We start from the raw sequence: 57,671 nt of genomic DNA, 5'->3' as shown, positions 1-57,671 counted from the left end.
AGTAAGTTTTACTAAACCATCCTTATAAAGCCCTCCTAGAGCTTTTTTAAACATTCCTTTACTCATTTCTAAGCTGTTTTTTATATGCTCAGGAGACGATTTATCAGTTAAGTATAAAACTCCATCGTATTTTTCTAACTCCTCTAGTATTCTAGTCTTAGCATCATCTATTTCCTTATTTATTTTTTTTCTAATAGTAACATCTATTTTTTTATCTTCTCTAATTTTTTTCACACAACCCTTTGTAACTTCTCCAACCTTTAAGTTTTTATATACCTCATTAGCGTATAAAAGTCCAAAGTACTTTCCGTTTATTATAACTTTTATTCCCATATCTGTAAATTCATATATCATCATATCTACTTCTTGACCTTCTACAAGATCTACATCTTCGTCTTCTATGAATTTATTTATCTTTTGACTTGCTATTATCCTATTGCTCACATCATCTTTATATATACTCACAATATACTTTCTATTTTTCTTCATCTTTTCTTTTTGTTGATTATACGGAACTAATAACTCTTTCTCAAGTCCCCAATCTAGAAACGCTCCATATTGGTTAACGTCCTTAACTTCTAAAAAAGCTATATCTCCTACCTTAGCCTTTGGAATCAATGTAGTAGCTACATATCTATCTTCAGAATCCTTGTATACGAATACGTTTATACTATCTCCAACATCGACATTATCCGGAACATATTTTTTAGGAAGTAGAATTTCTCCAACCTCAGAATCTAAGAATAATCCAAAATCTCTTTCTTTTACTATTTCTAATTCATTAAAATCTCCTAATTTAAACATTCATTTTCTCCTTTGTAATATTATTTCTTAAATTTGGCCAAGGCTTCTGCTAATGCAGAGTTTAAACCTTGCTCATTTTCTTTTTTCTGTTTTTTTAAATATTTATTCACATCTTTTTTGTTTACCTTCTTACCTTGTGATTTTTTTCTCTCATTGAATTTAGATAATTTTTCCCTATGTCCACACTTGCATACAAATACCTTACCTTCACCTTGACCTTTAAGCTCTAATTTTTTAAAGCAGTTAGGACACCTTGCGTTAGTTTTCTTAGATATATTTTGTCTATATCCGCATTCTCTATCCTGACATATTAATTTTTTTCCATGTTTTGAGTTGACCTCTAGCATATATTTTCCACATTCAGGGCACTTATTTCTAGTTATATTTTCGTGTTTAAATTTTTGGTCGCTATTTTTTATATCTTTTACTATAATATCTGTATAATTTCTCATTTCATTAGTGAAATCATCTTTTCTTAATATCCCTTTGCTTATAAGGGCTAATTTTTGTTCCCATTTAGCAGTTAATAATGGCGATTTCAAATCATCAGGAACAAGATCTAAAAGTTGCTCCCCCTTTGGTGTTATATATATATACCTACCTTTTTTTTCGATTAAAAAATTACTATATAATTTTTCTATAATATCTGCTCTTGTAGCTACAGTCCCTAGGCCGCCTGTCTCTTGTATAGTTTTTATCAATTCCTTATTTTCATCAGACATATACCTTTTTGGGTTTTCCATAGCAATAAGTAGACTTCCCTCATCAAATCTAGAAGGAGGATTTGTCTGACCTTTAGTTTGATATATATTAGATACATCAAACTCATCACCTGCATTTAAATCTTTTAAAAAGTCATTAACTATATTATCATCGGATTCTATCTCTTCATATACCTGTTTCCATCCTAATGATAATACTTTCTTAGTTTTAGTTGTAAATACTTCCTGTCCTATTTCAATTTTTATAGTTATACTTTCATATTCAAAAGGCTTATTAAGCACTGCTAAAAATCGTTTTACAACCAAATCGTATATTTTAAACTCCTTATCACTGAGTGAAGAAAAACCACTAGACTCTTCTGTTGGTATAATAGCATGATGATCAGAAACCTTAGAGTCATCTACAAATGTTTTATTAGCTTTAATTTCTTTTTTCAAAATACCAAAAGCTATTTTGGAATATTCTCCAACTCTACAGGCCATAACTCTATCTTTTAAAGTATCTACTATGTCTTCTGATATATACCTTGAATCTGTTCTTGGATATGTTAGCAATTTATTGTGTTCATATAATTTTTGCATTATAGATAATGTTTCTTTAGCTGAATAAGAATAAATCTTATTAGCATCCGCCTGAAGATCAGTTAAATTATAAAGGCTTGGAGCAAATGATTTTTTTCTTTTCTTTATTACATCTATAACCCTAGCTTTTTTGTTATTTAATACATTTATTACATTATCACATTTTGCTTTATTGAAAGTATTAGTGTTTTTTGTTTTACTATCCTGCCATACAAATTCAACATCGTTTATAAAAGCTTTTATTCCATAAAAATCCTTAGGTTTGAAGGTTTTTATGTCATTTTCTCTCTTTGCTATCATAAAAAGTGTAGGGGTTTGAACTCTTCCGCAAGAAAGAGATGAATTATATTTACATGTTAATGCTCTAGTTGCATTAATTCCTACAAGCCAATCTGATTCAGCACGTGCAGTTGCACTTTTATATAAATTTTCATAATCTTTTCCTGGTTTTAAATTATTAAAACCATCTTTTATAGCTTTATCTGTAACAGATGATATCCATAATCTTTTTATGCTCTTTTTAACGTGTGCTTTTTCTATTATCCATCTTGCTACAAGCTCCCCTTCACGTCCTGCATCAGTGGCAATTACTATTTCCCCAACATCATTTCTGTTCATTAGCCTTTTTACATTGCTGAACTGTTTATGAGTTTTATTTATAGTAACTAACTTTAATTTATTAGGAAGCATAGGTAAATCTTCTATTTTCCAAGACTTATATTTTTCATTATAATTTTCAGGAGCTGCTAATGTAACTAAATGCCCAAAAGCCCATGTTACAATATATTTTTCACCTTCTATGTATCCATTTTTTTCTGATTTGCAATTTAAAACTTTAGCTATATCTTTTCCCACTGAGGGTTTTTCAGCTAAAACTAATATTTTTTTCATAATGCTATTCCTTTCCCAATTTATATCATATATTATATAAAAAATTCGTCTAGTCTCTCCGCACTTACTCATGTCTCCAACGATCCCTAATGGTATTCGTTGCTCAAAAATAATTTCAAATGTAACTCTTCAATCAATGTTATTCACAGGTTCAAAATTCTATAATTTCCTACTCATTATAAAAAAGACTATGAAACATAGTCTTTTTTATAAATTATTTCAATACTTATCCATATAAAAATAGGCAGTATTCCCTGAAATAAAAACGAATAGTAAGGCCATATATTAAACAGCCAATAAAAATTATCTTGTACATTTTTATGTAAAATGTTAGTCATATTAATTATAATCAGACACGATAAAGTATTTATAAAACTATAATCTTCAAAATTAAAAATCTTACCAATACCTTTTGTAATGCATAACAGATATATACTTGCTTTTAGAAATACTCCTAATGTATATATAATTGCAGATAAACTCTCAAATCGTTGAATAAAATTTCCTATATTAATTCTAGCAAACGCATCATAAGAAGAAAAATATGCAGAACTTATAACATCAGGACCCGAAACAAAAAGCCCAGCAACAGAATTTATCCATATAAGAAATGAAGCTACCGCTAAACTTATAATGTATATTTTCCAAGGTGATGCATTTTTTTCAAAGCCAGAGCAGTACATAGTGAATACTATTATTTGTGCAAATGGAAATGAAATAACTCCAAACATAGACTTTATAATAGGATTTATACCGTTATAAAGCACTGGAAATAGATTATCTACATTCATATTAGGAATCATTAAAAATATACCTAAGAATATGCTCAGTATAAAAATAACCAAAAAAAACTTAGCCCAATTTGCTAGTATTTCATTTTCATATCTGGTTACCCAATTACATAATAGCATAAGTATTATTATCATTACTATCTTAGGTGTTTCAGGAAGCGCAACTATATTAACAAAAAAAGCATAATCTAATACAATATATAATTCTGTATGAATACAGTAGATTATATATATAAATATCATTAATTTCCCAAAAAATTTTCCGTAACACATTATAAAAATATCATACAAATCTTTCCCAGGAAATAAATCACATAGCCTTGCACATATCATAGCTAATGGTAAAGTAATCAAAAAACCTAGAATTATACTAATCCATAGATCATTTTTAGCACCTGCACCAGTTATTATATTTGTAGATGTAGCTATTAAAAACAATATAATTATAAATGTACTTTGTTTTTCAGATAAAATATCCTTATTCAAAATTTTCTTCCTCCAGTTTATTAGAATACTTAAATTCACATTAACCTATTTGTTATTAATTTTGCCCTTAATTACAAGTTGGTATTCATCTGTGAATCTCATTTTCTATATAAACTGCCTGTTACCTATTTTATATCATACTTTTTTATTTTTCTATAAAGCGTAGCTATTCCTATATTTAAAGCATCTGCTGTTTTTTTCATTCCATCTGTAGTATTCCCATATTTTTTTATAGCTTTTAAAATCTCTTTTTTTTCTAATTCTTCAAAAGAACTTATTTTATCATTAATATGGTCAATATCATCCATGGCCTTAAGCTTTAAAGACATCAAATCAGCTATATTAGATATAAAAAGCATTAGTTCACTCTTTTTTAAAAGCATCATATCTCTTTGCTTTTCATCAAAAGCTACAAGCCCTACTACACCTATTACTGTATCATTAATTTGAATAGGACAACATATATCTGCAATTTCTTTACAATAATGTCTTTGATTACACTGTGCACATTTTTCACTATCATATTTTTCATTCATAGTATAAGTCTCTCCCGTTTCTAAAACGTGAGAGTATATGGAATTTCTATCTATACTAGTTCCAATTTTTTGTTTGAATTCTCCAGTTCCAGCTATTCTAACCAAATTAGAGTCAACTAAAGTAACCTCAACATTTAGTAACTTCGATATATTTTCACAAGTTTTTTGTATATCTTCATTTACTTTTGTTAACCTCACATCCATAACCTCTTTCTATTTTTTTATTTCAAATGTTAAATTAACTTATTAAATATATTTTTTAAAATTATATCATACTATTTATGAAAAAGTCTTTACTTTTATATATATAATAGCAAATTAGTTATTTAATTAATGTTATCTACAGATTTAAAGTCATATAATACTTTAGTAAATAAGAAAACACCTAACAATTTATGTTAGCTGTTTTTTATTTATTCAAAGGCAATATTAACTTTAATAGATATATCATCTACTAAAACTTCGCTAGATATTATTTTATCAGTATTCGTTTTAACTTCAAAGTCCCTTCCATGAGTCAATGTAGGTGTAGATATATTAGTATTTATTCCTTCTTTTTCAAGTTTTATACTGGCTTTTGCCGTAAGCATATTAGATAATTCAGATATAGCACTTTGAGCCATATTGTCAAATTCCAAAACTGGCATTCCCATCATCATTTTAGAAGCTACCTTTTTTGCATCATCTTCACTCATATTATAAATTACGTTTCCCTTTATATCTCCTACGACGCCTAAATTTAACATTACACCGTCTACCTTAATACTACTTTCTTTTATAAAAACATCTTTTTTTTCTATATTACTAAATCCTAACTGAGGCATTATGTCTAAAACCGAATTTAAAAAATGATTTATAATTTTTGAACTCATCTATTGTCACCTCTTTAAAAAAATGTATTTACATATATTTATATCCTTTTTTAATTATACCATACTTCATTAATGAAACGACTATTTTTTGACAAAATTATCTTAATTTAAACTCTATTTTAAATTCATAGATAAACAAATACTTTAATATAATTATCTTAGATTAATATTTTGGAGGCGTTTATATGAAAAATTCAAGATTGCTAAGATCTGTACTCCCCGGAATAATAGTTCTATCTTTTATACTAAGTATAGCTATATTTCCTCACGAGTCTATAGAGTCTGCACGAGTAGGAATGAATATATGTACTAATATATTAATTCCATCACTTCTCCCTTTTTTAATAGGGGCTAATCTATTGATAAATTTAAAAATTATAGATATTATGGGCGTATTTTTAGAAAAACCGTCTAGAATACTATTTAATGTACCAGGCAAAAGTTCATTGATATTTGTTATATCTATACTTTCTGGATACCCCATAGGCTCAAAGCTTACATCAAATCTTAGACAAAACAATGAAATATCTAAAATAGAAGCTCAAAGATTAGCCTCATTTTGTTCTACATCAGGGCCCTTATTCATGGTGGGATCCGTTGGAATAGGTATGTTTAATAATTCTAAAATAGGCTACTTCATACTCTTATGTCACTATATCGGAGCATTGAGCGTCGGTATGCTATTTAGATTTTACAACACTTCATCAGATATTAATCATTGTAATAACAACATGAGTATACTGACTAGATTAAAAAAAATAATATTTTATGAAAAGGAAGAAAAGGGATTTTATTCTATATTCGGAGATTCAGTTAGAAATGGAATAAATACAATACTAGTAGTATGTGGATTTGTTATAGTATTTTCTGTATTATTCAAAATACTTACTTTGTTGAAATTCATAAATTTTATAAGTTCTATATTATTTGTATTACTTCGTCCATTTGATATATCAATTGAAATTATTCAAGCATTTATAAGTGGACTATTCGAGATAACAATAGGATGCAACAATGTATCATTAGTTAGTGGACCTTCTTTAATATTTAAAATATCTCTTTGTACATTTATAATATCTTTTAGTGGAATATCAATACTTGCTCAATGTTGTAACTTTTTATCTCACTCAGATATAAATATACCGATTTATATCTTTAGTAAATTTTTACATGGTATTAATTCATTTCTATTTTGTTATATCCTTTACCCTATATTCAAAAACAGTTTAGATATACAAACTTTTAATAATTCTATTTATTATGATATATATGTTGATAAAATATTTAATAATATGCCTTTTAATAATAATTTATTTTTCGCATTTATTTTAATAGTATATATACTTTCATATGCTAATGATAGATATTCAAAATCAAGTAAAAAATCTTTATTTTAAAAATGATGGTTATTAAAACATTAATCCAAGTAACGATATTTTAATAACCATCATTTTCATTCTTTCTTAATCGCTATATAATTTTCTACTCTTCTCTATTTTAATTCTTCTCTATTAGCGGCTATAACCTCCGCTATCTTTCCTAAATCTGCTTGAACTTTTCCAAGTATGTTATCCGCATACTCTTTTGCACCTCTTCTTATTTCTTTAGAAGTATTTTGAGCTTGCTGGATTATTTGCTCAGCTTGTTTTTGGGCTTCTTTTGTAACTTCACTCTCTTCAACCTGTTCTTGAACATAAGATTTAGTATTTTCAACTATTGCATCTGCCTCTTGTTGAGCTTCTGCTAGTATTCTTTGTCTTTCTGTATTTATCCATTCTGCTTGTTTTATTTCATCAGGCAATTGAAGTCTTATTTCTTTTATTATTTCTAAAAAGTGTTTTTTATCTACAAAAACCTTATTTCCAAATGGAATTCCAGAACTTTCTTCTACTAAATCTTCTATTTCTTCTATTAATTTTAATAGTTCCAATATTAATCCCCCCCATGTAATTTTTTATATACCTCTTCAGATACATTATTTGGAACTAATTCCGATATATCTCCTTTAAACTTTGCTACTTCTTTTATTAGAGAAGAGCTTATAAAAGAGTATTTTGTACTAGTTGTAAGTATTACAGTTTCTATATTTTGATTTAACTGCCTATTCATCTGAGCCATTTGAAGCTCATATTCAAAATCTGAAACAGCTCTTAATCCTCTTATTATAGCATTAACCTTTTTATCATTACAATAATCAATTAAAAGACCTGTAAAGCAATCTACCTCTACATTGTCTAGATCTTTAACAACCTCTTTTAAAAGTTCAACTCTTTCCTCAAATGTGAATAGAGAATTTTTACTAGAGTTGTATAAAACAGATACTATCAATTTATCAAATAGTTTAGATGCTCTTTTTATTATATCTAAATGTCCATTAGTTATTGGATCGAAGCTTCCTGGATATACTGCTATTTTTTTCATTTTAATCCTCCCAAGCAAAAAACGAAATCATTGTGTTCCCGTATTTTTTTTCTCTATATTTTTCAAGTTTTTCTATATTGTCTTTTACTTCATCCTTTATATCATGCTCTACTATTATTATTCCATCTTCCTCTAATATTTCTCTTTTACTTATTTCTACCAATGTTTTTTCTATAAAGTTTTTTAAATATGGTGGATCCATAAATATTATATCAAATTTATCTCTTCTAACACCTAATTTATTTACAGCACTTATACTATCTGACAAAATCAATTCACTTCTATCATTAACTCTAGCCTTTTGTATATTCTCTTTTATTATATCCATACTAGATTTGCTTGCATCCACAAATGTAGCTCTTTCAGCTCCTCTTGATAGAGCCTCTATACCAAGTGATCCTGTTCCAGAGAATAGGTCTAAAACAAAACTTTCCATAACTCTATCACTTATAATATTAAATAAAGATTCTTTCACTCTATCGGTAGTAGGTCTTACATCCATATTTTTTGGAGATTTAAGCTTTAATCCTCTAGCACTCCCAGAAATAACTCTCATATAAATCCTCCTTTTTAATTTAATGTTATATCGTTTAATTTTTCCTCAAATCTATTTATTATTTCTTTCTTGAGTTCTTTGTTTTTATTAAGGTTTAATTTTTCATCTTCTTCTATTATAATTTGTGCTTCTCTTTGTGCTTCTTTTAGTATTTTAATATGCTTAAATATGTTAGCTATCTTTAGTTCTGGAAGACCATGTTGTCTTGTTCCAAAAAATTCTCCAGGTCCTCTTATTTCTAAATCCTTCTCAGATATTTTAAACCCATCTGTTGTTTGTTCCATGGTTTTCATTCTCTCGAATGTAACTTCATTCTTTGATCCATATATAAGTATACAGTAAGACTTATATTCTCCTCTTCCAACTCGTCCTCTTAGCTGATGTAGCTGTGCTAACCCAAATCTTTCAGCATTTTCTATAATCATAAGTGTAGCATTTGGAACATTTACCCCAACCTCTATAACGGTTGTTGATACTAGTATATCAACTTCTCCATTTTTGAATTTTTTCATTATTTCATCTTTATCACAGGCTTTCATTTTTCCATGTAAAAGCTCTAGTTTTAAATCTGAAAAGTGTTCAGTTTTTAACTCCTCCAACAAATCAACTGCTGCCTTTGCCTTTATTACTTCTGATTCTTCAACTAGAGGACATACTATATAAACCTGCCTTCCAAGTTCTATCTGACTTCTGACAAAATTATATGCTTTAAGTCTTTTTTCTTTAGGAATAGCAAATGTATCTATAATCTGTCTTCCAGGAGGAAGCTCATCTATTATAGATATATCCAGGTCACCATAAAGTATAAGTGCCAAAGTTCTAGGTATAGGCGTTGCAGTCATAACTAGTATGTCGGGGTTGTCTCCTTTTTCGGATAATTTATTTCTCTGCCTTACACCAAATCTATGTTGTTCATCTGTTATAACCATTCCCAACTTTTTAAATTCAACTCCATCCTCTATAAGAGCATGCGTTCCTATTAATATATCTATCTCACCTTCTTTAGTCTTTCTTAGAACATCCATTTTCTGCTTTTTAGTTAGACTTCCTACAAGTAGACCTATATTTATATCGAATTTAGATAATATTTCATTGAGTGAATTAAAGTGTTGTTCTGCTAATATTTCAGTTGGAGCCATCATAGCTGCTTGATATGAATTTAAAACTGAATTTGCAAGGCTTAAAAGAGCTACTACTGTTTTTCCAGATCCTACGTCTCCTTGAACAAGTCTATTCATGACCTTATTAGAATTCATATCGTTTAGTATATCGTCAAGAGATCTTCTTTGAGCATTAGTAAGTGAAAACGGAAGGGATGTTATAATTTCTTCAAGTTTATCCTTTTTCTCAAATTTTATTCCCTCTTTATCTACTACTCCACTTTTTAAGTATAATAATCCTAATTGAAGTATTAAGAACTCCTCATACACAAGCCTGTATAAGGCAACCTTCAAACTTTGTAGGTTTTGTGGATTGTGAATATTTTTTATAGCAAAATTTAAACCACATAGTTTATTTTTATCTACAATATTTTTTGGAATATATTCGTCTATTTTTAAGTCTTCATTTTTTAATACACCGTTTATTACATTTATTAATTCTTTATTTGAAACTCCATAGGTCAAAGGATATATAGGAACTATTTTTCCTATTGAATTTGCATGTTTTGTATCAAATTCTATCTCACAGTTTAATATTTCAGTTTTTCCGTATTCTTTTTTAACCTTACCATATGCAACTATATTATCCCCTACTTTAAAGTTATTGACTATATACTTTTGATTAAAGAATACAAGCTTTATATAACCAGTATCATCTCTTACCTGTATTTTATTTATAATCATCTTCTTTTTTGGCTCTTGAGTCTCAATTCCTGTAATAATTCCTCTTATAGAGACTTTTTCTTCATTTTGTAGACTAAATATTTTCTTAAATTTGCTTCTGTCTTCGTACTGTCTTGGAAAATAGTATATTAAATCCTTTACTGTGTATATGCCAAGTTTATTTAATTTTTTATACTTTTTAGGCCCTATGCCCTTTATGTATTGTAAGCTTTTATTTAAATCCATATATATCACCTTGTAAATTCCATTTTTTAAGCCATGGTATTGATTTAATATCCATGGCTTAGAAATAATAATATATAAACTTTTACTCTACAGAAATTATATAATAGTATAATGGTTGATTTCCGCAGTAAACTTCTACATCTAGGTCATCATATTTTGCTTCTATCTCTTCTCTTAATTCATTAGTATCATCTTCACTTAATTCTTCACCATAGAATAAAGTTATAATCTCACTGTCCTCATCAACTAATTTATCTATTAAAGATAGAGTCACCTCTTTTATATTTTTTCCCGCTTCTTGTATCTTACCTTCTCCTATACCTATTATATCGCCTTCTTTTATGTCTATATCATTCATGCTAGTATCTCTTACAGCAAATGTTATTTGGCCTGTTTTAACATTTTCAAGAGCATACTTCATAGCTTTTTGATTAGACTCCGAATCTGCTTCAGGATTAAATGCAAGTAAAGCCGAAAATCCTTGTGGAGTTGTTTTAGAAGGTATTACTATTATATTCTTATCAGATATTTCTTTAGCCTGATTTGCAGCCATAATTACATTACTATTGTTTGGTAATATAATTATGTTTTTTGCATTTATATTATCTATAGCCTGTATAAAATCTTCCGTACTAGGGTTCATAGTTTGTCCACCCTCTATTACGTGATCCACTCCAAAATCTTTAAATATTGAAGTTATTCCAGATCCCATAGCTATAGATATAAATCCATATTCTTTCATCTCTTTAGGTTCTTCTTTTATATCTTCTTTAATTAATATGTTTTCATGTTGAATTCTCATATTCTCTATTTTTATTTTATCTAATTGTCCATACTTTGTAGCTTCTTGTAAAACAAAACCTGGATTATTAGTGTGTATATGAACTTTTATTAAAGAATCATCTCCAACAACTATTAAGCTATCTCCCTGTCCTTGTATAAGATCCTTCATTTTACTGTAGCTTATCTTATCCGTATCTAGTATAAATTCAGTACAATAAGCAAACTTAATATCCTCAGTAGATATTTCTGAATTCTTACTTACTTCTTGGACTTCATTAGAACCTGTATTTTTCTCTACAAATTCTCCTAAAAAAGCTTTATACGCTCCCTCTAGTATACAAACTAATCCTTTTCCGCCTGAATCCACAACTCCAGCTTCTTTTAAATTCTTAAGAAGATTTGGAGTATTTTCTAAAGAACGGTTAGATTCTTTTAATACTTTTTCCATAAATTTCTTCATATCTTTTTCTTTTTGAGCTATCTTAACGGCAAACTCTCCAGTTTCTCTTGCAACTGTAAGTATAGTTCCTTCTATAGGTTTTATTACAGCTTTATATGCAGTATCTGCTCCATTTTTTAAAGCATTTGCTAAATCCGTCGTATCTAGTTCATCCTTATCCTCTATAGACTTTGCAAATCCTCTTAAAAGCTGAGATAATATAACACCAGAGTTTCCTCTAGCTCCCATTAAAGATCCTTTAGAAGCTGCTTTTCCTATTTCTTTTATAGTATTATTTGAGTCCTTAATTACTTCATTTACAGCGGCTTGTATAGTAAGAGACATATTCGTCCCAGTATCTCCATCTGGTACTGGAAATACATTTAGTTTATCTACAAGCTCTTTGTGATTTTGCAAATTATTCGCACCTGATAATACCATCTGCCTAAAGAGCTTTGCATTAATATATTCTACTTTCAACTTGTTACCTCCTAACTATTTGTTCACCCTAACTCCTTGTACATTTATATCTATTTTTCTCACTTTAAGAGAGGTCATTTTTTCCACAGTATATTTAACTCTATCTATTATATTGTCTGCTACAACAGATATTTTTGTTCCATATTGTATAATAACAAATAATTCTATACTAACAGTATCTTCTTCTATTTCAACTTTAACCCCATTACTCATGTTTTCCTTTTTTAAAAGTTCAACAATTCCATCTACTTTAGATTTATAACTAAATCCAACTATTCCATAGCACTCTGTAGATACTTGAGATGCAATTTTTGCTATAACTTCTTTATCAATATAGATATTACCATATTTATTAGCAATTGTTCCACTCATTTTTTTACCCCCTACAAATAATCATATTTTTTATTAATCTTTTTTTATATTTATATATACTTTATTGCATGTTATATGTATAATATATTTTATATTATATGTTTCATATATTCAATACAAATATAACATTTGGCTTGCAAAAGTCAGCTTAATATGATAATATAATTATGTTTTTAATGCCAATGATAAAGGTTTGAAGGAGGTGTTAATCATGGCAAGAGTTTGTTCAGTTTGCGGAAAAGGTAAGGTTTCTGGTAATACAGTGAGTCACTCAAACCGTCACAATAAAAGAACTTGGTCTCCAAACTTAAGAAAAGTTAGAGCTATAGTTGATGGTAGTCCAAAGAGATTAAACGTTTGTACAAGATGTTTACGTTCTGGTAACGTAGAAAGAGCTGTCTAGTTTAATAATAGAGATTGGTTGTATAAGCAATCTTTATCTCTTATAAAAAAGCCGAACAATTTTGTTCGGCTTTTTTTTATTTCTAAAGAAATTATAATTTTCAAGTTATAAATAACATTGATAAAGAAACTAAAATAAGCTATAAATTAGCATAAAGCTAATTTTATTTATCTAGTTCAACAATTTCACTAAATATTATTTTTATTATAGCTGCTATTGGAACTGAAAATATCATTCCCATTATCCCAAAAAATCCACCTCCAATAGATATTGTGAATATTATCCAAAACGGAGATAAGCCTATATAATTCCCCATAATCTTAGGTCCAACTATATTTGCATCTACTTGCTGAAGAATCAATATAAGCACACATACCCACAACGCCTTCATAGGAGCATAGAAAAGCGTAACCAAAACAGCAGGTGTTGCACCTATAAAAGGTCCTATGTACGGTATTACATTCGTACAAGCTATTATAACCGATAATAAAAGCGCATATTTTACTTTTAAAATCAAAAATCCTATAAAACATAAAGTTCCTAGTATAGAAGCTTGAACTATAAGGCCCGTTAAAAACTTCGAAAATATAACATTTGCTTTTTTACTAAATTCTATGAACTTAATACTTTTATCCTCTTTTAAGATTTTTTTTAGAATTCTACATCCAAGTGATTTTAAAGATTTTTTTTCAATTAGCATATAAATAGATATTATTAAACTAAAAGATATAGTTACCACAGCTGACCCTATATTTGTTATAAATACCAAAAAACTATTTAAAAAATAATTAATTCCCTTAGAAATTTTTTGCAGATTTCCTATAAAATTATTATCTACATATTTTTCAATCTCATTTAATATATTAATATCTATATTTTTTGCAAAATTAAGCACATTGTTTTGTACAAATTCAATCATATCGTCTGCATGATTAGGCGTTTCATTAATTATTTGTACTATACTTTTAACGACTATAGGTATACCTATTACAATCATAATTACCATTATAAGTATAAAAACACTATATACTATAAGTATAGCCATTCCATTTTTCAGTTTAAACCTTTCTTTTAAAAACACTATTATCGAGTTGAATATATAAGCTATAAAAAAAGCTATAAAAAACGGCTTTAATATACCGAATATCTTGCTAAAACCATTTGATATGCTCGCTGTATTTATATACACAAAACCCAATATTAGCAATCCAATCAGTACTATTGCATACTTTTCTATAAATTTTTTGTTATCTTTTATCATCTGTCTATCTGCCCCTCCGAGTGTTTTTTAGATTAATTCTAACATATAATCCTATTTATTACCAACATAACTATACTTAATACAGTCATTAACTTATAAATTTTATACATAAATTATTTCCCTACATACAAAAAACCATTATAAAATGGTTTTTTGTTTATTTCTTTCTTATAAAGAATTTTACTATTGCTGATAAAAACTTAGGTAGCTTTATAGCCACTATTTTCATAATATATACCCCCTATTTAAAGCAAATACAGCCTGTAATAATAAGCACTGTTGCAAAACAACTCATCCATAGCCAATTCGGCAAAACTAGAGATAAAATAATGCTAAGCCCTACTGCTATACATATTAAACCTACTAAATGTTTTGTACACCTTCTCATTGCACCCACCTCATTAATTCTTCATATATATAGTGTATTCAAGTTTATATAAAATTGACACAAAAAATTCGATTCATTTTGTAACATATCATTTTTATTAATATAAAATTTTTAAGATTTTTTTAAGAATATGTTGATATAATAAAAAGAAAATAATAAAGGAGAAATGCAATGGATAGATTTAATCAAACAATTGCTAATTTTTTTAGTCTGGATAAAGATTGTATATTAAAAGATGAAAGTTACATAGTAGTTGAAAATAAAGAGAAAGAAATTTATTGTATTTTAAATTATGATAAAAAAGATAATTTTTATATTAATGATGGTATTTATATTAATTTTTTTAAAAAAGATAATTCAAGCTTTGTAACTTTAGAGTTTTATGAAAAAGGAATTTGTACTACTGAATATGTAAACTTTGGATTTGATGATATAAAAACAGAATACGATAATTATATGAATTGCGATGATAAAGAAATACAGTATAAAACACTTACTTTTGTATCTAATAAAAATAATAGAATTTTAGAAATAGCTATCATTTTAGAATATAAGTGTATAATTTCAGTTAGTCAATATTTAAATAGAAAGGATTTTGATGATTTAATTTCAGAACTCTTAAATACTCCAAAGGCCGAAATTGATTTAGATGGAGTAACTCACTATATATTAAAAAATATAGATAGTAAACTAGTTGTAGATACTACATCAATTGAAAAGTGGGATGAAGATTTACTTAAGGATAGTTTAATTTTAGATTTTTGTTATTCAGATCAAACTATAAGCATAGGTAAATATAAAGATAATGAGTATATTGGAGTTCATAGTTCTGTTGTAAAAAATATTGAAAAAAATGAAAATACTTTAATTATATATCCTGAAAATAAATCCTATAAAATAGAGATTATTTTAGAGCCAGTTTTAAAGATAAGAAGCATATTTTATTAAAATTAGAAATTTTAGTCATGAAAAAGGACAAGGATTAATATAGCATAATTTTGTTATGCTGTTTTGCTCCCTGCCCTTTTTTATACTTAAGTATATTTAATTATTAATCTCTAGCTTTTATAACCAACACACATCCACTTTTAATACTTATTTCGCATTTATCATCTACTAGGACATTCGATATACCTAGTGATATACCAAATTCTAAATCATAGTCTTCAAGAGGATATTCAAGGCCCTTTAAGGTAACTCCTAATGCATCTGAGTGTATAGGTATTACAGATACAATATCTCCTTTTTTGCCTGTAATTTGTATTTTGTTATCGGTCATATATATCTCGTTGTTTTCATTTATTATTCTCGATTTAATACCTTTTTTCAAAAGAGAGTATAAAAGATTTATATTGGCAAGAGAATGGTCCATACGACTTCCTAAAACCCCTATAAAGTCTATTTCTTTTGATCCTATATCTATAGCATAGTCTATACATATTTCTGTATCTGTTTTGTCTTTTTTAGATGGAAATTTGTTAAATTCTATATTCTTATCTATAAAGTATTTTTTTACTTTATCACTTATAGAGTCCAGATCTCCTATTATAATATCAGGATTTATATTCATATTGTATGCATGATTCGAGGCTCCGTCTGCGCATATTATACAGTCGTAGCTATTTATTATACTTTCATAAAAATCATAATCATCCATACTTCCATTTGCTATTATTAAAGACTTCAATATATCACTTCCTAAAGTACTGAGTTTGATCTAAACTCTTGTACAGTCTTATTTATATCATCACTTCCAAATATAGCAGATCCTGCAACAATAACATTTGCTCCAGCTTCTACTGCTTTATGAACATTGCTTGGCTTCATTCCTCCATCAACTTGTATTTCAATGTTAAGATTTCTCTCATTAGCAAGTGCTCTAACCTCTTTTATTTTATCAACCATACCTTCTATAAAAGATTGACCTCCAAAGCCAGGGTTAACAGTCATTATAAGAACCATATCAAGTTCATCTATAACATGCTTTATAGTTTCAACAGGAGTTGCAGGATTTAACGATACACAAGCCTTAACACCCATTGATTTTATATTTTGTACTGTTCTATGAAGGTGTGTACATGCTTCTTGATGTACTGTTATTATATCTGCACCAGCATTTACAAAGTCTTGTATATAATTGTCAGGATTTTCAATCATAAGATGAACATCAAACAGCATATTTACATCTTTTCTTAAGCTTTTTACTATACCAGGTCCTAATGTAATATTAGGCACAAAGTGTCCATCCATTACATCTATATGCAAGTACTCACATCCTGCATTTTCTACCTTTTTAATATCCTCTAATAATCTTGCAAAATCTGCCGAAAGTATTGATGGGGCTAATTTTATCATGTTTAGTACCTCCTATTTTTTTTTCTTATTTCGTTTAATAGTTGTAAGTAACTTTCATATCTTTGAGTAGTTATCTTTCCTTCTTCAAGAGCATCCTTAACTGCACAGTTTGGCTCATTCTCATGCAGACAGTTTCTATAAAACTTACAATCATCAGCGTAATCATCAAATTCTATAAAATAATCCTTTAAGTCTTGTGGCTCTATAGAGTCTAGCGTTAAAGAACTAAATCCAGGTGTATCGGCAACCATACCACCATCTTCTAACTTTAAAAGTTGTGCATATCTTGTTGTATGCTTTCCTCTCTTTATTTTTTCACTTATACTTCCAGTTTCAAGACTTAGATTTGAATCGATCTTATTTAAAAGACTTGATTTTCCAACTCCAGATGGTCCAGCAAATACTACTATACTATCTTTTAGTTCTTCTTTTACAAGTTGTATGTTGATATCTTTTTTTGTACTTATAGGTATTACTTTATATCCTGCATTATTGTATATTCTTTTTACATTTTCACATTCTTGCTCTTCATCTAAATCTATTTTACTAATAACTATAATTACCTCTAAGCCTTCTTTTTCAGCTAAAACTATAAATCTATCTAAAAGCGAAAAGTGAGGTTGTGGATTTTTGATACTAAATACTATTATAGCCTTATTTATATTAGCTATAGGAGGTCTTATCAATTCACTTTCTCTTTTTTTAATGTCCTCTATTACTCCTTTTTTTTCTTCTTCATTTACTACAGATATGTCTACCATATCACCTACAAGTGGAGTTACCTTCTTCTTTCTGAATATACCTCTAGCCTTACATTCATATATACCATCACTTGTATCTATATAATAAAAACCACCTATTCCCTTTATTATTCTACCATTTCGCATAATTTTCTCCTTCTATTTAAATTCAGCCGTTGTCTTGCCATAAAAAGCATCATCTACATATATCTCATATTCTTTTGTTTCTCCTTCATAACCTTCAATAGGAACTGATATCATATTTCCTGATTCTTGTATATTTATTGTTTTATCATATACAACCTTTGAACTATTTTTTTCTTTCTCTTTTATCAGAACCTTTACAGTCTCTTCTTCTTCTGGTAATGCAAATGATATTTGCTTTTCTATAATTTTCTTAGAAGGCTCTTCTACTACTTCCTCTTCTTCTGTATACTCATTCACTGTTAAGTCTATTTTTTTACCTTCTTCTACATATTGCCCTGCTTTTAGCGTCTGGCTAAGTATAACGCCTTCTTTTTCATCCTTATCTTCTTTATAGTGTACCTTTCCTATTCCTAGCTCAACTAGCAATATTCTAGCATCTTCTAATGTTTTCCCAACTACATTTGGTACCTTAATCAATTTCACTTCTTCTCCCTTACTCACTATAAAGTCTATACCGGTTCCTTGCTCTACTTCTGTAAATGCTCTTGGTTTTTGACTTATTATAGTTCCTTCAGGTAACGAGCTAAATTCATAGTCTATAACGCCTTCTTTTAAATCATTTTCTTTTAGTATATCCTCTGCACCATCAAGTGTTTTTCTAACTAAATTAGGAACAGTTACAGGCTCTCCACCCTTACTTACATCAAATTTAACTGTCTGTCCCTTTCTAATTGAACTTTTTGCCGCTGGAATTTGGCTTATTATATGATTTTTTTCTACTGATGAATCATATGACTCTTTTCTAACTTGAACACTAACACCGATTGCTTCAAGTCTACTAGTGGCATCTTCTAGTGTAGCATTTTCAAAATCTGGCATTTCATAATTTTTTGTAGTAAATAAATCCTTCAAATTATATGCCAGAAACGCAATTGAAAGAGACATTACAAGTGCCAACAAAATACCTAAAATAGTCATCTTTTTTTTGTTGCTGATTTTCTTTTTAGACTTCTTTCTCATATTCGTATTAACACCTTCTTCTTTAAGTTCTTTAGGTATATTAGTTTTTAATTCTTCATTTAAAGAGTTTAATTTTTGTGTATGATAAAGCTCATAATCTTCCTCAAAATCAAGTTCTATATCATTCTCTATATGCTGTATATCGCTTATTAATTCATATGCACTTTGGTATCTATCCGATTGTTTTTTTTGAGTTAACTTATACAATAATCCTTTTATATCCTTGGGTATACCATCAGGTATATCCTTCTCGAAATCTATATCTTCATTTATGTGTTTTAGGGCTATATTTACAGGGGTATCTCCTTTGAAAGGTACCTTTCCTGTTAACATTTCATAAAGAACTATACCAAGTGAATAAAGATCCGATGTTTTATCTATATATCCACCTCTGGCTTGTTCAGGAGAAAAATAATGTACAGATCCTATTACATTTCCAACTACAGTTATAGTTGAGCTCGTAGTAGCTTTTGCTATACCAAAATCCGCAACCTTTGCTACATTGTCTTCTGATATTAATATATTATGAGGCTTTATGTCTCTATGTACTATCCCATTTTTATGTGCTTGATTTAAAGCCATGGCTATTTGCTTCATTATATCAAGTGCATAAGAATAGTCTAGTGCTCCTTTTTTCTTTATCAAGTCTTTAAGGTTCATGCCATCTACATATTCCATTACTATATAGTTTATCTCTTCATCTTGTCCTACATCGTATATATTGACAATATTAGGATGAGTAAGCCCTGCTGATGCCAATGCTTCGTTTTTAAACTTTAAAAGAAATTCTTCATCATTGCTAAATTCGGGTCTTAAAACTTTGATAGCTACAATTCTATTTAAAATAGTACATCTAGCTTTATATACAAATGCCATTCCTCCATCGCCTATTTTATCTAATATTTCATACCTATCATTAAGCATCTTCTTCATAAACTGTATCACCAACTCTCTGTTTAAATTGTTATGCATATAACCGATATATTATCTTTACTTCCATTTTGCTTTGCCATATCGATCATTTTACTACAGCATTTTTCTAAATCGCCATCACTTATTAATATATTATTCATATCATTTATAGTTACTGAATTTGTAAGACCATCAGTTGCCAGTATTATTTTATTATCTTTTTCTAGTATTTCCTTATAAAAATCTATTTTTATAAATTCATCTGTACCTATTGCTCTTGTTATTACGTTTCTTTGAGGATGAGTAAGAGCCTCATTCTCTGTTATCGCACCTTCATCTAGAAGTTCTTGAACTAGTGAATTGTCCTTTGTAACTTTTTTAATGTCGTTATCAGTAAATAAATAACACCTGCTATCTCCAATATTTGCTATATACAAATCGTTTTTATGAATTACAGCAGTAGTAAGCGTAGTTCCCATACCCTTGTATTCTTCTTCGTATAAAGATGTTTTGTATACTATAGTATTAGCATATTTATAAGCCTGCCTTAATACAGATTTAACTTCTATATAATTATTGAAATTCACGTTCACTAAATTCTTTTTCAAAAAGTACAGTATGTTTTCTACCGCCAATTTACTAGCTACTTCTCCTTTTTTATGACCACCCATTCCGTCTGCTATGGTAAATATAGCTATTTTTTGATTATCGTGTTCTATTATCTCATAGCCACAAAAATCTTCATTTTGTTTTCTCTTATTTCCTATATCAGATAAAATATGATACTTCATAAAATCACACCCCAATCAAAGGACCCTACAGTTTGATCTTCTTATTTTTCATCTTTATTTAAATGCTTTCTTCTCAATTGCCCACAAGCACCCTTAATATCGCTTCCCATTTCTCTTCTTATAGTACAATTAATTCCGGCTTGTTTCAAGTTCTCTTTGAATTTATACACATAATTTTTATCTGGTTTTTCATAACTTCTTTCTTCAACTTTATTTATAGGTATTAAATTCACATGACATAGAATTCCTTTTAATTTATTGCCTAAAAGCTTTACATCTTCTTTTTTATCATTGACTCCCTTTATAAGTGAATATTCAAATGTAATTCTTCTATTAGTTTTTTGTATATAATACTTGCAGGCCTTAATAATTTCATCAATGGTATACGATTTTGCTATTGGCATTATTTCTCTTCTAATATTTTCATCTGCTGCATGAAGTGATATAGCTAAATTTATAGGAATCTTCATATCAGCAAGTTCATATATCTTGGGTACTATACCACAAGTAGAAAGAGTTATATGTCTATACCCTATATTGAGACCATTTTTCTCGTTTACTATTTCTAAAAACTTTTTTACATTTTCGAAATTATCAAAAGGTTCTCCGCTTCCCATTAATACAATGTTTGATACTCTAGTTTTAATATCTTTTTGAATTTGAAGAACTTGATCCAATATCTCCCAAGGATGTAAATTCCTTTCCAAGCCATCTATTGTAGACGCACAGAAATTACATCCCATTCTACAACCTACTTGAGTTGATATACAAACAGATACTCCGTGCTCATACTTCATCATAACACTCTCTATTATATTTCCATCTTCAAGTGCAAACAGATATTTTATAGTCCCATCTATTTTAGATTCAAATTTTTTGTATATTTCTAGTTTTCCAAGCTTTGATTTTTCTGATAATTTTTTTCTTAAGTCTTTAGAAATATTACTCATATCATCTATAGAGTCTATTTCTTTATATATCCAGCTAAAAATTTGATTTGCCCTAAACGGTTTTTCTCCTATTTCCTTCATAAACTCCTTCATATCATTTTCAGTCAAAGACTTTAAACATACCTTGTCCATTTAAATCACTACCTCATCCTTCTTAATTTAGCTATAAAAAATCCATCCATACCGTGTACATTAGGATATAGCTTTATATATCCATTTTCTTGATTTTCTAAATCAACATTTACATTTGTTATTGGTTCAAGCTCAAAATTACCATTTAGTTTTAAAAATTCACTTACTATATCTATGTTTTCTCTATCTTCTATTGTACATGTACTATATATTAATAATCCACCTTTTTTTACATATTTAGAGCTATTTTGAAGTATCGTTTTCTGAATTTGAGGTATCCCTTCTAATTCCTTCTTCCTTTTATATTTTATTTCTGGTTTTCTTCTTATTATACCAAATCCAGAGCAAGGGGCATCTACTAGTACTGTTTCAAATTTTTCTAAACTCTCCTCATCAAACTCTGTAGCATCAAATTTTTGAATATCTACATTACTAAGCCCAAGTCTTTTTGTATTTTCTTTTATAAGCTTTAATTTGTGATCAAATATATCTCTTGCTATAACTTTTCCTTTGTTCTCCATTAAAGTAGCTAAATGAGTAGTCTTCCCTCCTGGTGCTGAACATACATCTAATATATTATCATTTTCTCTAGGATTTATAACATGACCTATTATCATGGAACTTATATCTTGAATTTGAAAATATCCCCTTTTATATAGTTCGTTATTTTCTATATTTTTAAGGCTCTTTACTTTTATAGCTTCTTTAACTAATTTAACCGCTTCACATTCCACACCTTGTTCTTCTAGCTTTTTGATTAAATCTTCTCTTGATATTTTAAGTTCATTAGTTCTTAAATATAGATCTGGCTTCTCATTATTTTCTTCAACAAGTTCCTCAGTGAAATCTTGTCCAAATTTATCTATCCAGTTCTTAATAATCCATTCTTCATAAGAGTACTTTATAGATAGATACTTTACTATATCTTCGTTTTTGTCAGGGTATTTTATGTCAGTTTGATTTCTAACAACATTTCTAAGTACTCCATTTACAAATCCTGATGCCTTTTTACAGTACTTTTTAGATAAATTTACACTTTCGTTTACAGCTGCAAAATCCTTTGTACTGTCTAAAAATAATATCTGATATATTCCCATTTGAAGAATATTTCTAACATGTGGAGATAACTTTTTAGCCTTTATCTTTGAAAATTTATTTATTACATAGTTTAAAAAGTACTTATTTTCAGTAACACCGTATATAAGTTCTGTACAAAATCCTCTATCCATATCTTTGAGATTACTCTCTCTTAAATGTTTATTAACTCCTAAATTAGAGTATAATCCATTATTTTCTATATCATATATAGCATTAAGCGCTACTTCTCTACTACTTTTCATTTTATTCTCTCCTTTAAATTTCACCAAAAAAAACCATATTATTTTTATTTAAAAAAATAATATGGGATTTGTTTTTAATCATCTCTACTATTACTTAAAATTACCAATCTAACTAATTGAAGTATCGCACTCGCTGCCGCTGCTATATAAGTAAGTGCCGCCGCATCTAGTACCTTCTTACTGTATTTTCTTTCTTCAGTTGTTATTAAACTATTGCTAGCTAGCTGGTCTATAGCTCTTGATGATGCATTAAATTCAACAGGAAGTGTTACAACTTGAAATAATACAGCACCAGAAAATAAGAGTATACCTATCTTTAATAATGATGGCGTAACTAAAAAACCTAACATTATGAATATCCAAGACATAGATGAACTTATATTCACTATAGGAACTAAATTGTTTCTGAATGTAAGTGGGAAATACGCTTCTCCGTGTTGGATAGCATGACCAACCTCATGGGCAGCTACTGACACAGATGCTATAGAAGTTCCATGGTATACATCATTTGAAAGTCTTAAGACCTTACTTCTAGGATCATAGTGATCACTAAGTCTTCCGTGAGTCAATTCTATATCTACATTTCTAAGTCCATTTTTATCTAGTATATGTCTAGCTACTTGAGCTCCTGTATATCCTTTTTGGCTGTACACTCTTAAATATTTATTAAAAGTTGTTTGAACCTTAGTTTGAGCATACGCTGCAAGTAACATAGCTGGAATTAATAATATCATAGTTGGGTCAAACCCATAATAATAAGGATACATTACTAATTACCTCCTAAGAAAAATTTAATGGCATCTTCTATATCTTCAATATCTATTTCTGTATTAAAACAAGGTCCATTTGGTCTTTTGTTTAGTATACCTATTACGTGAAACTTAGATACATCCTGTATACCACTAGTTAAGTCTCTCTCACACGCAATAGCTATTACAGCTTTTGGTTTGTTCTCTATTATTATCTTTCTAGCTAGAGTTCCTCCAGTTGCAACAAAGGCCTTCACATTGTATTTTTGCTTTAGTTTAACTAAATCCTCAACATTACACTGTCCACACTGTCTACAATTTTCTATATCATTTGTAACCTTATGTTTACAAAAGTTTTTTTGTAAGCAGTGAGGTGTTATAAGCATTATATCCTGTGCTTTAAAGCGGTATTTATTAGCGTATATATATTTATTATTTAAAATTACATACACCTTTCTAATATCATTTTTAGGTATACCAAATATTTTAGTAGTAACAATTATAAGAGGATACATTAAGTTGACTATAATCAAATTAATTTTCATTATACTCTTACTTATTTTTTTATCTTTCAAAACAAGATAAGATACCATTGATGATAGTATTATTATAATTATCATTATCATAATTAGTATATTTAATAGTGTAATACTTATATTTACAAACTTCATATCCTCGCTATAAATCACAAAGTTGACTAGTTTATATACAAGTGCAAAGAATAAGGCTATTACACTCATTAAATATATGAATTTTCTTTCATTGTTCATATTATTCACCCAGTACTAATGTCTTATCTATTTGATTTCCTCTTATATAATCTTTAACTTGCATTCTTTTTTTACCAGGCATTTGAATCTCTTTTATAAGCAAATTAGTAGTGCCTGTTGATACTTCAATTCCATCTTCTGTCACATCTATTATGCTACCAGCAGGTTTATCTGAAGTTGATTTAAGTACCTTTGATGACCATATTTTCATAGTATCACCATTGTACTTTGTAAATGAACTTGGCCATGGATTAGTACCTCTTATAAGATTGAATATGTTCTCACATTTATCATCCCATTTTATATTTCCAAGACTTTTATCCATTATAGGAGCATAGCTAGATTTTGAATCATCTTGCTTTTCTCTTTTAAGATTATTATCCTTTAATAATTTTAAAGTATCTCTTAATACTTCTCCTCCAAGTGCACACATTCTATTATAAAGCTCACCTGCAGTCTCATCATCACCTATGTCAAGCTTTGCTTTTAATACCATATCTCCTGTATCAAGACCTTCATCCATATACATAGTTGTAATACCTGTAGTTTTTTCTCCATTTATAACAACCCAGTTTATAGGAGCTGCACCTCTGTACTCTGGTAGTAAAGATCCATGAACATTTATACATCCATACTTAGGTATATCAAGTATTTCTTTTGAAAGTATTTGTCCAAATGCAACAACTATTATAACATCAGGATTCATATCTTTTAATATTGATACAAATTCTTCAGACTTAACTTTTTTAGGTTGATACACTTGTATTCCATGCTTTAGTGCCTCCTCTTTAACAGCAGGCATGCTCATTTTCTTTCCTCTTCCTTTAGGTTTATCTGGTTGAGTTACTACTCCAACAACATCAAACCCTTCTTCTATTAACGCTTTAAGTGATGGTACTGCAAAATCTGGTGTTCCCATAAATACTGCTCTCATCTATCTCACCTCTTTAATTATCCTTGAAGTTTACCTTCTACCTTATCAGTAAATAAAATACCTTCTAAATGATCTATTTCATGGCAAAGTGCTCTAGCTAATAATCCTTTACCTTCTATTATAAATTGCTCTCCATCTCTATTAAAAGCTCTAACCTTTACATTATCAGGTCTAGTTACTTTTCCAAACTTACCTGGAACACTTAAGCAGCCTTCATCATCAGACTGTTTTCCAGATGCCTCTATTATTTCAGGGTTTATAAGTTCTATTACTCCTTCTCCTATATCTATAACTACAACTCTCTTTAATATTCCAACTTGAGGAGCAGCAAGACCCACACCATCTGCGTGCTTCATAGTCTCTGCCATGTCATCAAGTAATGTTATTATCTTAGAATCTATTTTATCAACTTCTCTCGATTTTTTTCTTAAAACCTCGTCTCCGTCTTCTCTTATATTTCTAAGTGCCATTTGAATTCCTCCCTATAATATATTAAATGGATTTATATCTATACTTATATTTATATCATTATCAAATATAAATTCCCTTTTTTGTACACATATATACTTTATTATACTCTTTAACAGTTTTATTTCAACATCTAAATCCTTAGCAAGTATTTGCCATCTGTAATTTTGATTTATCTTGGATATGATACACGGATTTGGTCCTAATATAAAGTCAAATGAATTATGTCCTTTTTTTCTAAGAAGGTAAACAATAGAGTCATAAAGCTTTTGAATATTATTTATAACTTTCTTTTCGTTTTTACCATATATAACTACACTTATCATATTGTCAAATGGTACGTAATTAAAAGCCTGCCTTATTCTTATTTCATCATTATAAAAACCTTCAAAATCATGCTCTACAGCGTATTTTATTGCATAATGATCTATATCATAAGCTTGAAGTATAACCTTACCACTCAAATCTGCTCTTCCTGAACGACCTGCAACTTGACTTATAGTTTGAAATGCTTTTTCAGAACTTCTAAAGTCAGGAATTTTAAGAGTCATATCTCCACATAAAATTCCAACTAATGTTACATGTTCAAAATCAAGACCCTTACCTATCATCTGTGTTCCTATTAATATATCCGCATTTCTATTTTTAAACTCATTTAATATCCTCTCATGAGCACCTTTTTTGGATGTCGTATCTTTATCCATTCTTAAAACTCTAGCATCTTTAAAATGACTTTTTATTTCTTCTTCTATCTTTTGAGTACCTATACCAAACTCTTTTATATAACTACTACCACAGCTTGGGCATTGACTCAATTTACTTTCTTCAAACCCACAATAATGGCATTTCGCAATATTAATACCCTTGTGATAAGTCAGTGATATTTCACAGTTTGAACATTTAAATGTATATCCACATTTTCTACAAGATATAAAACTTGCATATCCTCTTCTATTCAAGAATAATATGGTTTGATTATTATTTTCAAGATTGTTTTTTATCTCTTCATATAACCTTGCACTAAATATAGTTTTATTTCCTTTATCAAGCTCATCTCTCATATCCACTACTTCTATTTTAGGCATTTCTTTATTATTTGCCCTTTTTTTAAGCTGTATCAATTCATATTCGCCTATTTCTGCTTTATAATATTCTTCTACTGGTGGTGTTGCTGATCCAAATATCAATGTTGCATTTTCTATTTTAGATATGAACTTAGCAACCTCTATAGCAGAGTATTTAGGATTTGAATCTGATTTATACGAGTTTTCATGAAACTCATCTATTATTATAACACCTAAGTTATTACATGGAGCAAACAAAGCCGATCTTGCACCTATTACGATTTTGGCTTTTCCTTCTTTAACTCTCCTATATTCATCGTATTTTTCACCACTAGAAAGTTTACTATGAAAAACAGCTATTATATCACCAAAACTATTCTTAAATCTTGCTATAGTCTGAGGTGTTAAAGAAATTTCAGGAACTAAAACTATACTGTCTAAACCTTTAATCAAAGCTTCTTTTATTATATTTATATAAACTTCAGTCTTACCACTACCCGTTACTCCGTGAAGTAAAAACGGTATTTTATTGTAATCATCAATAGAATACCCTAGTATTTTTAAAGCATTTTTTTGTTCATCATTTAAATCTATATTTTTTTCTTTTATTGTATAGTCTGATTTAGGTTTTCTATAATAATCTAGTTTTTGTATATTTATATATCCTTTTTTTTTCAATGAATCTATTGAACTTTTAGTAACATTTAATATGTTCATAACATCATTTACTTCTGCATTAGTATTATACTTTAAAAATTCTATAATTTGAGCTTGCTTAAATGCCCTTTTTTTATTTAATGATTCTATCAAATCATCTATATTTGATTCAACATTTAAACTTATGTTCTGAATATATTTTTCATTTTTTATGCTCTTATATTCCCAGTGTATATCTAATACTTTTTTATCTTTTAACCTCTTTATAGTATTATTGACACTCTTTCCAAATTTAACTACGAGCTTGTCTATTTTTATTTCATTCTTATTATTCTTTATTTCATCTATTAAAACCTGTTCTTTTGAGCTGATATTGTCACATTCACATGATATTAATTTTACAACCTTGTAATTAGTAATCCTAATGCCTTTAGGATATATACAGTTTATAGCATCCATAAATGTGCATATATATTCTTCTCTCATCCACTTTACAAGTTCTATATCTCTTTGCTTTAATATAGGGGCTTTATCCAGTATATCTATAATTTCTTTTACTCTAAAATCCCCATCTTTATAAGGTGATATATCAAATACAAATCCCTCTATAGGCTTGTTAGTTCTTCCAAAGCTTATTAAAACCCTATGTCCTATTTGTATTTCATCAATTAAAAATTCAGGAACCTTATAAGTATAAAGTTCATCCGTATGAGTAGAATTGTTATTGACTATAATTTTTGCATATTTTTCCATGAACTACACCTACTTTATAATATAAAAGTCCAATATTATTTTAAATAATATAGGACTTTTATAAGATAACTATTTTGATAACATCTTTACTTTATCTAATATAATATTAGATATTTCGTACTTCTTCATTTTAGGATATTCTTGTATATTTCCATTTTTATCTATTATTTTAACTATATTAGTATCAACACCAAAGCCTGCACCTTCTTGAGTCAAATCATTTGCCACTATAAAATCTAGATTTTTCTTTTCTATTTTTTTCTTAGCATTTTGAATTAAATCATTGGTCTCTGCTGCAAATCCCACTAATATTTTATCTTTTTTTATTTTTCCTATTTCTTTTAATATATCTTTATTTCTACCTAATTCTAGAATTAAATCATCATCAGATTTTTTAATTTTTTTATCAGATATATTTTTAGGCTTATAATCAGCAACTGCAGCTGATTTTATTATAATATCATTTTTATCTAAATTATCTACAACAGCCTCATACATTTGTTTAGCTGATTCTATATGTATAAATTTAGAAACTCCCTTAGGTATACCAAGGTTTGTCTTTCCAGATATTAGTGTAACATTGGCTCCTCTTTCTATAGCCATTTGAGCTATTGAATAACCCATTTTTCCACTAGATCTATTAGTTATATATCTTACAGGATCTATGTTCTCTATAGTCGGTCCAGCTGTTATTAATATATTTTTATCTGTTAAATCTTGTTTTAGTGTCAAAAGATTGCATACTTGTTCAACTATACTCTCAGGTGAAGCTAGCTTTCCTTTACCTATATCTCCACAAGCCAATCTTCCTGATTCAGGCTCAACAAATTTATATCCAAGTTCTCTAAGTTTTGATATATTATGTTGAACTATTCTATTTTCATACATATTTGTATTCATAGCAGGAGCTATCAAAACTTCAGCTTTTGTAGCCATAACAGTAGTAGACAGCATATCATCTGCTATTCCATTAGATACCTTGCCTATTATATTGGCAGTTGCAGGAGCTATTAAAAATAAATCTGCCCACTGCGCCAACGATATATGCTCAACATCCCAAGTTTTTAATTCATCAAACATATCTACAACCACAAAATTTTGACTTAATGATTGAAATGTTAATGGTGTTACAAATTCTGCAGCTGATTTTGTCATTATAACTTTAATATTTGCATTTAATTTTTTTAATCTACTTACAATATCACACGCTTTATATGCAGCTATTCCACCTGATACTCCAATAACTATATTCTTTGAGCTTAACATTTTTTTACTCCTCTTTGTTTTCTACTTCTACAGGTTCTTCTTTTCCTTCATTTTCTATTTCTTCAGCAGTCATAGGTCTATAGTTTATTTTATCTTCATATACTTCTTGAGTAGCTATATCAACAGGCTTTATTTCTTTTGTTTTTACTAATTCTTCATCACCTTCTATTAAGTGCCTTGCTCTCTTAGATACAGCTATTACTAGATTGTATCTATTGTCTATTTTCTTTAAAAGATCGTTTATTGATGGGTATAACATATTATAATTCCTCCTTAAATTTCTTTATTATATTATTTTTGTATCTACATACTCTGTTCTTTTCTGCATTAATTATGTTTTCAAGTTCACCAGTTGACTGATCAACATCTTTATTCATTATGAAATAGTGATAGTTTTCAATCTTCTCTATTTCAAACATAGCACTTCCAAATCTTTTCTTAATATCCGCTTCAGTTTCTGTACCTCTTCTTACTATTCTATTTTTCAATTCATCCAGCGATGGAGGAAGTATGAATACGAATACTCCATTTGGATATCTATCCTTTACACTCATAGCTCCTTGAATGTCTATTTCAAGTAAAACATTTTGACCTTTATTTAAAGTATCAAGAACTGTTTGTTTTGGTGTTCCATAGAAATTATCGTATACCTTAGCATACTCTAGAAATTCATCATTTTCTATCATATTTTCAAATTTTTCTTTAGATATGAAATGATAATTTATTCCATCTACTTCACCTTTTCTTGGCTGTCTAGTTGTAGCAGAAACAGAAAGATGTATATCTTTATTTCTACTCAAAAGTTCTTTGCATATAGTTCCTTTTCCAGCTCCTGATGGACCTGAAACTACTATTAAAAGTCCTTCTCTATTCATTTGTATCTTCCTTCCTATTCTTCGTGATTATGATAATACTCTTCTTTTAATTCAAGTCTATGTGCCACTGTTTCTGGTTGAACAGCAGAAAGAATTATGTGCTGGCTATCCGTTATAACCACAGCCCTAGTTCTTCTACCATATGTTGCATCTATAAGCATTTGTTTTTCTCTTGACTCTTGGATCATTCTTTTTATAGGGGCAGATTCAGGGCTAACTATAGCTACTATCCTATTTGCTGAAACTATATTTCCAAATCCTATATTTATAAGTTTTATTCCCATTTGTATTTCTCCTATTCTATGTTTTGAATTTGCTCCCTGATTTTTTCTAATTCGCTTTTTATTTCAACTACAAGCTCAGTTATTTTTAAATCTGAAGATTTAGAACCTATTGTATTTACTTCTCTATTCATTTCTTGAATTAGGAAATCTATTTTTCTACCTATCAATTCATTTAAGTCTATGTTTTTTTCAATTTGCTTTATATGACTTTTAAATCTAACAAGTTCTTCTGTTATACTGCTTTTGTCAGCATATATAGCAACTTCCTGTGATAGTCTAGACTCATCTATTTCAATAGAATCCTTAAGTAGTTCTTTTATTCTATTTTCAAGCTTATCCTTATATTCAGAAACTACATTATATGAATTTTTCTCTATTTCATCAATATGTTTTTCTAAAAGATTGCATCTTAATTTAATGTCCTGTGCAAGTCTTTGTCCTTCTACCTCTCTCATATCTCTTAAATTTATAAGAGCACTTTCAACTGCTTGCTTTAAGCAATTCCATATAGCTTTTTCATCATCTTCTTTTTCTTCTATTTTTATTACTTCCGGAAACTTAGCTATGCTCATAACAGATATATCATCTTTTACATCAAACTCTTTTTTTATCTTCATAAGTTCATTATAATACTGAGATGCAAGATTTGAATCGAGTTTTAAATTCATATCAGATTCTCCTATTATCTCATATCTTACGAATATATCTACTCTACCTCTTTTGATGTAATTTTTTGCAAGCTTTCTTATATCCTCTTCTAAGAAGGATATTTTTCTTGGAATTTTAACACTTATATCGGTATACTTGTGATTTACACTTTTCGCTTCTATAATGAAATTAAATTTTTCATTACTATTCTCACCTCTACCAAACCCAGTCATACTAATTGCCATTTATTTACCCTCCAATAATCCTTCGCATATTTTAACAGCCGGTCCATTCATATATACTGTATCATCTACAAGTTCTATAAAAAGCTTTCCACCTTCTGATTCTACATTTACTTTATCTGATACCAGTCCTAAGTATTTAGATATTACAACAGATGAGCATATTCCTGTTCCACATGCTAGTGTATATCCGCAGCCTCTTTCCCAAGTAAATACCTTTATATTATATTCGTCTATTATTTGAACAAAGTTTACATTAGTTTTCTGAGGAAATATATCTAGCTCTTCGATTTGCGGACCATAATTTAATATAAATTCCTTATCCATTTTATCTACAAATACAACACTATGCGGTACTCCTATTAATATCGATGATATATTTATACTCATACCATTTATATCTACTTTTTCATTTATAAAAATGTCCTTGTCAGTAGTTACAGGTACAGCTTTTGGATCAAAAGTCGCTTTTCCCATATCTACCTTAATATTTTCTATTTCATCATTTTTAACATCTATGCTAATATTTTTTATCCCATCCAGGGTTTTTACTTTAAACTCTGTTTTGTCTATAAGTTTATTGTCATATATAAATTTTGCAAAGCATCTTATTCCATTTCCACACATCTTAGCTATTGAACCATCTGAATTATAATAAACCATTTGAGCATCAGCATCATCTGTTTTTTTGTAAACTAAAATCCCATCTGCTCCTATTCCAAAATGTCTGTGACAAACGTGTTTTGCAAATTTAGAATAATCATCTATAAGATATGTTTCTCCATCTATTGCTATAAAATCATTTCCAGCTCCATGTAGCTTCCAAAATTTAATCATCCAATTTACCCCCTTAAAAGTTTATTATATATTAATTTTTATTAAAATAAACAAATTCCCGCTCAAATGTTACGATTTTGTAATATTTAGCTTTGATCACACAACTATTAACTTGTATTTGTATAATTTTATGAGATATACTATATAAGAATAAATGTTTAAACACATTAAGAAGGGAAGGTTTAATAATGGCATTAGATGGATTAGTTATAAACTCATTAGTTAAAGAACTTTCATCTCAATTAGTAGATGGTAAAATAGATAAGATATATCAACCAGAAGAAGATGAGCTTCTTTTTAATATAAGAAACAATGGTACTAACTATAAATTATTGATGAGCGCCAACAGCTCAAACCCAAGAGTTTACACTACAAACTCTTATAACAAAAAAAACCCTATAAAAGCTCCTCTATTCTGTATGCTTTTAAGAAAGCACATACAAAATGGAAGGATAGTAAAAATAGAGCAACCTGGTTTTGAGAGAATAATAAAGATAACTATAGAATCTTTAGATGAGCTTAAAATAAGAAAATCAAAAGATTTAATAATAGAGATAATGGGAAGACATAGTAATATAATACTTGTAGATAATGAAGAAAATAAAATACTCGATTCTATTAAAAGAATACCTCTTAGTGTCAGCCGATATAGACAGGTTCTTCCTGGTCAAAAATACATAAATCCACCATCTCAAAACAAGTTAAATCCAGTGGATAATATAGATGAAAAAACATTCATAGATACACTTTTGAATTCTTCTAAATCCGAATTATATAAATCAATATATTCTTCATTTGAGGGTATCAGCCCTGTTATAGCAAAAGAAATTTGTACTAGAGCAAATTTGGATATAGATATTAATATAAATCATATAGATAGAAAGGACTTCAAATCATTATACGAAATATTCAATAGATTATTTAGCCAAATAAAAAACAATATCTTCTTCCCTTGTATAGCTATAGATAAGAGATTAAACAAGATTATCGACTTTAGTTGTATAAAGCTTACTATGTTTAATCATTACTCTTTTATAGAAAATGATAGTATAAACTATATACTTCAAACTTATTATTTAGAAAAAGATGTTAAGGAGAGAATACATCAAAAATCTCAAAGTCTTAGAAAAAGTATATCCAATAAATTAGATAGACTATATAAAAAATCTAAAAAACAAAAAGAAGAATTATTAGAATCTAAAAGTGCCGATAAATATAAGATAAATGGTGAACTTATAACCGCTTATATATATATGATACAAAAAGGCATGGATGAAGTTGAAGTCGCAAATTTTTATGATCCCAATAGTAAGAATGTAACTATAAAACTAGATAAAAGATTGACGCCTTCTGAGAACGCTCAAAAATATTTTAAAAAATACAATAAGCTTAAAACCGCTTTAGTGGAGATAACTGAGCAACTTAAAATAACTGAAGAAGAACTAAATTATCTTGAAAATATAATGCTAAGTATAACAAATTGCGAAAGTATAGATGAGCTAGATGAAATAAAAGAAGAACTTATTAAAGTGGGTTATGTTAAAGGAAAAGCTAAAGATAAATCTAAGAAAAATAAAGAAAAAAATATTTTAAAGACTGCCCCTTACGAGTTCTTATCTTCAGATGGATTTAAAATATTCGTTGGTAAAAACAATAAGCAAAACGACTATTTAACATTAAAAATGGCTACAAACATTGATATGTGGCTTCATACAAAGGATATACCTGGATCTCATGTTATAATAAGATCTGAAGGAAGCGAAATTCCTGAGTCTACTATATTTGAAGGCGCAATGCTTGCTGCTTATTACAGCAAAGGAAAGATGTCTTCTAAGGTTCCTGTTGATTATACATTGAAGAAAAATGTTAAAAAGCCTAGTGGCGCAAAGCCGGGAATGGTTATTTATGAGACTAATAGTACTATGTATGTAACTCCTCTTGAAGAAGAAATAGTTAAGATACAAAATAATGTTGAAGTAAATTCTGAAGAATAAACATATCTAAATTAATAAAAGATAGCATTGATTTTAGTCAGTGCTATCTTTATATATATACATAATATGACTGGAAATATGTTATTAAATTACTTGTTTGTATCAATTATATTTTGTATTAAAGCTTTACACTTTCCACAATTAGTACCCGCTCCTGTTAATTCTCCAATTTTTTCAACTGTATCTGCTCCACCTTTAACTGCATCAACTACAGCTTCAATAGAAATATTATTGCATCCACAGGCTAATGATAATATTTTTTTTATATCTTCAATACAATTGCCGCAACCCGTTCCTGCTCCTGTAATTTCTTCTATTTCCTCTATAGTACGAGCACCACCAACCATTGCTTTCCTAATATCACCATAACTAACTTGTTTACAATGACAAATAATTCTATTTACAGGTATAAGAGAAGCTGTTACATAAAGATTTCCATCACTTCTAAGAGAATGCATTGTTCCCGCGGGAGCAATAAATACATCCCCTACCTGTAACTCAACTTCCTTATCTGCTAATACTCCAAATCCTGAACCTTTTATACAATAAAATACTTCATCTTGAGTTGCATGTTCATGGAGAGGAACTTTTGTATCAGAATCGATGTGATATACCTTTGTTTCAATAGCTTCCTTTATAGCATTTAAATCCATACTTTCACTCCTTATCACGTTATTACTGCCTTCCCTATTCATACTTCTAAATTCTCTAGGATTAACGCCTGTATATTTTTTAAAAAATCTTGTCAGATTAGATGATTCTGTAAAACCGACTTCATTGGCAATTTCACTTATACTCTTTTGTTCAAAGGAGAGCTTAAGTTTTATTTTTAAAATAAGTTGTTGAATAATATATTGCTTTGCTGACATATCAATCGCTTTTCGTGTCATTAAATTAACTGTCTTTTTGGAAACATGCATCATATTAGCATAGCCTTCTACAGTTTTCTCTTTATTAATATGTTCTTCAACTAATTCAGTAAACTTTACAAAAATTTCATTTTTGCTCTGTTTTGATGTATCTTCTCCTAAGATATTGTTTAATATTAATAGTGCGAAGGTTCTAAAAGCTGAAGCGATTACATTGTAATCTATAATACCATATTCATTTGTGTACATATCATGTATTACATCTAAAAGTTTTATTAACGTTGAAGTATATAAATCCATAAAATTAATATATGGGTTCATGTAGCTTTGCTTAAACAAATCTTTGACTTCAGAAGTATTATTACTTAAAAATTCACATAAAAAACCCTCTGTAAACATGATTAAATACCCCTGTACATTATTAAACTCATTATATCTATGAATACGATCCTTTGAAATAATTAATATTTCGCCTGCTTTAATGGTGTATTCTAAAAAATCAACTTCATGAATACACTTACCTTCAGTAACAAAAATCAAAGTGTAAAAATTAGTACGAAAATACTTTCTTATGAAAGAGGTATTAGCAGATTCAAAAAAACTTTTTAAGGATATAATTTCAAAACCTTTATTTTTTTTGTTATTTTTAAATTCAATCTTTTCTACCTTGTTCATATTATCTCCTTAGTATTGCAGTAATCCACTGTAAAATTTAATTTGAACACAACCATCAACAACACCTAATAATCTTCTTTATAGTAAAGCTAAAATGTTATTTAAATTTAGGTTGTCTTATGCTGTAAGTTTTTATCCTCTAAATTCTATCAATTCTTCATCAGGACCGATAAACACTACTCTACGCCATCCTTTTTCTCTTATCTCTCTTGCTCCAACAGGGTGAGGCTTAGTATCAACAGGAATACCAGCATCTATTAAACGGATATAATCCTCGTCAAAATTATCACTCTCAAGACAGAAATGAAATCCTTTATTTATCGAGCCATTCGGTATGTGTATCAGCTCTAAAGTCGTATCTCCTAGTTTAAGATAAACTATTTTTTCTACTGTTTCTATAGGCACATCATGTTCATAATATTTTTTAAAGCCAAAATGCTCTTCATAAAAATTTATAGATTTAGTTCTATCCTCAACAATAAATGCTATATGGTCGATGCGCTTAAACATAGAGTATTCCTCCTAATAATAATTTTAATTGATTTTTTAAATGTATAATTTTATATATCCAAAATAATAATGTAGTAATACTTTCAGCAATAACAGAACAGCATAGTCTAACAAGATTACCTCTATGCACTAAGAGACTACACTTATTATATAATCTTTTCCTCAATTCCATAATGTTATTATTAGACCAAAAACAATCATAACGAAACCTTTTAATATTAGTAGGAATATATTGATAATCAAATAACACCCAAATATCACCATTCACTAGGTAAAATATAAGGGTGTTGTTTAAAGTAATGATATTTTATATTGATTTTTCATAAATTGTTTTTTGTTTTCTTGCATTCATCTGCTCTTTATAATTTTCTCCCCATTCCCACATAGAATCAAGTATTGGTTTAAGACTACTTCCTATTTCAGTTAGAGAGTATTCAACCTTTGGTGGCACTTCGGCATAGACTTTTCTCTCAATGAGCCCATCTTCTTCCATAGAACGTAATTGTTGAGTAAGAACTTTTTGACTAATTGAGCCTATAGATTTTTTTAATTCTCCAAAACGCTTAGTTCCATTTATAAGGTCTCTTAATATCAGCACCTTCCACTTATCTCCTATAAGTGTAAGAGTTATTTCAACTGGACAAAGTGGTAATTCTTTCTTCACAAAATCCCCTCCTATTAGTTACCTCTAGGTACCTATAGTACTTTCAAGTGCTTACTTGCACTAATATACTATAGCATTTATTATATACACGCGGCCACTATAAATTAACCCAAAACAGTTAAATAAAAATTTCATTAGCACCTTTAAGTACTTCAAAATGTATAAAATAATATATTACTTTTATAAGGAGATGTTAAATATGAAGGAAGTAGTAAATTTTTTAAGTGAAAACCCAGTACAATATTTTGCAACAATTGGATTAGATAATAAGCCTAAGGTGCGCCCTTTCCAATTTATGCTTGAGAAAGATGAAAAGCTATATTTCTGTACTAGCAATCAAAAAGATGTTTTTGCACAACTTAAAGAGTGTCCATATATTGAAATTACAACTTCAAGCCCAACATTTGCATGGATTAGATTAAGCGGAAAAGCTGTATTCTCTACTGATGTAGAAATTAAAAAGGCTGTACTTGAAAGCAGTAACCTTGTAAAATCAATATACCAAACACCAGAAAATCCAACATTTGAAATTTTCTATCTAGAAGATTCACAAGCAGTTATCTGTGACTTTTCTGGAAATCCTCCTGTAGAATACACTCTATAGTTGTTACTATAAATATAAGATAATCTGTCAATAAGTCCTGAGTGTTTTCATACATACAGGTCTTATTAATTTAATCTTAAAATCTTATTGATGAAATATTAAATTTCTAGCTTTCCACTTTAAAATATAATTCCTTAATTCAAAATTTTCTTTACATTATTCATACTTTACTGTTATAATATATTTTCCTAATATATTTATTAGAGAAAGGATGATTATTGTGAGTGAATTATTGTTAGCTTCTTTATTTTCAGCAATTTTGGCCTTTGCTTGGTCTAATATAAGTGCTTTAGGTGGAATATTTGTGTGGGTTGGTTTTGCTGGTTGGACTAGTTTTTGTGTGGCAGATGAAACCGATTCCATTAAAAAGATGATCAAATCTTATACATGCAATTTAAGTGGCGTATTCTGGGCAAGTCTTACAATTTATATAAGTTCGCTAATAGATATCCCTATGATCACAAACTTACTTACATGTGGATTTGTAACAGTTATATTAATTTATCAATCTAGATTCAAAATGTTTTCTTGTGTACCTTGTACTTTTATAGGTTGTTTCATAACATTTGGTTTAAATGGAGACTTTAAAATGGCAGCTATAGGGCTATTATGTGGTTCTATTTTAGGTTATCTATCTGATAAAGCTGGCGTTCTAGCTTTTAAAATCAAAACCTCTGATTCAGATGTAAAAAAAGTTGCTTAAAAAATTATATATTTTTTGATAATCAACATAAAAAAGAACTACCTACAAAATATAGGTAGCTCTTTTAATTTTATCAATCTTTTTATATCGAATTTCTATTAAGTACTCTATTTAAAACTATCCCTACTATAGCTGCAAGGCTAAGTCCTGTTATTTTAACAGTTTCAGTTACTGGTATTCCTATTGATATTCCTTTACCTTGAAGATAGTTTGTTCCAAATCCTATGATTAGTATAGATCCCATTGTTATTAAATTAGATGCTTTAAATTCTATATCGCTATTTTTTACTGTCTTAACTCCTATTATAGCTATCATAGAGAACAACATTAAACTTATTCCGCCCATAACTGGTGTTGGTATTGTTCTTAAAACTATTCCAACTTTGCTTATACATCCAAGTGTTATGGCAAACACAGCTGTTATTCTAAGTATAGATGGATCGTAGTTTTTAGTTATTGCAAGTACTCCTGTATTTTCTCCATACGTTGTATTAGCAGGTCCTCCTATGAATCCTCCAACTATTGTTGCAAGTCCATCCCCTATTAATGTTCTGTTAAGTCCTGGATTTTTTATGAAGTCCTTTCCTACAACTGCTCCATTAGTTGTTACATCTCCTATATGCTCCATGAAAACTGCTAGTACTACTGGTGCTATTATTGCTATTGCTCCTATATCAAACTTAGGTAATGTGAAGTTTGGAACCATAACCCAAGAAGCTTCTTTTATAATATTTGTATCTATCAGTCCTAAGCTAAGTGATAGTATATATCCTGTTGCTACAGCTATTAGAATAGAAAGTTGCTTTATAAATCCTTTTGCGAATAATGTTATTAAAAGTGCAGTAGATAAAGTTGCTATTGCTACTATAAAGTTTCCTGATGCCATTCCAAATGCAACCGGTATAAGATTAAGCCCTATTACAACAATCATAGGTCCTGTAACTTGTGCCGGGAAATATTTTTTTACTTTTTCAATCCCAACTGTTTTAACTATTAAAGACATAAGTATATATATCATTCCAGCTACTATTATTCCACCTTGTGCATAAGCTAAATCTCCATTATATAGTTCTTTAACTGTGATTATTACAGGTATGAATGCAAAACTTGATCCTAAGAATACAGGAACCATTCCCTTTGTGACTAAGTGGAATATTAAAGTTCCAAGTCCTGCTGATACTAAAGCTACCGATGGATCAAATCCCGTTAAGATAGGTACTAAAACTGTCGCTCCAAACATTGCAAATAAGTGTTGTATCGCCAGTATAGCTTTTTTCAGATTTTCATTAACACCTATATTTTTTTCTACTATAGGTGTTTCAATAGACGTGTTTAATACTTTCTCTTGCATAAAAATACCTCCTTCATTTTTTAAGGAGGGAGAATATAATCTCCCCTTTTCAGCATCTCTGTACTGATTTAAAAGGTCAAAACATTATTTATTTTTCATTTATAGAAACATAATCTTGACCATCAATTTCACTAAAATTAACACTTATAATTTCTTCATTAGATGTAGGTACGTTCTTTCCTACATAGTCAGCTCTTATAGGAAGTTCTCTATGTCCTCTATCTACAAGAACTGCTAGTTGTATAGATTTTGGTCTACCTATATCCATTACTGCATCCATGGCAGCTCTCACTGTTCTACCAGTGTATAATACATCATCAATCAAAACTACTTTTTTGTTATTTATATCAAAATCTATGTCAGTTCCATTAAGTATAGGGTCTACATCTGGTTTAGTTAAATCATCTCTGTACAAAGTTATGTCTACCTTCCCTATATTAATTCCTTTTTCTTCTATAGATTCGATTTTTTTTCCTATTCTATCGGCAAGAGGTACTCCTCTTGTCTTTATTCCAACTAACACAATATCTTCTATACCTTTGTTTTTTTCTATTATTTCATAACTTATTCTAGTTATAGCTCTTGCTATAGCTTTATCATCCATTAATTTAGCTTTTTCCTTCAAGAATTACACCTCCACAATATATAAAAAACTTCTCACCCAAAGGCAAGAAGTTATAATACGCATGTAAAACGTAATTAATTTACGTATAATCCTTGCCAGTCTCTCTGTACTGTAATTAAAGGTTTGTTATTCACTTTTTTAAAATTTTATCACCTTAACTTATTTTAGTCAAGTATATTTAACATTTTTTCAAAATAATCGGGAAGATTCGAGTTAAATTCCATATACTCTTTTGTAGTAGGATGTATAAATCCTAATGTTTTAGCATGTAGCATTTGTCCATTTAATTTAAATTTCGAATTTTTTGGTCCATATACAGGGTCTCCCACTAATGGATGTCTTTTACTAGCCATATGAACTCTTATTTGATGAGTTCTACCCGTTTCAAGCTGAGCTTCCACATAAGTGTATTTTTCAAATCTTTTCAATACTTTAAAGTGGGTTACAGCCCTTTTGCCACCTTCAACTATTGCCATTTTAAGTCTATCAACAGGATGTCTTGCAATAGGTGCATCAACAGTCATAGTATCTTCTTTTAATACTCCATAACTTATCATATGATATTTTCTAGTTATAGTGTGCTCTTTTAATTGCTCTGATAAAAAATTGTGTGCATTATTGTTCTTTGCTATCATCAAAAGTCCAGATGTATCTTTGTCTATTCTATGAACTATTCCCGGTCTTATAACTCCGTTTATAGAAGACAAATTATCCCTACAATGATAAAGTATAGCATTGACCAATGTACCAGTATAATTTCCCGGTGCAGGATGGACAACCATTCCCTGTGGCTTGTTTACTACCAATACATCATCATCTTCATAAACTATATCTATATCTATATTTTCAGCCTCAACCTCTAATTCCTTAGGCTTTGGTATATTTAAATTTATTTTATCATTTATCTTAGTTATGTATCTAGACTTTTCTTTCTTATTATTTACAAATACATTTCCTTCTTTTATAATCTTTTGAATATACGACCTTGACATATTATCAAATTTACTTGATAAAAAAACGTCCAATCTCATACCTTCATTCTCTTCATTTACCTCAAATTTTACTTGCTCCATATATCCCGCTCCTACTCTTTGTCAAATATTATAATGTACGAAAGTAGTATTCCTCCTATTACAACACATATATCTGCCATATTAAATACTGGCCATACTATAAAGTCAAAAAAGTCCACTACAAAATTTAGTCTTATTCTATCTATTAAGTTCCCTATGGCCCCTGCTAGTATAAGTACTAATGATACTTGATATAATCTGCTGATATTTTTATTAGTTCTTAGATAGTATACGATGAATGAAACTACCACAAATGCTACCAAAATGAAGAACCACTTTTGATTTTGAAGCATTCCAAATGCTGCTCCTCTATTTTCAACATATGTAAGATTAAACATATTATCTATAATAGTTATGCTTCCTATCTTCGATAAAAAATTAAGTGCATAATACTTTGTAACTTGATCTAGTAATACTAAGAATACAAATAATGCTATATTCAATTTCATACCCCCTTATAAAGTGAAACTTAATTCAGATGTAGTTTTTATTCCAACTGAATTTTTAGTTGCGTAAGTATCCGTTGGGTAAACTAATCCAGAAGCTGTTAAGTTCTTATCTCCAGCCTTAAAAGGGTGGATCCTTAGAACTTTTAGCTTTCGGATAATCTTTTACCAGTAGAATTATATCACAAAATGCCATGGATATCATCCATGGCATCAATTAAAGCTCATCATAATCTAAATCTAATCCTCTATATCTATTAGTCCTTTCAAGACCTTCTACCAATTCACTATAAAAATATTCACTCTTAGTAAAAGTATCTTCTTCTACCTCATCAAATTCTTTTTTATGATCTTTTGAACAACTAGAGCACAGAAGAGTTTCAGGAATTATCTCAAGTCTCTCTGAATCTATATCTTTACTACACTCTTCACACTTGCCGTATAAACCTAAATCTATTTTTTCAAGCGCTTTATTTATATTGTAAAGTCTTATAGATTCACCTGTTTTAAGCTTTAAATCCATCTCTCTCATAAATAGTTCTGTTCCCATGTCAGCAGGATGATTGTCATACCCAGAAAGTTCTCCAGTGCTGTCTTTAACACTTGAATTTTTAAAACCATCTGTAGCTACAGTATCATCCTCAATTTCCTCTATTAAATTAGCAACCTTTTCTTTTTCCTTTAAAAGAATTTGTCTATAATACTCCATATCACTTTTGTTCATTTTTTTCCTCCTATCTATAGTTCTCAATAATGTCTAAAAGTTTGGCTATGTATTGGCCTATTAAAGGAAGGTTTACCCAACTATGTAGTATATATGCAACTACAGCAGCAAGAAGTGTAAGTCCTATAGCGGTTCCGAACCCTTTAGCAAGTCCCGCTATAAAATTTAAATAAATAAGCCTCTTCGGATTATTTATCATATCTGTATATTCTCTAATCCTGCTTTTATCTAGACTTTGAGCCAAATCATCTATTTTTTTTTCTATTTTATCTAATCTATCTTCCTTCAATTAGTTTTCCCCCTATTTAATTATTTATCCTAAACTTAAGAGTTTTTAGATTATACTTAAATATAATGTTATGAAGTATTATTTCAAAATTTTTCAAAAAAAATTCGTATAATTCCTATATTTAATAATATTTAAAAATAGACTGTTGTAAAACAACAGTCTATTTTTTTATTAAATAAATTTCCTTGGAACAAGTCCAACCTTTTTATACACTTTTCTTAAAGTCTTTCTAGCATTCTGCTCTGCTTTATTAGCTCCCTCAGCATATATTTTTTCTAAATAATCTTTATTATTTAATAAATCATTGTACTTTTCTCTTACAGGTCTTAATGCTTCAACTATAACTTCAGCAGTATCTTCTTTAAATTGTCCATACCCCTTTCCTTCGTACATAAGCTCTATTTCTTGTATTGATTTTCCTGATAATTTAGAGTATATGTTCATAAGATTTTTAATTCCAGGTTGTTCATCTAAATATCTAACTACTCCAACAGAATCAGTAACAGCTCTTTTTAACTTTCTAACTATAGCATCAGGCTCTTCTACCATTAGTATAGATGCATTTGGGTTATCATCTGATTTTGACATTTTCTTTGTAGGCTCTTGAAGACTCATAACCCTAGCTCCAACCTTAGCTATATAAGGATCCGGAACTTTAAAAGTTTCGCTATATCTATTATTAAATCTTTGAGCTAAATTTCTAGCAAGTTCTAAATGCTGCTTTTGATCTTCTCCAACTGGAACTAAATCAGTTTGATATAGTAAAATATCTGCAGCCATTAATACTGGATAAGTAAATAAAGCAGCATTTAAGTTAGCCTCACTTTTTTGAGATTTTTCCTTAAATTGAGTCATTCTGTTTAACTCTCCCATATAAGTCATTGTATTTAAAATCCATGCAAGTTCTGCATGTGCACTTACATGTGATTGGATAAATATAGTATTTTTTTCAGGATCAAGTCCACTAGCTATATATTGAGCAAGTGCTTCAATAGTATTTTTTCTTAAAGTTTTTGCCTCTTGAGGAACTGTTATAGCATGAGAATCTACTACGCAATAATAGCAATTGTATTCATCTTGAAGATCTACCCAGTTTTTAACTGCCCCTATATAGTTTCCTAGTGTAAGTCTACCAGATGGTTGAGCTCCACTAAATATTATTTTCTTATCACTCATAATATACCTCCTAATTTATCTAAAGTTTAAATTATAATTTACTTATATATAAAAACTCGCCTCTAAATAATTTAGAGACGAGTAAATTCCCGCGGTACCACTCTTATTGACATTTGTCCACTTATTATCCTCTAACGCAGGATTTGCGTCAAACCCTAATATTATTTCAGGTTCAAACTCATAAGTCCATTCAATATAAACATCTGTATTAGGCTTTCACCACCCCTAAATCGCTGAAACATAGTTCATATCTACTAATCTTAATCATAGATTTATAAATATAAAATTATACATTCAATTATATATCTTTTTTTATATAGTTTCAATTATTATTTGTCTTCTCCTTCTAAACTATGTATAATTGCTATATTATTATCAAAATCCTCTATTTTCATATTTATCTTAGTCCATTTCCCTATTAATTCACTTTTATTTTTTTCAAAATAATCACAAATATTCTCTTTATTTAGATCACTACCATCTCCAACTACAAATGTTATATTTTTGACTCTGTTTATATTGTTTTCTCTACATATTTCATTTAATGAATTATATATTCTGTTTATTAAAAATGTATCTTCCATATTTTTCCCTCCTCTACATTTTTATTATCTTAAACGTCATACTATAAAATATATGTATTGAAAATAAATATAATACCACAAATACTAAAAGCCCTATTTAAGATTTTTTAATCTATATTTATATAAAATTGTGACACAATTGTAACAATCATATTGTATGGTATTAATATCCAAATTATCCATAAAAAAAGGGGGGGATTTGTAATGCATTTAAAAACAGAAAAAACATTAATTAAAAAGAAACAGACAACAACAAAAATTATCAGGTACATAATACTTATAGCTTCTTTATTGTTTGTAGCTTATAAAGGTTACATGCATCAAGTATTGGGTGGAGGAAGTGATGGATCGCCTTCGATACATGCACTTTGTCCATATGGCGCTTTAGAAAGTTTTTATTTACTATTTGCACAAGGTATTTTTATTGAAAAAATTTTTTCAGGAACAATGGTGCTTTTATTGATTACCATTATTTTATCTATTATCTTTAAAAGAAGCTTTTGTGGTCTTATATGTCCATTTGGAGCGCTTCAAGAATTTATGAGTATACTAGGTCAAAAAATATTTAAGAAAAAATTCATTATGCCTGATAAAATAGATAAACTATTAAGATACCTTAAATACTTCATTTTATTGATTACTGCAGTATTTGCATGGAAAACAGGTGAACTATGGATGTCTAGCTACGATCCTTGGTCAGCTTATGCCCATATGTTTGGAGAGTTTGAAGAGGTCATTGATGAAAATTTAATTGGATTTATAATTTTAATAATTACTCTAGTAGGTTCAATACTGTATGATAGGTTCTTTTGTAAATATTTATGTCCTATGGGAGCTTTTTTAGGAATTATATCTAAAATAAGCCCTAATAAAATAGTTAAAAATAAATCTAAATGTATAAACTGCAAAATCTGTAGCAAAAAATGTCCAGCTAACATTAATATAGCTGAGTTAAAGGAAATAAATTCAGCAGAGTGTTTAAATTGTCAAACTTGTACCTTATTATGTCCTATTCCAGGTGCTTTAGAGAATAAGCAATTGAAAAAAACAATGACTCCAATAGTTTTAATTATATCTGTAATTACTATTTATTTCGGAGGAATTACTGTAGCTAAAGCAACAAATAATTATGATTTACTGCCTGAACCTATTGAAAAAGGTGAAATAGTTAATGCTGAAGATATAAAGGGGTATATGACATTAGAAGAGGTGTCTGATTACACAGGCATTTCATTGGAAGAACTATATGAGAAATTAAATTTATCAAAAAATATCCCTTCTAACATAAAGATGAAAAGTATAAAAGAATATAAACCAAATTTTGAAGTAAATCAAGTAAGAGAACTGTTGTTAGAAAAATAATATAATAACATTAAAGACAGATGCTCAAAATGTTAGCATCTGTCTTTTTGGTTTTATAAAATATAATCGATACGCATTTTTAATTCCTTGCTATACCTTTTTTCATTTAGATATATTTATATAAAAAATAACTATATTTTTTCCATTATCAAACTTCCCATTTCATTAGTTGTAACTAATTTATTTTTATCATCCATTATATCAAGTGTTCTATAATTAGTACTTAATACATTTACAACAGCATTTTCTATATCTTTTGCCTCATCTTCCAAGTCAAAAGAATGCCTAAGCATCATAGCTACTGACAATATAGTGGCTATTGGATTTGACTTATTTTGTCCCGCTATATCTGGTGCTGATCCATGTATTGGTTCATAAAGTCCTATATTTCCTTCTCCCAGGCTAGCTGATGGAAGCATTCCTATAGAACCTGTAATCATACTTGCCTCATCTGACAATATATCCCCAAACATATTTGATGTTAATATAACATCAAATTGTCTTGGATTTTTAATAAGCTGCATAGAAGCATTGTCTACATACATATGCTCTAAAATTACATCTTCATATTTTTTTGATACCTCATTTACAGTTTTTCTCCATAATCTAGAACTTTCTAATACATTCGCTTTATCAACACTTACAACTTTTTTATTTCTCTTTCTTGCAATTTCAAATGCAGACTTTGCTATCCTTTGTATCTCCTGTTCATTATAAGTTTCTACATCATAGGCTTCTTTTCCATTTTTCCCTTCTCTAGTTGCCTTTTCCCCAAAATATATTCCACCTGTAAGTTCTCTAACCACGCAAATATCAATTCCATCTCCTATTATTTCATCTTTTAAAGGACATGCTTTTTTTAGTTCTTTAAATAATATAGCAGGTCGAATGTTTGCATATAAATTTAATATTTTTCTAATCTTTAATAATCCTTTTTCCGGCCTTTTTTCTCCAGATAACCCATCCCATTTAGGACCACCAACAGCTCCTAGTAAAATAGCATCACTTTCTTTACAAATATCTATAGTCTCTTTAGGAAGATTTTCTCCTACTCTATCAATAGCCTGACCACCAATTAAAGCTTCTTTAAAATTGAATTGATGATTGTATTTTTTACCTATCTTGTCTAAAACTAATAATGCTTGATTTATAACCTCAGGACCAATTCCATCTCCTTTTAATACAGCTATATTGAAATCCATACTCTTAATCCTCCCTTAAATTATCTTTCATTTATATAATTTATAAGTCCATCTTTAGATATTATTTCTTGCATAAATTCTGGAAGAGGTTGAGCCTGATATTTCTCCCCTTTAGTTATATTTGTAATTTCACCTAAACTAAAATCTACTTCTATTTCATCTCTATCCTCTATTTTATTTACAGCTTCTTCACACTCTAATATAGGAAGCCCTATATTAAAAGAATTCCTATAAAAAATCCTTGCAAAAGTACTAGCTATTACGCAAGATACTCCACTTGCTTTTATAGCAATAGGTGCATGTTCCCTCGAAGATCCACACCCAAAGTTTTTGTTTGCAACTATTATGTCATCTTTTTTTACTTTTTTAGCAAATTCTTTATCTATATCTATCATACAATATTTTGCTAACTCCTTAGGGTCTGAAGTATTTAAATATCTAGCTGGCATAATAACATCAGTATCTACATTGTCTCCATATTTAAAAACCATTCCTGTCTTTTTCATAATATCCCCCTATCTTAAATTTTCTGGATTTACAATCCTACCAATTATAGCTGAAGCTGCTGCTACTGCTGGACTAGCTAAATATACTTCTGATTTTGGGTGACCCATCCTCCCAACAAAGTTGCGATTTGTAGTAGCTATGCATCGCTCACCTTCTGCTAAAATTCCCATATGACCCCCTAAGCAAGGTCCACAAGTTGGTGTACTAACTACTGCTCCTGCTTTAATAAATATTTCTATCAAACCTTCTTTTATTGCATCTAGATATATCTTTTGAGTTGCAGGAAATATTATTGTTCTAACTCCCCTATATACCTTTTTATCTTTTAATACCTTTGCCGCAGCTCTTAAATCTTCTATTCTTCCATTCGTACAAGACCCTATTACAACTTGATCTATTTTTACATCTCCAACCTCATCAATAGTTCTTGTGTTGTCTGGAATATGTGGAAAAGAAACTGTTGGTCTAATACTACTTAAATCTATTTCATATACTTTTTCATATTCAGCATCTTCATCAGGAGTATATATTGTATATTCTTTTTCAGAATGATTTTTCATATAATCAATTGTAATATCATCTACAATAAATATTCCATTTTTAGCACCTGCTTCAATAGCCATATTCGAAATGGTAAATCTATCATCCATAGATAAATACTTTATCCCATCCCCCATAAATTCCATAGATTTGTATAAAGCTCCATCCACTTTAATCATGCCTATTATGTGAAGAATAATATCTTTTCCGCTAACCCATTTTTGTGGCTTACCCTTCAAAATAAATTTAATTGCTTTTGGAACTTTAAACCAACACTTTCCAGTAGCCATTCCTGCTGCCATGTCCGTACTTCCTATTCCTGTAGAAAATGCTCCTAATGCCCCGTAAGTACATGTATGAGAGTCTGCTCCAATAACAACATCTCCAGCTACAACTAAACCTTTTTCTGGTAATAATGCATGTTCTATTCCCATCTCACCTATTTCAAAATAGTTTTCAATCTCTTTTTCATATGCGAATTCACGAGTACATTTACATTGTTGTGCACTTTTAATATCTTTGTTCGGTGCAAAATGGTCAGGTACAATAGATATCTTCTTTTTATCGAATACTTTATCTGTTCTAATTTTTTTAAATTCATTTATAGCAACAGGAGTTGTTATATCATTTCCAAGTACCATATCTAGTTTAGCTTGTATAAACTGTCCAGGGCTTACCTCATTTAAGCCAGCATGTACTGCTAATATTTTTTGTGTCATTGTCATCCCCATAAAAAGCTTCCTCCTTTTTATTCATTAATCCATTTCATCATATTTCTTAATGTTTTACCAACTTCTACAATTGGATGTTCTAATTCACTCTCTTTTATTGCATTAAATACAGGTCTATTTACCATATTTTCTGATATCCAGTCTTTAGCAAACTTGCCTGCTTGAATTTCTTCCAAAACTTTTTTCATTTCTTTTCTTGTTTCTTGTGTTATAATTCTTCTTCCAATCATATAATCACCATATTCAGCAGTATCACTAATGCTGTAGCGCATTTTCTCAAATCCACCTTCATATAATAAATCTACAATCAATTTCATTTCATGAAGACATTCAAAATATGCTATTTCTGGTTTATATCCTGCTTTTACAAGAGTATCAAAACCTGCTTTTATAAGTTCTGTTACTCCTCCACACAGAACCGCTTGCTCTCCAAATAAATCTGTTTCTGTTTCTTCTTTAAAAGTAGTTTCTATTACCCCCGCTCTTGTTGCACCTATTCCTTTTGCATATGCAAGAGCAGTATACTTTGCTTTACCAGTATAATCTTGATATATTGCTATAAGCCCTGGAACGCCTCCTCCTTCTTCATATACTCTTCTTACTAAATGACCAGGTCCTTTTGGAGCAACCATAAATACATCTACATATTTCGGTGGAACTATTTGATTAAAATGTATATTGAATCCATGAGCAAAAGCCAAAGTATCTCCTTCTTTTAAATTAGGTTTTATATGATCTTCATATATATTTTTTTGCTTTTCATCTGGTACTAAAATCATAATTACACTACTTTCCTTTACTGCATTTGCAACTTCCATTACTTCTAATCCATTTTCTTTAACTTTTTCCCAAGATTTACTTCCTTTATATAATCCAACAACAACATCTACTCCACTTTCTTTTAGATTTAGTGCATGAGCATGACCTTGACTTCCATATCCTATAATTGCTACTTTCTTTCCTTCAAATATTTCTAAATTTCCATCCTTTTCATAATACATTTTTGTCATTTTAAAATTCCTCCCTAATTATTAATTTAGTTTATTTCATAAACCATTTTATTCACTGCATTTATATAAGCATTTATACTCGATTCAACAATGTCTGTGCTAAGACCTCTGCCTGTATAAATCTTATTAGCATCGCTAATTTTTACCACAGACTCCCCTAATGCATCCTTGCCTTGAGTTACAGAACGTAGTGAATAATCCTTTAACCTAATCTCTATTCCTAGTATTTTTTCAATAGCTTTAAATGCTGCATCTACTGGTCCATCTCCTTTTGATGCTTCCTCTATTTCATCATCCTTATTTTTTAATACAACAGATGCAGTTGATGTTATTGTATTTCCACTATTAATAACAAACCTTTTCAATTCATAAGCCTTTGGTATATCAATAGCATCTTTATTTACAATAGCCTCTATATCATCATCATAGACGACCTTCTTTTTATCAGCTAATTCCTTAAATTGCTCAAATGCCTTATTTATTTCATCTCTATTTAAGTTATATCCTAATTTTTCAACTCTGTCTTCAAAAGCGTGACGTCCAGAATGTTTTCCAAGAACCATTTTATTTTCTGAAAGCCCTATAGATTCTGGTGTCATAATTTCATAAGTACTTCTCTCTTGTATGACTCCATGTTGATGAATTCCAGATTCATGAGCAAATGCATTCGTACCAACAATAGCCTTATTAGGTTGAACGTATACTCCAGTTATATTACTTAAAAGCTTGCTAGATCTCATAATTTGAGTTGTGTCTATTCTGGATGCAACACCTAGTATGTCTTTCCTTGTGTTAATTGCCATAACAATTTCTTCTAAAGCTGCATTTCCTGCTCTCTCACCGATTCCATTCATAGTACATTCAACTTGAGTAGCGCCTGCCTTTATAGCTGCTAATGTATTTGCAACCGCCATACCTAAGTCATTATGACAATGAACTGATATTTCTGCTTTCTGTACATTTCCCACATTCTCGCGTATATTCTTTATAAACTTATAGTATTCATCAGGTGTTGTATACCCTACTGTATCTGGAATATTAATTACTGTTGCTCCTGCATCAATAACCGCCTGAAATATCTTAGCTAAAAACTCAGGATCACTTCTAGTTGCATCTTCTGCAGAAAATTCTATATCATCGCAATACCTTTTAGCATACTTTACTATATTTACTGCATTTTCTAACACTTCATCGGGTCTCATTCTCAATTTATATTTCATATGAATATCTGATGTAGCAATGAAAGTGTGAATTCTAGGTCTTTTAGCATACTTTACAGCCTCCCATGCTGTATCTATATCCTTAGGTAAAGCTCTAGCTAAGCTTGCTATAGTACAGTTTTTTATATTTTTTGAAATTTCCCTTACTGATACAAAATCGCCTTTTGATGCAATAGCAAATCCAGCTTCGATTACATCTACATTCATCCTCTCTAGCTGTCTTGCCATTTCTATTTTTTCTTGTATGTTCATACTGCATCCTGGTGATTGTTCTCCATCTCTTAATGTAGTGTCAAATATCTTTATTTGCTTGTTCATATTAACTCCCCCTTTAAATTGGTATACAAAATACACTGCACATTGCTACATATCCCTCATAACTATACACTGTTCCAATTCTAGGTACAAAAAAACTCGCCCTTAAATATTATTTAAGGACGAGTATTATTTTACCCGTGGTACCACCTTACTTGCTTTTGCTCAACGCAAAAACCACTCGATATTAGATTCAATTAAATCCTGGCCTATAATGGTGCCAACCATAATCTCCTACTATTATTTCAAAGATACTGCTCCAGAGCGAGTAGTATTTTTTCTCAGTATCGATTCACACCATCCATCGACTCTCTGAAACTGAACATCAAAATACGCTCTCCTTCATAGCATTTAGCTATTCGGTTTTGTTATATGTTTTAAAATTTTATCAGATGAGAAAATCGAAGTCAATATATTTTTTTGAATTTTATGTAAAATTATTTTTTTATGAATATTTAAACTTTTCTGTTTTTTTCAGTTGACATTCTCATTTCATATTTGATAGAATCAGTTCTATTAAATTTAATTTTTAAATCTATATATTAATTTTCAATGCAAAGGGGGTAAAATATGAAAGTTTCAGATGCAATAATAAAATGTCTAGAAAACGAAGAAGTTGACACTATTTTTGGATATCCAGGTGGTGCTGTACTCCCACTCTATGAATCATTGAGAAATTCTAATATAAAACATATATTAATTAGAAATGAACAGTCAGCACCTCATAGTGCAAGTGGGTATGCCAGATCTAGTGAAAAGACAGGAGTTTGCATTGCAACTTCAGGCCCTGGTGCTACAAATTTAATTACAGGAATTGCTACTGCTTATATGGACTCTATTCCCCTTGTAGTCATTACTGGACAAGTAAAATCTACCTGTATAGGAAAAGATGCATTTCAAGAAGCAGATATTATAGGGGCTACTGAACCTTTTACAAAACATAATTATTTAATTAAAGATGCCAATGATATTCCCAGAATCATAAAAGAATCCTTTTATATCGCTTCTAGCGGAAGGCCTGGTCCTGTACTTATAGATATACCCGTAGATATTCAAAGACAATCTATCAAATTTGATTATCCTGAAAATGTAAATATCATAGGCTATAACCCTACATATGAAGGACATACAGGACAAATAAAAAGAGCTTTAAGAAAGCTTAAAAATAGCAAAAAACCTTTAATTTGCGTAGGTGGAGGAGTATTATGTTCAAATGCTTCTAAAGAATTTATTTCTTTTGTTGAAAAAGCAAAAATACCCGTTGTTCATACATTAATGGGAATTGGATCCCTGCCTTGTGATTCTCCTTATTATGTTGGAATGGTAGGTTCCCATGGACATTCTTATTCCAATCAAATTGTTCGTAAAGCAGATTTATTGATGATTATTGGTGCTCGAATAGGAGATCGTGCAACAGCTGGTTTTAATGAAACAAATGAGAATATAGATATTATTCATATTGATATAGATCCTGCTGAAGTAGGAAAAAATATAAATACTAACATTCCAATTATTGGAGACTGTAAAAATATTTTACAGACTCTTGTTAATTTAATAACACCCATTGTAACAGAACAATGGTTACTTGAAATTAATGAATTAAAAATAAACTATAAAAAAGAAAATCCCTACTATAAAAACTTTGTGAATCCCAAAAAAGCTTTAAAATTTCTATCTGATACAGTAGATGAAGATGCTATCATTACTGCCGATGTAGGTCAAAACCAAATCTGGACTGCCCATCACTTTGAAATAAAGGGGAACAGAAGATTTCTTACATCCGGAGGATTAGGAACAATGGGATATAGCATTCCAGCTGCAATAGGAGCAAAGCTAGCATGTCCAAACAAAAAAGTAATTAGTGTTGTTGGAGATGGCGGAATACAGATGCCTTTAAGTGAATTGGGAACCCTATCAGGGAACAATTTAAATACTATTATTTTATTATTTAATAATAATCGATTAGGGATGGTTAGAGAGCTTCAACATAATGCTTATGGAAAGGGTAGTTATTTTGGGATAAATTTTGAATTTAATCCTGACTTTGTTCAAATTTCTAAAGCTTATGGTTTAACTGGTAAAAAAGTACTTTCAAATGAAGAATTTGAACAAGCATTGAAAGAAGCAATTCAAAGTGAAAAAAGCTATCTTATAGAATGTATCGTAGATCCAAATTTTAGTACACTGTAAAGGGGGGGATTCTTATTAGTAAACATGTCTTATCTGTTTTAGTAGAGAACCATTCAGGGGTTCTTAGTAAAATTGCAGGTTTATTTACGCGAAGAGGATATAATATAGATAGTCTATCTGTTGGTGAAACAGAAAATCCCAAAATTTCTCGTATGACAATCGTAGTTAACAGTGATGATTACACTCTAGAACAAATAAAAAAACAATTAAACAAGCTTATTGATGTAATTAAGGTTATACAATTAGAACCTGAAAAATCCATTTGCAGAGAACTAGTATTTATAAAAATAACAGCAAAGTCTAATCAAAGAGCATCAATTCATGAAACAGTAAACATATTTAGAGCAAAAGTAATAGATATATCCACAGAGACTATGACCATCGAACTAACTGGAGATTTCGAAAAAATTTCTGCTTTTATAGAAATTATAAAACCCTATGGAATCATAGAACTAGTTCGAACAGGATTTACAGGACTTCAAAGAGGAAATATTTAAATTGCAAAAAAAACAAAGTAAATCTAAGTTAAGTAACTTAGATTTAATTTGTTTTTAATTTTATATATTATTAAGCATACCAAGAACTATTTCTTTTGAATTATGGGCAGCTTCATTTACAAATTCTTCATAAACTACATCTGCACTTCCATCAGCCTTATCACACATAACCCTTATTATTATGAATGGTGTAACGAGAAGTCGAAAATAAATCACTAAAAGAATATATACAAGACATACATAGTCAATTTAAAATGTGCTATGGGTATCGTATCGTTGGGAAAAGATATCAAAGTCAGATCGAAAAATATGGGATTGTATCAAGTATGAGTAAACCAGGAAATCCCTATGATAATGCTAATAAAATTTTCGCTAATAAAGATGAAGTTAAAAAAGCAATATTTGAATATATTGAGATGTTTTATAATCGTAAACGAAGACATTCTTCTCTTGCTTATTTATCTCCTTTAGAATTTGAAAAACTGAACCTTCAGAAATAGACTATTTATAATGTCTACTTAAGCGGGTTCAGTCCAGTTTTTAATTATTTCCACTGTATACTTGACAGGAAGCACTTCATTTTTTAGGGGGCTTTCCACTATAGAGTCAAAAAATCTAATTCTTTACTTGTCATGCTTGGAACAAACTCAATAATATCATATTGTGCTACCTCATTTTTGTAAAATGGATCCTTTTTAAGTACATCCATGAGTTCTTCCTTATCCTTAATATTAGATAAAATTACTCCTCCGGTTCTTGGAACTTTTCTTCCTGATGCCATGAAAAATCCTTTTGCATACTGTTCTTTTAAGTAGTCAACATGTTCTTGAAGATAAGATTCTACTATATCAAGTTCTTTGATATATGTAAGTGAAACTATAAACATTATAATCTTCCTTTCTATAATTTTCTAAGAGCATCAACAAATCTATTGATTTTACCAATATTATTATACATCCCTAAACTAGCTCTTACAATCCCTACGGATTTTTTATTCCTATATTTTTCATAAGATTCCTGAGGTCTCATCCCTAGAAAATACTGCACATATATATCAGCTCCAGCTGTACAGCACCTACATTTTTATGATACGTTCCTTTCTCAAAATAATTTATAATATATCCTCAACACTATATAGACCTGCTTCTTTTTCATAAAGATATGTTATAGATTTGCAAGCTCCTTTAGCAAAGCAATCCCAGTTATATGCATGATGAGTTATTTCAAAACGTTCTCCCATCATTCCAAACATCACTGTATGACTACTTGATATATCGCCACTTCTTATAGAATGATATCCTACACTACCTTCTCTTCTTTCTCCTATTCCACATCTTCCATATTCAGCCAAATCGGAAAAATCCTTGTTAAGTGCATTTGCTATAACTGAGCCCATTTCTTTAGAAGTTCCACTTGGAGCATCTTTTTTAAATCTATCATGCATCTCTATTATCTCTATATCTGCTTCATCTCCTATTGATTTAGTTACCATATCAAGTATCTTATACATTAAATTTACTATCCTAGAAGTGTTTGCTGCATAAAGAATAGGTATATGATTTGAATATTCCTTTATAGTATAAAATTCCTCTTTACTAAATCCAGTTGTTCCACACACTACTGATTTGTTATACTTTACAGCAGTTTTTATCACATCCATAGAAACTTCAGGAGATGTGTAATCTACTATTACATCACACTTTTGTATAATATCATTTAAATCATCATAAACTATTGCGCCTATATTTTTACCTAGATTGCAAGCTAATCCTATATCTTCTCCTATATAATCCCTCCCCCTAGGAGCTACACCTCCAACGACATTTATTTTTTCATCTTCGTATGCAAATTTTGTTATAAGTTTACCCATTTTCCCTTTTGGTCCAATAATAACTAAGTTAACCATATTTTCACCCCTTAATATATTCTTATATATATTTATACCATAAATATATATCAAAAAAAGCCCCCTAAATTTAGGGAGCATCAAAATATTATTGTAAATTCTTAAGAATACCAAGAACTATTTCTTTTGAATTATGAGCAGCTTCACTTACAAATTCTTCATAAGTTACATCTGCACTTCCATCAGCCTTATCAGACATAGCTCTTATTATTATAAATGGTGTATTGTTTACATAGCAAGCATGACCAATAGCAGCACCTTCCATTTCAGCACAATAACCTTTAAGATTATTTACAAGTTTATCTTTTAATTCCTTACTTGAAACGAATACATCTCCTGTTAGAACTCTTCCTTTAACTACCTTGTATTTTTTATCAGAGTTAATGCTAGAATTATAAGCTACTTCAATCAATCTATCATCTGCTTTAAAAGTTGACTCTTCCATTCTAGGAATAACTCCTACTTCATAACCAAATACAGTAGTATCAAAGTCATGTTGTATAGTGTCTGTTGATATTACTATATCAAATACATCTAAATCTTCATGTAAAGCTCCAGCAACACCTGTATTTATAACGGCATCTACCTTAAATTCACTTATAAGTATTTGAGCACAAAGTGCAGCATTTACCTTACCTATACCACATCTTACTAAAACAACATCTTTTCCTTCTATTTTACCTACATAAAACTTTAAAGAAGCCTTTTCTACAGTTTCTTTAATATCCATTAAATCTCTTAATATATCTACTTCCTCATCCATTGCTCCAATTATTCCTATTATGTTCATAATTATTCCTCCTTTAAAAATTCGTCTAGTTGCTACGCACTGACTCATGTCGCCAACAAGTCTCACGACTCTGTTGCTTAAAATAGTCGATATTTTTACTACAGATAAAAAGCGCTCCTTTAAGGAGCACTTTTTATATTAATTAGTTTTTTCTAATTTAATTCCAGTTTCATGGTCATTTAAGTTATGCTTTTCTAAATCTTCATCAGAAACTTCCTCTATAGAAACACCTAAAGTTTCAGTCATTATATAATCTTTATATAATTCGACTGCCTTAGATATAGTATCATCTCCGTTGAAGAATATCTTTATATTATCCATCAT

62 protein-coding genes and 2 other annotated features (2 of these 64 running past the window's edge) are annotated in these 57,671 nt (G+C 29.4%); of the genes, 10 read left to right on the top strand and 52 right to left on the bottom strand.

Annotation, left to right across the window (positions count from 1 at the left end):
* The 5 genes from M2214_RS05235 to M2214_RS05215 form a co-directional block, all read right to left on the bottom strand.
* Window positions 1-804 carry the 5' portion of a CvfB family protein gene (locus tag M2214_RS05235; RefSeq protein WP_248483506.1) on the bottom strand. The gene continues 27 nt to the left of window position 1, outside the view, so the window shows 804 of its 831 coding nt (coding positions 1-804); it begins with the start codon at window positions 802-804; its stop codon lies off the left edge, out of view.
* Between the two features lie 20 nt (window positions 805-824).
* Window positions 825-2,999: a DNA topoisomerase III gene (locus tag M2214_RS05230; protein WP_248483504.1), complete on the bottom strand. Its 2,175-nt coding sequence runs from the start codon at window positions 2,997-2,999 to the stop codon at window positions 825-827.
* A 188-nt stretch (window positions 3,000-3,187) separates the two neighbouring features.
* A complete protein-coding gene (locus tag M2214_RS05225; protein ID WP_248483502.1) occupies window positions 3,188-4,276 on the bottom strand; it encodes a GerAB/ArcD/ProY family transporter in 1,089 nt (362 codons plus the stop codon).
* A gap of 125 nt (window positions 4,277-4,401) precedes the next feature.
* Window positions 4,402-5,010 carry a GAF domain-containing protein gene (locus M2214_RS05220; RefSeq protein WP_248483500.1) on the bottom strand — a complete coding sequence of 203 codons (609 nt, stop codon included), beginning with the start codon at window positions 5,008-5,010 and terminating at the stop codon, window positions 4,402-4,404.
* 215 nt (window positions 5,011-5,225) lie between these two features.
* Window positions 5,226-5,684, bottom strand: coding sequence for a chemotaxis protein CheX (locus M2214_RS05215; protein WP_248483498.1), 459 nt, complete (start codon window positions 5,682-5,684; stop codon window positions 5,226-5,228).
* 185 nt (window positions 5,685-5,869) lie between these two features.
* Here M2214_RS05215 and M2214_RS05210 point away from each other — a divergent pair, with 185 nt between their 5' ends.
* Complete coding sequence (locus tag M2214_RS05210) at window positions 5,870-7,081, top strand: sporulation integral membrane protein YlbJ (protein ID WP_248483496.1); 1,212 nt, start codon at window positions 5,870-5,872, stop codon at window positions 7,079-7,081.
* Window positions 7,082-7,176: 95 nt separating this feature from the next.
* On the opposite strand, the gene M2214_RS05205 is transcribed toward M2214_RS05210, so the two are convergent.
* From M2214_RS05205 to M2214_RS05180, 6 genes are all read right to left on the bottom strand, one after another.
* A complete protein-coding gene (locus tag M2214_RS05205; RefSeq protein ID WP_248483494.1) occupies window positions 7,177-7,614 on the bottom strand; it encodes an ATPase in 438 nt (145 codons plus the stop codon).
* A 2-nt stretch (window positions 7,615-7,616) separates the two neighbouring features.
* A complete protein-coding gene (gene coaD / locus M2214_RS05200; RefSeq protein WP_248483491.1) occupies window positions 7,617-8,105 on the bottom strand; it encodes a pantetheine-phosphate adenylyltransferase in 489 nt (162 codons plus the stop codon).
* Between the two features lies 1 nt (window position 8,106).
* Complete coding sequence (gene rsmD, locus M2214_RS05195) at window positions 8,107-8,661, bottom strand: 16S rRNA (guanine(966)-N(2))-methyltransferase RsmD (RefSeq protein ID WP_248483489.1); 555 nt, start codon at window positions 8,659-8,661, stop codon at window positions 8,107-8,109.
* A 14-nt stretch (window positions 8,662-8,675) separates the two neighbouring features.
* Window positions 8,676-10,730 carry an ATP-dependent DNA helicase RecG gene (gene recG, locus M2214_RS05190; RefSeq protein WP_248483487.1) on the bottom strand — a complete coding sequence of 685 codons (2,055 nt, stop codon included), beginning with the start codon at window positions 10,728-10,730 and terminating at the stop codon, window positions 8,676-8,678.
* 82 nt (window positions 10,731-10,812) lie between these two features.
* The gene (locus M2214_RS05185) at window positions 10,813-12,393 is read right to left on the bottom strand and encodes a DAK2 domain-containing protein (protein ID WP_248484772.1); all 1,581 of its coding nucleotides are present in this window, start codon (window positions 12,391-12,393) and stop codon (window positions 10,813-10,815) included.
* 54 nt (window positions 12,394-12,447) lie between these two features.
* Window positions 12,448-12,804 carry an Asp23/Gls24 family envelope stress response protein gene (locus tag M2214_RS05180; protein ID WP_248483485.1) on the bottom strand — a complete coding sequence of 119 codons (357 nt, stop codon included), beginning with the start codon at window positions 12,802-12,804 and terminating at the stop codon, window positions 12,448-12,450.
* Window positions 12,805-13,015: 211 nt separating this feature from the next.
* On the opposite strand from M2214_RS05180, the gene rpmB reads away from it, so the two are divergent.
* A complete protein-coding gene (rpmB, locus tag M2214_RS05175) occupies window positions 13,016-13,207 on the top strand; it encodes a 50S ribosomal protein L28 (protein WP_248483483.1) in 192 nt (63 codons plus the stop codon).
* Between the two features lie 163 nt (window positions 13,208-13,370).
* Here rpmB and M2214_RS05170 read toward each other — a convergent pair whose 3' ends face one another.
* Window positions 13,371-14,468: an AI-2E family transporter gene (locus M2214_RS05170; RefSeq protein ID WP_248483481.1), complete on the bottom strand. Its 1,098-nt coding sequence runs from the start codon at window positions 14,466-14,468 to the stop codon at window positions 13,371-13,373.
* 241 nt (window positions 14,469-14,709) lie between these two features.
* Window positions 14,710-14,856: a 2-oxoglutarate translocator gene (locus tag M2214_RS05165; RefSeq protein ID WP_248483479.1), complete on the bottom strand. Its 147-nt coding sequence runs from the start codon at window positions 14,854-14,856 to the stop codon at window positions 14,710-14,712.
* Window positions 14,857-15,027: 171 nt separating this feature from the next.
* On the opposite strand from M2214_RS05165, the gene M2214_RS05160 reads away from it, so the two are divergent.
* The gene (locus M2214_RS05160; protein WP_248483477.1) at window positions 15,028-15,804 is read left to right on the top strand and encodes a hypothetical protein; all 777 of its coding nucleotides are present in this window, start codon (window positions 15,028-15,030) and stop codon (window positions 15,802-15,804) included.
* Window positions 15,805-15,907: 103 nt separating this feature from the next.
* Here M2214_RS05160 and M2214_RS05155 read toward each other — a convergent pair whose 3' ends face one another.
* The 18 genes from M2214_RS05155 to dapF form a co-directional block, all read right to left on the bottom strand.
* Window positions 15,908-16,543: a thiamine diphosphokinase gene (locus tag M2214_RS05155; RefSeq protein ID WP_248483475.1), complete on the bottom strand. Its 636-nt coding sequence runs from the start codon at window positions 16,541-16,543 to the stop codon at window positions 15,908-15,910.
* An 11-nt stretch (window positions 16,544-16,554) separates the two neighbouring features.
* A complete protein-coding gene (rpe, locus tag M2214_RS05150; protein ID WP_248483473.1) occupies window positions 16,555-17,211 on the bottom strand; it encodes a ribulose-phosphate 3-epimerase in 657 nt (218 codons plus the stop codon).
* 2 nt (window positions 17,212-17,213) lie between these two features.
* Window positions 17,214-18,098, bottom strand: a complete 885-nt coding sequence (gene rsgA, locus M2214_RS05145) for a ribosome small subunit-dependent GTPase A (RefSeq protein ID WP_248483471.1) — start codon at window positions 18,096-18,098, stop codon at window positions 17,214-17,216.
* Between the two features lie 12 nt (window positions 18,099-18,110).
* A complete protein-coding gene (gene pknB, locus M2214_RS05140; protein ID WP_248483469.1) occupies window positions 18,111-20,051 on the bottom strand; it encodes a Stk1 family PASTA domain-containing Ser/Thr kinase in 1,941 nt (646 codons plus the stop codon).
* 23 nt (window positions 20,052-20,074) lie between these two features.
* On the bottom strand, window positions 20,075-20,821 hold the full coding sequence (locus tag M2214_RS05135) for a Stp1/IreP family PP2C-type Ser/Thr phosphatase (protein WP_248483467.1): 747 nt from the start codon (window positions 20,819-20,821) through the stop codon (window positions 20,075-20,077).
* Between the two features lie 41 nt (window positions 20,822-20,862).
* Window positions 20,863-21,903 carry a 23S rRNA (adenine(2503)-C(2))-methyltransferase RlmN gene (gene rlmN, locus M2214_RS05130; protein ID WP_248483465.1) on the bottom strand — a complete coding sequence of 347 codons (1,041 nt, stop codon included), beginning with the start codon at window positions 21,901-21,903 and terminating at the stop codon, window positions 20,863-20,865.
* Between the two features lie 8 nt (window positions 21,904-21,911).
* On the bottom strand, window positions 21,912-23,243 hold the full coding sequence (rsmB, locus tag M2214_RS05125; RefSeq protein ID WP_248483463.1) for a 16S rRNA (cytosine(967)-C(5))-methyltransferase RsmB: 1,332 nt from the start codon (window positions 23,241-23,243) through the stop codon (window positions 21,912-21,914).
* 74 nt (window positions 23,244-23,317) lie between these two features.
* Complete coding sequence (locus tag M2214_RS05120; protein ID WP_248483461.1) at window positions 23,318-24,010, bottom strand: zinc metallopeptidase; 693 nt, start codon at window positions 24,008-24,010, stop codon at window positions 23,318-23,320.
* A gap of 2 nt (window positions 24,011-24,012) precedes the next feature.
* Window positions 24,013-24,762 carry a DUF116 domain-containing protein gene (locus M2214_RS05115; RefSeq protein ID WP_248483459.1) on the bottom strand — a complete coding sequence of 250 codons (750 nt, stop codon included), beginning with the start codon at window positions 24,760-24,762 and terminating at the stop codon, window positions 24,013-24,015.
* Between the two features lies 1 nt (window position 24,763).
* On the bottom strand, window positions 24,764-25,696 hold the full coding sequence (gene fmt / locus M2214_RS05110) for a methionyl-tRNA formyltransferase (protein WP_248483457.1): 933 nt from the start codon (window positions 25,694-25,696) through the stop codon (window positions 24,764-24,766).
* 17 nt (window positions 25,697-25,713) lie between these two features.
* Window positions 25,714-26,166, bottom strand: coding sequence for a peptide deformylase (gene def, locus M2214_RS05105; RefSeq protein WP_248483455.1), 453 nt, complete (start codon window positions 26,164-26,166; stop codon window positions 25,714-25,716).
* A 12-nt stretch (window positions 26,167-26,178) separates the two neighbouring features.
* Window positions 26,179-28,638 (bottom strand): primosomal protein N', encoded by a 2,460-nt coding sequence (gene priA / locus M2214_RS05100; RefSeq protein ID WP_248483453.1) that lies wholly within the window; start codon window positions 28,636-28,638, stop codon window positions 26,179-26,181.
* A gap of 69 nt (window positions 28,639-28,707) precedes the next feature.
* Entirely contained in the window at window positions 28,708-29,904 is a 1,197-nt protein-coding gene (coaBC, locus tag M2214_RS05095) for a bifunctional phosphopantothenoylcysteine decarboxylase/phosphopantothenate--cysteine ligase CoaBC (protein ID WP_248483451.1), read from the bottom strand.
* Window positions 29,905-29,908: 4 nt separating this feature from the next.
* Complete coding sequence (rpoZ, locus tag M2214_RS05090) at window positions 29,909-30,163, bottom strand: DNA-directed RNA polymerase subunit omega (protein ID WP_248483449.1); 255 nt, start codon at window positions 30,161-30,163, stop codon at window positions 29,909-29,911.
* Between the two features lies 1 nt (window position 30,164).
* Window positions 30,165-30,779, bottom strand: a complete 615-nt coding sequence (gene gmk, locus M2214_RS05085) for a guanylate kinase (protein ID WP_248483447.1) — start codon at window positions 30,777-30,779, stop codon at window positions 30,165-30,167.
* 14 nt (window positions 30,780-30,793) lie between these two features.
* Window positions 30,794-31,063 (bottom strand): extracellular matrix/biofilm regulator RemA, encoded by a 270-nt coding sequence (remA, locus tag M2214_RS05080; RefSeq protein WP_248483446.1) that lies wholly within the window; start codon window positions 31,061-31,063, stop codon window positions 30,794-30,796.
* 11 nt (window positions 31,064-31,074) lie between these two features.
* Entirely contained in the window at window positions 31,075-31,956 is an 882-nt protein-coding gene (locus M2214_RS05075) for a YicC/YloC family endoribonuclease (RefSeq protein WP_248483444.1), read from the bottom strand.
* On the bottom strand, window positions 31,957-32,787 hold the full coding sequence (gene dapF / locus M2214_RS05070; RefSeq protein WP_248484770.1) for a diaminopimelate epimerase: 831 nt from the start codon (window positions 32,785-32,787) through the stop codon (window positions 31,957-31,959).
* A gap of 191 nt (window positions 32,788-32,978) precedes the next feature.
* Here dapF and M2214_RS05065 point away from each other — a divergent pair, with 191 nt between their 5' ends.
* Entirely contained in the window at window positions 32,979-34,784 is a 1,806-nt protein-coding gene (locus M2214_RS05065; RefSeq protein ID WP_248483442.1) for an Rqc2 family fibronectin-binding protein, read from the top strand.
* Window positions 34,785-34,873: 89 nt separating this feature from the next.
* Here M2214_RS05065 and M2214_RS05055 read toward each other — a convergent pair whose 3' ends face one another.
* From M2214_RS05055 to M2214_RS05045, 3 genes are all read right to left on the bottom strand, one after another.
* On the bottom strand, window positions 34,874-36,328 hold the full coding sequence (locus M2214_RS05055; protein ID WP_326521606.1) for a (2Fe-2S)-binding protein: 1,455 nt from the start codon (window positions 36,326-36,328) through the stop codon (window positions 34,874-34,876).
* Window positions 36,329-36,460: 132 nt separating this feature from the next.
* Window positions 36,461-36,838: a VOC family protein gene (locus tag M2214_RS05050; protein WP_248483440.1), complete on the bottom strand. Its 378-nt coding sequence runs from the start codon at window positions 36,836-36,838 to the stop codon at window positions 36,461-36,463.
* A 307-nt stretch (window positions 36,839-37,145) separates the two neighbouring features.
* Window positions 37,146-37,502: a winged helix-turn-helix transcriptional regulator gene (locus M2214_RS05045; RefSeq protein ID WP_248483438.1), complete on the bottom strand. Its 357-nt coding sequence runs from the start codon at window positions 37,500-37,502 to the stop codon at window positions 37,146-37,148.
* Between the two features lie 199 nt (window positions 37,503-37,701).
* Here M2214_RS05045 and M2214_RS05040 point away from each other — a divergent pair, with 199 nt between their 5' ends.
* Window positions 37,702-38,106 (top strand): pyridoxamine 5'-phosphate oxidase family protein, encoded by a 405-nt coding sequence (locus M2214_RS05040; protein WP_248483436.1) that lies wholly within the window; start codon window positions 37,702-37,704, stop codon window positions 38,104-38,106.
* Window positions 38,107-38,326: 220 nt separating this feature from the next.
* Window positions 38,327-38,809 (top strand): DUF1097 domain-containing protein, encoded by a 483-nt coding sequence (locus tag M2214_RS05035; RefSeq protein WP_248483434.1) that lies wholly within the window; start codon window positions 38,327-38,329, stop codon window positions 38,807-38,809.
* An 82-nt stretch (window positions 38,810-38,891) separates the two neighbouring features.
* On the opposite strand, the gene M2214_RS05030 is transcribed toward M2214_RS05035, so the two are convergent.
* The 8 genes from M2214_RS05030 to M2214_RS04995 all read right to left on the bottom strand — a co-directional run bounded on the left by M2214_RS05030 (window position 38,892) and on the right by M2214_RS04995 (window position 45,077).
* Window positions 38,892-40,088 carry a uracil-xanthine permease family protein gene (locus tag M2214_RS05030; RefSeq protein WP_248484767.1) on the bottom strand — a complete coding sequence of 399 codons (1,197 nt, stop codon included), beginning with the start codon at window positions 40,086-40,088 and terminating at the stop codon, window positions 38,892-38,894.
* 160 nt (window positions 40,089-40,248) lie between these two features.
* A complete protein-coding gene (gene pyrR, locus M2214_RS05025) occupies window positions 40,249-40,785 on the bottom strand; it encodes a bifunctional pyr operon transcriptional regulator/uracil phosphoribosyltransferase PyrR (RefSeq protein WP_248483432.1) in 537 nt (178 codons plus the stop codon).
* Between the two features lie 164 nt (window positions 40,786-40,949).
* Window positions 40,950-41,858, bottom strand: a complete 909-nt coding sequence (locus M2214_RS05020; protein ID WP_248483430.1) for an RluA family pseudouridine synthase — start codon at window positions 41,856-41,858, stop codon at window positions 40,950-40,952.
* A gap of 11 nt (window positions 41,859-41,869) precedes the next feature.
* Window positions 41,870-42,301: a signal peptidase II gene (gene lspA, locus M2214_RS05015; protein ID WP_330651552.1), complete on the bottom strand. Its 432-nt coding sequence runs from the start codon at window positions 42,299-42,301 to the stop codon at window positions 41,870-41,872.
* A 220-nt stretch (window positions 42,302-42,521) separates the two neighbouring features.
* A complete protein-coding gene (locus tag M2214_RS05010) occupies window positions 42,522-43,028 on the bottom strand; it encodes a TraR/DksA C4-type zinc finger protein (protein WP_248483426.1) in 507 nt (168 codons plus the stop codon).
* 10 nt (window positions 43,029-43,038) lie between these two features.
* Entirely contained in the window at window positions 43,039-43,317 is a 279-nt protein-coding gene (locus M2214_RS05005; protein WP_248483424.1) for a DUF5665 domain-containing protein, read from the bottom strand.
* A gap of 171 nt (window positions 43,318-43,488) precedes the next feature.
* Window positions 43,489-44,493: a tryptophan--tRNA ligase gene (gene trpS, locus M2214_RS05000; RefSeq protein WP_248483422.1), complete on the bottom strand. Its 1,005-nt coding sequence runs from the start codon at window positions 44,491-44,493 to the stop codon at window positions 43,489-43,491.
* A gap of 70 nt (window positions 44,494-44,563) precedes the next feature.
* Window positions 44,564-44,770, bottom strand: a binding site (T-box leader).
* A gap of 52 nt (window positions 44,771-44,822) precedes the next feature.
* The gene (locus M2214_RS04995; protein ID WP_248483421.1) at window positions 44,823-45,077 is read right to left on the bottom strand and encodes a hypothetical protein; all 255 of its coding nucleotides are present in this window, start codon (window positions 45,075-45,077) and stop codon (window positions 44,823-44,825) included.
* A 204-nt stretch (window positions 45,078-45,281) separates the two neighbouring features.
* On the opposite strand from M2214_RS04995, the gene M2214_RS04990 reads away from it, so the two are divergent.
* Window positions 45,282-46,439, top strand: a complete 1,158-nt coding sequence (locus M2214_RS04990) for a 4Fe-4S binding protein (RefSeq protein WP_248483419.1) — start codon at window positions 45,282-45,284, stop codon at window positions 46,437-46,439.
* A gap of 131 nt (window positions 46,440-46,570) precedes the next feature.
* On the opposite strand, the gene leuB is transcribed toward M2214_RS04990, so the two are convergent.
* The 5 genes from leuB to M2214_RS04965 are packed head-to-tail and all read right to left on the bottom strand — an operon-like array spanning window position 46,571 to window position 51,967.
* Window positions 46,571-47,641 carry a 3-isopropylmalate dehydrogenase gene (gene leuB / locus M2214_RS04985; protein ID WP_248483417.1) on the bottom strand — a complete coding sequence of 357 codons (1,071 nt, stop codon included), beginning with the start codon at window positions 47,639-47,641 and terminating at the stop codon, window positions 46,571-46,573.
* A gap of 20 nt (window positions 47,642-47,661) precedes the next feature.
* Window positions 47,662-48,147: a 3-isopropylmalate dehydratase small subunit gene (gene leuD / locus M2214_RS04980; protein ID WP_248483415.1), complete on the bottom strand. Its 486-nt coding sequence runs from the start codon at window positions 48,145-48,147 to the stop codon at window positions 47,662-47,664.
* 9 nt (window positions 48,148-48,156) lie between these two features.
* Window positions 48,157-49,419, bottom strand: a complete 1,263-nt coding sequence (gene leuC, locus M2214_RS04975) for a 3-isopropylmalate dehydratase large subunit (RefSeq protein ID WP_248483413.1) — start codon at window positions 49,417-49,419, stop codon at window positions 48,157-48,159.
* Between the two features lie 17 nt (window positions 49,420-49,436).
* Window positions 49,437-50,429 carry a ketol-acid reductoisomerase gene (ilvC, locus tag M2214_RS04970; RefSeq protein ID WP_248483411.1) on the bottom strand — a complete coding sequence of 331 codons (993 nt, stop codon included), beginning with the start codon at window positions 50,427-50,429 and terminating at the stop codon, window positions 49,437-49,439.
* A 26-nt stretch (window positions 50,430-50,455) separates the two neighbouring features.
* On the bottom strand, window positions 50,456-51,967 hold the full coding sequence (locus M2214_RS04965) for a 2-isopropylmalate synthase (RefSeq protein ID WP_248483409.1): 1,512 nt from the start codon (window positions 51,965-51,967) through the stop codon (window positions 50,456-50,458).
* A 112-nt stretch (window positions 51,968-52,079) separates the two neighbouring features.
* Window positions 52,080-52,319, bottom strand: a binding site (T-box leader).
* 215 nt (window positions 52,320-52,534) lie between these two features.
* Here M2214_RS04965 and ilvB point away from each other — a divergent pair.
* The 3 genes from ilvB (at window position 52,535) to M2214_RS18130 (ending at window position 55,151) form a co-directional block, all read left to right on the top strand.
* Window positions 52,535-54,154 carry a biosynthetic-type acetolactate synthase large subunit gene (gene ilvB / locus M2214_RS04960; RefSeq protein ID WP_248483407.1) on the top strand — a complete coding sequence of 540 codons (1,620 nt, stop codon included), beginning with the start codon at window positions 52,535-52,537 and terminating at the stop codon, window positions 54,152-54,154.
* 8 nt (window positions 54,155-54,162) lie between these two features.
* The gene (ilvN, locus tag M2214_RS04955) at window positions 54,163-54,651 is read left to right on the top strand and encodes an acetolactate synthase small subunit (RefSeq protein WP_330651581.1); all 489 of its coding nucleotides are present in this window, start codon (window positions 54,163-54,165) and stop codon (window positions 54,649-54,651) included.
* A 254-nt stretch (window positions 54,652-54,905) separates the two neighbouring features.
* Window positions 54,906-55,151, top strand: coding sequence for an IS3 family transposase (locus M2214_RS18130; protein ID WP_256466706.1), 246 nt, complete (start codon window positions 54,906-54,908; stop codon window positions 55,149-55,151).
* Window positions 55,152-55,249: 98 nt separating this feature from the next.
* Here the strand turns inward: M2214_RS18130 and M2214_RS04945 are convergent, their stop codons facing one another.
* The 5 genes from M2214_RS04945 to ileS form a co-directional block, all read right to left on the bottom strand.
* Window positions 55,250-55,537: a YciI family protein gene (locus M2214_RS04945; RefSeq protein WP_248483405.1), complete on the bottom strand. Its 288-nt coding sequence runs from the start codon at window positions 55,535-55,537 to the stop codon at window positions 55,250-55,252.
* 14 nt (window positions 55,538-55,551) lie between these two features.
* Entirely contained in the window at window positions 55,552-55,680 is a 129-nt protein-coding gene (locus M2214_RS18125) for a hypothetical protein (RefSeq protein WP_256466705.1), read from the bottom strand.
* Between the two features lie 82 nt (window positions 55,681-55,762).
* Window positions 55,763-56,611 carry a 4-hydroxy-tetrahydrodipicolinate reductase gene (gene dapB, locus M2214_RS04940; protein WP_330651551.1) on the bottom strand — a complete coding sequence of 283 codons (849 nt, stop codon included), beginning with the start codon at window positions 56,609-56,611 and terminating at the stop codon, window positions 55,763-55,765.
* A gap of 34 nt (window positions 56,612-56,645) precedes the next feature.
* The gene (locus M2214_RS04935; RefSeq protein WP_248483403.1) at window positions 56,646-57,347 is read right to left on the bottom strand and encodes a 5'-methylthioadenosine/adenosylhomocysteine nucleosidase; all 702 of its coding nucleotides are present in this window, start codon (window positions 57,345-57,347) and stop codon (window positions 56,646-56,648) included.
* 138 nt (window positions 57,348-57,485) lie between these two features.
* Window positions 57,486-57,671, bottom strand: the 3' end of a protein-coding gene (gene ileS, locus M2214_RS04930; protein WP_248483400.1) for an isoleucine--tRNA ligase. 2,919 nt of this gene lie beyond the right edge of the window; 186 of the gene's 3,105 nt are visible here — the last part of the coding sequence; its start codon lies beyond the right edge, outside the window — the gene reads right to left on this strand; the stop codon is at window positions 57,486-57,488.

It is taken from the genome of Tepidibacter aestuarii, assembly GCF_934924865.1.
Taxonomy (GTDB): Bacteria; Bacillota; Clostridia; order Peptostreptococcales; family Peptostreptococcaceae; genus Tepidibacter_A; species Tepidibacter_A aestuarii.
This window is presented reverse-complemented; position numbering and strand designations above follow the sequence as displayed.

Bases quoted from the DNA above. Each gene is read 5' to 3' on its own strand.
- M2214_RS05230 (WP_248483504.1), bottom strand. From the start codon at position 2,999: ATGAAAAAAATATTAGTTTTAGCTGAAAAACCCTCAGTGGGAAAAGAT.
- M2214_RS05215 (WP_248483498.1), bottom strand. From the start codon at position 5,684: ATGAGTTCAAAAATTATAAATCATTTTTTAAATTCGGTTTTAGACATA.
- M2214_RS05210 (WP_248483496.1), top strand. From the start codon at position 5,870: ATGAAAAATTCAAGATTGCTAAGATCTGTACTCCCCGGAATAATAGTT.
- coaD (WP_248483491.1), bottom strand. From the start codon at position 8,105: ATGAAAAAAATAGCAGTATATCCAGGAAGCTTCGATCCAATAACTAAT.
- rsmD (WP_248483489.1), bottom strand. From the start codon at position 8,661: ATGAGAGTTATTTCTGGGAGTGCTAGAGGATTAAAGCTTAAATCTCCA.
- recG (WP_248483487.1), bottom strand. From the start codon at position 10,730: ATGGATTTAAATAAAAGCTTACAATACATAAAGGGCATAGGGCCTAAA.
- M2214_RS05185 (WP_248484772.1), bottom strand. From the start codon at position 12,393: ATGGTATTATCAGGTGCGAATAATTTGCAAAATCACAAAGAGCTTGTA.
- M2214_RS05180 (WP_248483485.1), bottom strand. From the start codon at position 12,804: ATGAGTGGAACAATTGCTAATAAATATGGTAATATCTATATTGATAAA.
- rpmB (WP_248483483.1), top strand. From the start codon at position 13,016: ATGGCAAGAGTTTGTTCAGTTTGCGGAAAAGGTAAGGTTTCTGGTAAT.
- M2214_RS05170 (WP_248483481.1), bottom strand. From the start codon at position 14,468: ATGATAAAAGATAACAAAAAATTTATAGAAAAGTATGCAATAGTACTG.
- M2214_RS05165 (WP_248483479.1), bottom strand. From the start codon at position 14,856: ATGAGAAGGTGTACAAAACATTTAGTAGGTTTAATATGTATAGCAGTA.
- M2214_RS05160 (WP_248483477.1), top strand. From the start codon at position 15,028: ATGGATAGATTTAATCAAACAATTGCTAATTTTTTTAGTCTGGATAAA.
- rpe (WP_248483473.1), bottom strand. From the start codon at position 17,211: ATGATAAAATTAGCCCCATCAATACTTTCGGCAGATTTTGCAAGATTA.
- rsgA (WP_248483471.1), bottom strand. From the start codon at position 18,098: ATGCGAAATGGTAGAATAATAAAGGGAATAGGTGGTTTTTATTATATA.
- pknB (WP_248483469.1), bottom strand. From the start codon at position 20,051: ATGAAGAAGATGCTTAATGATAGGTATGAAATATTAGATAAAATAGGC.
- M2214_RS05135 (WP_248483467.1), bottom strand. From the start codon at position 20,821: ATGAAGTATCATATTTTATCTGATATAGGAAATAAGAGAAAACAAAAT.
- rlmN (WP_248483465.1), bottom strand. From the start codon at position 21,903: ATGGACAAGGTATGTTTAAAGTCTTTGACTGAAAATGATATGAAGGAG.
- rsmB (WP_248483463.1), bottom strand. From the start codon at position 23,243: ATGAAAAGTAGTAGAGAAGTAGCGCTTAATGCTATATATGATATAGAA.
- M2214_RS05120 (WP_248483461.1), bottom strand. From the start codon at position 24,010: ATGTATCCTTATTATTATGGGTTTGACCCAACTATGATATTATTAATT.
- M2214_RS05115 (WP_248483459.1), bottom strand. From the start codon at position 24,762: ATGAACAATGAAAGAAAATTCATATATTTAATGAGTGTAATAGCCTTA.
- fmt (WP_248483457.1), bottom strand. From the start codon at position 25,696: ATGAGAGCAGTATTTATGGGAACACCAGATTTTGCAGTACCATCACTT.
- def (WP_248483455.1), bottom strand. From the start codon at position 26,166: ATGGCACTTAGAAATATAAGAGAAGACGGAGACGAGGTTTTAAGAAAA.
- priA (WP_248483453.1), bottom strand. From the start codon at position 28,638: ATGGAAAAATATGCAAAAATTATAGTCAATAACAATTCTACTCATACG.
- coaBC (WP_248483451.1), bottom strand. From the start codon at position 29,904: ATGTTAAGCTCAAAGAATATAGTTATTGGAGTATCAGGTGGAATAGCT.
- rpoZ (WP_248483449.1), bottom strand. From the start codon at position 30,163: ATGTTATACCCATCAATAAACGATCTTTTAAAGAAAATAGACAATAGA.
- gmk (WP_248483447.1), bottom strand. From the start codon at position 30,779: ATGAATAGAGAAGGACTTTTAATAGTAGTTTCAGGTCCATCAGGAGCT.
- remA (WP_248483446.1), bottom strand. From the start codon at position 31,063: ATGGGAATAAAACTTATAAATATAGGATTTGGAAATATAGTTTCAGCA.
- M2214_RS05075 (WP_248483444.1), bottom strand. From the start codon at position 31,956: ATGGCAATTAGTATGACTGGGTTTGGTAGAGGTGAGAATAGTAATGAA.
- M2214_RS05065 (WP_248483442.1), top strand. From the start codon at position 32,979: ATGGCATTAGATGGATTAGTTATAAACTCATTAGTTAAAGAACTTTCA.
- M2214_RS05055 (WP_326521606.1), bottom strand. From the start codon at position 36,328: ATGAACAAGGTAGAAAAGATTGAATTTAAAAATAACAAAAAAAATAAA.
- M2214_RS05050 (WP_248483440.1), bottom strand. From the start codon at position 36,838: ATGTTTAAGCGCATCGACCATATAGCATTTATTGTTGAGGATAGAACT.
- M2214_RS05040 (WP_248483436.1), top strand. From the start codon at position 37,702: ATGAAGGAAGTAGTAAATTTTTTAAGTGAAAACCCAGTACAATATTTT.
- M2214_RS05020 (WP_248483430.1), bottom strand. From the start codon at position 41,858: ATGGAGCAAGTAAAATTTGAGGTAAATGAAGAGAATGAAGGTATGAGA.
- M2214_RS05010 (WP_248483426.1), bottom strand. From the start codon at position 43,028: ATGAACAAAAGTGATATGGAGTATTATAGACAAATTCTTTTAAAGGAA.
- trpS (WP_248483422.1), bottom strand. From the start codon at position 44,493: ATGAGTGATAAGAAAATAATATTTAGTGGAGCTCAACCATCTGGTAGA.
- M2214_RS04995 (WP_248483421.1), bottom strand. From the start codon at position 45,077: ATGGAAGATACATTTTTAATAAACAGAATATATAATTCATTAAATGAA.
- M2214_RS04990 (WP_248483419.1), top strand. From the start codon at position 45,282: ATGCATTTAAAAACAGAAAAAACATTAATTAAAAAGAAACAGACAACA.
- leuB (WP_248483417.1), bottom strand. From the start codon at position 47,641: ATGGATTTCAATATAGCTGTATTAAAAGGAGATGGAATTGGTCCTGAG.
- leuD (WP_248483415.1), bottom strand. From the start codon at position 48,147: ATGAAAAAGACAGGAATGGTTTTTAAATATGGAGACAATGTAGATACT.
- leuC (WP_248483413.1), bottom strand. From the start codon at position 49,419: ATGGGGATGACAATGACACAAAAAATATTAGCAGTACATGCTGGCTTA.
- ilvC (WP_248483411.1), bottom strand. From the start codon at position 50,429: ATGACAAAAATGTATTATGAAAAGGATGGAAATTTAGAAATATTTGAA.
- M2214_RS04965 (WP_248483409.1), bottom strand. From the start codon at position 51,967: ATGAACAAGCAAATAAAGATATTTGACACTACATTAAGAGATGGAGAA.
- ilvB (WP_248483407.1), top strand. From the start codon at position 52,535: ATGAAAGTTTCAGATGCAATAATAAAATGTCTAGAAAACGAAGAAGTT.
- M2214_RS18130 (WP_256466706.1), top strand. From the start codon at position 54,906: ATGTGCTATGGGTATCGTATCGTTGGGAAAAGATATCAAAGTCAGATC.
- M2214_RS04945 (WP_248483405.1), bottom strand. From the start codon at position 55,537: ATGTTTATAGTTTCACTTACATATATCAAAGAACTTGATATAGTAGAA.
- M2214_RS18125 (WP_256466705.1), bottom strand. From the start codon at position 55,680: ATGAGACCTCAGGAATCTTATGAAAAATATAGGAATAAAAAATCCGTA.
- M2214_RS04935 (WP_248483403.1), bottom strand. From the start codon at position 57,347: ATGAACATAATAGGAATAATTGGAGCAATGGATGAGGAAGTAGATATA.